Source organism: Longimonas sp., assembly GCF_040409695.1.
Classification (GTDB): Bacteria; Bacteroidota; Rhodothermia; order Rhodothermales; family Salinibacteraceae; genus Longimonas.
Genome location: NZ_JARWGJ010000054.1, coordinates 1 through 47022, shown reverse-complemented (window position 1 = coordinate 47022; position 47022 = coordinate 1). Strand labels below are relative to the sequence as shown.

Genomic DNA, 47022 nt, shown 5'->3' with positions numbered 1-47022 from the left:
CCGTTCCACTTTAACGCGCCCCAGGGCAGCTATGCCACCGACCCGGATGGTGCCCAGCGCGTGCTGGAGCTACGTGAGATGGTGAGCGCGCTTAACGACATCGGGCTACATGTGGTGCAAGACGTGGTGTACAACCACACCTTTGCCTCTGCCGACAACCGCGAGTCGGTCCTCGACAAGGTCGTGCCGGGCTACTACCACCGCTATGATCCGGTAACCGGTGCAATCGAAACCTCTACCTGCTGCGACAACACCGCAGCCGAGTTTGCCATGATGGAGCGTCTCATCATCGACTCGGTGGTGCTGTGGGCCACCCACTACAAGATCGACTCGTTCCGCTTCGACCTGATGGGCCACCACCCCCGCTCTACCATGGAAAACGTGACCGATGCGCTGGCTGAGCTTACGCTCGACGAGGACGGCGTAGACGGCGAAAACATCTACATCTACGGCGAAGGGTGGAACTTCGGCGAGGTGGCCGACGACCGCATTTTCGACCAAGCCACCCAGTTTAACATGGGCACCACTGGCATCGGCAACTTCAACGACCGGATCCGCGACGCCATCCGCGGAGGCAACTTCACCGATACCGGGCGCCAGCAGGGCTTCGCGAACGGACTCTACCTCTTCCCTAACGAAGCAGCCGACGAAGAGGGCACCGGCGATTCGCTCGATGCGCTGTTTGATGCAGCCGACCGCATTCGCGTGGGCATGACTGGCAACCTGGCCACGTACACGTACGAGAACCGGGAAGGCCAGACCGTGCAGGGCAGCCACGAGATGATTGGCTACGCCGAAGAGCCGCACGAATCGGTCAACTACGTCGACAAGCACGACAACGAGACGCTGTGGGACAATACGCAGCCCAAGCTCCCTCGCGATTTCTCGATGGACGACCGCGTGCGCGTGCACATGCTTAGCAATGCGTTCATCAACTACGGACAGGGCGTGCCCTTCTACCAGATGGGCAGCGACATCCTCCGATCGAAATCGCTCGACCGCAACAGCTTCGACTCGGGCGACTGGTTCAACCTCGTTGACTTCAGCCTCGCCGAGCACGGGTGGGCACGTGGCCTGCCGCCGGCCTGGGACAACGAGGACCGCTGGGATGACATGCGCGACCTTCTGCGTGATGAGCGCCTCACTGTAGAGACCGAACATATGCAGACAGCCCACGAGCTCTTCCTTGAGCAGCTGCAGATGCGCTACAGCAGCCCGCTCTTCCGGCTCCCCACCGCCAGCGACGTGCAGCGCCGGGTTGCCTTTCACAACACTGGCCCCGACCAGGTGCCCGGTATCATTGCCATGACCATCTCGGATGGCACCTGCGCCGGCCCCGCCCTCGACGCCGACTGGGACGGCCTCGCCGTGGTGTTCAATGCCGCTAATGAAACGCAGACCTTCAGCCTCGACGCGCTGCCTGCCTTAACGGTCCACCCGCTGCATGCCAGCAGCACCGACGACGCGGTGCGCGCTGCCTCGGTTGAGGAACGCACGCTAACAGTGCCTGCTCTCAGCGCCGTGGTGTTTGGCGCACCGGCTGAAGACGAGCAAGGCGCCTTTCCCTGCAATGCGCTGGATGAGCTGTAGCGTCTATCCATGCTCGACCTTATCTGTTACATGCCAAACAGCCAGGGGAATGCGAGCGCTCCGCATCCCTCTGGCTATTTTGTTGTGGTTTGTTGCGGTTTGTTGCAGATTGTTGCAGACTGTAGCCCGCGAAGAGCCTCCAAGCGTGGATCAGAGCCGAAGCCCGATACCCGTTGTGAGCACATCGTTTTCTGCGAAGGCATAGTCAGCGTTAATCTCCAGAAATGCAAACCGTATAGCCAGCCCGGCAAGGGCACGCGTGCGGTTCGATGCCGACTGGTCCAGGCTAAGGCGAAGCGGGTCGGACGACGTGCCGACCGGGTTAAAGACGTAATCGTACTTCACGCTGAAGGTCTCGTACTGCAGTCCGCCATAAAGCGTAACAGGAAGAAGGGGGATGCCGCGGCTGGCCTGCAGGTTGAACGCCCATCCCGATGCACTGATGACCTCGTCCCGCTCGACACGGCTGTCTTGAGACACGTCGTTTTCGAGCGAGAACTGATTGTAGCTCCCCTGAACGGCCAGCTTAAGCGGCAGCGGTGCCGGAATCCAGCGGTTCACATCCTGGCGAAGCGCGACCCCGAATAGCCCGACCCGGCCGTAGCTGCCCCCGCCTGCCGAGAGCGTCGATGTCGGCAGATAGCGGAGCTGGGCATCGGTGCCGAACAGCGTGCCAAGCCTCACCTGCGGCATTGCCAGCGGGGCAATGGGCGTGTCGAGCAGTCCGGGCGGTGCCGCGATCGTTTCCTCGGTGCCGTCAGGCGAGCGGACCGTCAGGGTTGCATCGTCGGGCGTGTTCGTCGACCCAAACGCTGTTGGAACGGCGTCGCCGTCAAACGTAATGACCGTGCCATCTGAGAGCGTCTCTTCGGCGGGAGGCGTAAACGTCTTGTCAAGCGATCCGGTGGGCACCCCCGACACCGTGAGGCCTACGTAGACCTTGATCGGCACGAACGGCAAGAACCCGGCATCGACATCGGCATTGCGGAAGAGGCCCGCGTTCATGTTCGCCCCAAAGGCATCGGTCACCGGCTGCACGTACCCGTCGGCGTACCCCGCCCCCATAACGTCAAGCACCCGGCGCAGATCGCTTAAGTCCGATACGTCTTCGTACTGCGCCTGAGCGGTATCAGGCGCGGTGGCGGCGCACAAAACGACGAAGAGGAGGGCGAAGCAGTAAACACGCATTGTCGGAGTAAGCTGGGATGGTTCAGGGAAATTGAAAGAGGGTTCTACGAGCGCACACCCGATGACATGCTTCTCATCTGCTGCACGGCGATCACGAGACCGATGCCTTTTCGCCAAGTAGGTCAGCAAAAACACATGTACACCTTAGTCATCGCGAGGAGGGGGTGTGCGACCGACGCGGCGCTGGCGCTCCTCGCAATGACATACTCGAAGATTCAGTAGTGTGTAGACGCTAAGTGATAAGGATATCGTGGAATGTAGGTTTGTCTTGTTCGCCCTCCCCTCTCCAGGGGAGCAGTTGGAGGCGATACCCTTCCGTTCATCTCCCCCTTCGCCGAAGGGGGATTAAGGGGGATGGCAGGACGGCGTATTCTGACACAAGACCATCAGCAAAGGAAAAAAGAACCTGCACATGCCGTTACTTAGCCCCTACCCGAAGAAGCGAGTTCGCCGCTTGCTTCATCAACCAGCAATCGGGATCCAGTGTGTTTCGGCACGTGCAAGGGTAGTGTTGGCGTCTGCGTCGGCGAGGTGATGCACCACGCGCACTTTGTCTGTGTCGGGCACGGCGTAGCAGGTCGCAGTCGCCGCTACCTGCATGTCGGCTGTCGTCTCTGACTTAAAGTCGAGTGTGAACCCCTCTGCCCTGTGCGCTTGTAGCCAGTCGAGCGGAAGCGTTTCAAGCGCCCACGCCACGTAGCGCGCGTTGTTAACATGCGCGTTTAGATCCAGGTCGTGGAAGCGTACACGAAAGTGCCGCTGGTGGTCGACCCGGTCCGGCAGAACGATCTCTTCCTCGCGTGGCGCAAGCGCAACGGGCCGGTCAGGCAGCGTGAGGTCATGCAGGATGCGAGGCGGCCGGGCCGGACGCCGCCGCTTCTGGTCGAACACAACCCAGGTACTGGTTGCCCGCCCCACGAGCGCATCGTCGACGTGAAGCAGAAACTCGCGCTGCGCAAAAGGCCCCCGCAGTCCAGATGGCCATGTTTCTATGCCGAGCGTGTCGGTCCACCGAGGCAGACGCGTCGCCTCCACCTGAAGCTGCACCAGCACCCAGGATTGATGCCGGTCGAGCAGGTCGGTCTGTGCTACCCCCAGCTCTGCGGCGTGGCCGGCGGCGGCGTCTTGCAGATAGGCACAGAGTGCCGGAAGCGATACCGTGCCATGCAGCGTTGCATCGCGGGGCTGCAGCGCAGCCTGTGTTGTGTGTGCAGCGACAGGAGTGCCCATGCCAAGTGAAAGCGTGAGGGACAGACGGGACGGTCGTACCGCCGTGTTGTGCATGTCGAACGGGCCGGTGCTTGGTGGATCGCCCGCTATACCAGTGGATCATCGTTCAGATCCGACAGCATGTCTTCGAAGATAGTATAGGTTTCTTCGTTGAACAGTACGAAGCGTATGTGCTCTACATGCGTGAGCATGGGTTCGTTGATAAGCACGGTGCCGAGTGCAGCGTGCGCGGCAGGCCGCACGGGGTATCCAAATGCGCCTGTCGAGATTGCCGGAAAAGCCACCGACGTTATCTCGTGCTCCTCGGCCAGGTCGAGTGCATTTTCGTAGGCTGCCCGCAGGAGCGCGGCTGCAGGCTCGTCGCGCCCGTACACCGGCCCCAGTACATGAATAACGAAGTCGTTGGGCAGGTTGAAAGCCTCCGTACAGACCGCTTCACCGGGCTGTATGGGGGCATAAGGACGGCAGGCTTCGGCCAGCTCAGGCCCTGCAGCCCGATGCAATGCACCGGCCACTCCACCGCCGGTTTGCAGCTGTGCGTTAGCAGCATTCACGACCGCCTCCATATCGGGCTGGTTAGCAATGTCGCCTTGCGCAAGCTCAATCCGCGTCGTATCCCGTGTAACTTCCATAAGCAGCATGGCATGGATTCGACAATCACGTACAGAGGCGAATAAAGCCTATGGGCGTTGGTTCCTTGCATCGCCCAGAAGGGCGCGATTCGGCCATCTTCTGTTGCCTCTGTTGAACTTTGACGGCCCCCTCCGATTGGCACAAAGCGCCAGGCCTTTCGTAGAGCCTCTGCCTTAGGGCCCTCGAAATTATTTCCTACGTGCGCTCCATCTCGTATGCATTACGACCCGATTAAAGATCGACTTGGCCAGTGGATGAGCCGTCATCCCTGGCTACAGCGAACCTTCTACGGCCTGCTGAACCTGCTCTTCTTGCGCGCGTGGTACGTGCGTCGTACCGTGCGGCGCCTGCTATCCTCCTTTCCTGAAACTCGTCCGGTACGCGTGCTGGATGCCGGCACCGGATTCGGACAGTACGCCTATTTCATGGCGCGCACGTTCCGCAACGTGCATGTCGATGCAGTCGACGTAAAGCGCGACTACCTGCGCCGTGCCCAGCACTTCGCCGACCAGACCCGTGTAGGCCCACAGATCAGCTGGATTGAAGACGACCTCACGCAGCTCCAGGTGGAAGGCCCTTACGACCTGATTCTATCGGTCGACGTCATGGAGCATATCGAAGACGACGAGCGCGTATTTCAGCACTTCGAGCGGGTGCTCCGCCCAGGCGGGTACGTTGTCATCAACACCCCGTCGGATCAGGGCGGGTCCGACGTTGGTGGGGAGGCAGACGAAGGGTTCATCGGCGAGCATGTGCGCGACGGGTACAACATGAACGCGCTTGCGGAAAAGCTCCGACGGGCCGGACTCGTTCCCGTAGAGCAGACGTACACCTATGGGCCGTACGGGTCGGCTGCATGGTCGTGGCTCATCAAGCGACCTATGCAGATGCTTGGCACGACGTGGGCAGCGCTGTTCATCCTTCCGCTTTACTATCTTATGGTGCTGCCTGTGGGCCTTTTCCTGAATGCAAAGGATGTTGCGCATCCCAATGAAACAGGGACGGGTTTGCTCATGGTGGCCCAGAAACCTTCTGTGTAGCCCCGCAACCCAGCTCCGCAAAGTAGCTCCGCACCAGCCCCGCAAACCTGTGAGCACTTCGCTGCGCGGGCGGTGCGGCAAGGCCTATGTGGTAAGGCCTATTCGGTAGGGCCTATGTGGGGAAAACGCGCACACGCATCCCCACTATATCCTGAGGACGGGTTCATGCAAATGACTGGACAGCCTATGCTGTGCTGTGTATGTTTACGGACGCACAGCACGCCGTCGTGGCGTGCCTTCGTGGATCCGCACACTGACACGGCCTCTTCTTATGATCAACGACATCCTCGTAGCACGCGACTTCTCAACGTCTTCTGACCGCGCGCTGCAGAGCGCACTGCAGTGGGCCGAGTTGCTCGATGCCACCGTTCACCTTCTGGCTGTGCAAGTGACGAACGACAATCCCTTTGCTCCTGCCGAGCAACGTTCAGGACCGCTTGAGCGCCTTCGCACCCGCCTCAAGAGCCGCACGCAGAGCGACATGGCCGAGTCGGGCTACGACCCGGGCAGCGTTGCTGTTAAGCACGAGGTGCAGCGCGGCGAAGCCGCCGGGCCGGCGATCGTGCGGTATGCAAAACGGGCTGGCATCGACCTGATTATGATGGGCACAACCGGGCGCCGCGGCATGAGCCGCGCCTTCATGGGAAGCGTTGCCGAAGAGGTGGTGCGCACCGCTCCGTGCCCGGTCTGCACCGTACGCGCCGGAAGCGACATGCTTGCCCCAGAGCGCCCCCGCCGCCTGGTCGTTCCGGTTGACTTTTCGGAACCCTCGCGTATGGCGCTGGCATACGGCGTTCGCCTGGCAAAGCGTTTCAACACATCGGTCGCGCTGCTGCATGCCATTGAGAACCCGTCGATTCCGCTTGTCTACGGCAGTGGCACCCCGGTCGACCCGCCCGAGGGACTTGGCGAACGCGTCGAAGCCGGACTCTTGAACTGGTTTCAGGAGGTGACCCCCGAGGGCATGGAGACGCCGGCTCACGAGGTGCTTGTACGTACCTCAGCACCAGGAAAAGCCATCCGGCAAGAGGCCTCGCGCAAAGGCGATGTCGTACTCATGGCCACGGAAGGGCGTACCGGTATGGAGCGCATGGTGCTGGGCAGCGTCGCCGAGTCGGTGCTTCGGCGCGCCGAAGGGCCAGTGATCACTGCGCGGTCGTTTGAGGCCGCCCTCCTCCCGAAATAGCTTGCAGGGGACGCGGTGCCGGCCTGTGCTCCTGGCGCGCCAAGGACTCATGCGGCGTACCTTGTTCCAACAAATGTGCTCTTGGGTAACAACCGCTTAGTACCAGCCGCACTCATAACCGCACCTGCTCATAACTGCACCGGCCTATGTCTTCTGCAACGCTCAACCGGGACCTTCGCCTGTATAGGCAGCTTTCGCGCCTGCCTCGCCCTTCGTCGTATACCGGCAAAATTTTTCTCGTTGCGTTTCTTGGCACCCATATTCCACTGCTGGGGGCAGTTGGATACGTAACGCTGTCGCACCTCCCGATGGCCCAGGCGCTGCCAGTGCTTAAGGCCGTGCTCGCAGCTACGCTTATCGGTACAGCAGGCACGCTGTGGGCGCTCTACCGCCTGCTGGCCCCAATTCGGTGTACGGCAGACGCGCTCCAGGAATATGTCGACAGCAGCACCGCACCCAACCTCCCGACTACGTTTTCCGATCGGGCTGGCCAGCTGATGCGAAACACGCAGCGTACCATCACCAAGCTCGACACCCTGCTCCGGTTCAAAAACCGTATGCTTGGCGTCGTCTCGCACGATGCACGCGGCCCGGCTTCAGCGGTGCTCATGGCCGTAGACGCTATTGAAAAGCAGCTGGATGCGCCTGCCCCCAATATGGACTACGTGCGCTCTCTGACCCAGCAGATGGAGCACACCGTCGAATACCAGCTTGACCTCTTCCATTCGATGCTCAACGTAGCACGCTACGGCGAAGGCCAGGTAACCCTGAACCCCGATACCGGCACCGCACAGTCCGTTTTCGAGCGCGTGCGAGGGAATCTGAAGATTCTGGCCGCTAAGCGCAACCATGACCTGCAACTTGACCTTGATGCTCCTGAACTGATGCTGCATACCGATATCGGTAAGCTGGAACAGGTGCTCAATAACCTGGGCAGCAATGCGCTTAAGTACACCCCTGAAGGAGGTACCGTTACGCTCGGCATGACCACCTCGTCCGAAGAAGATACCGTCTCGTTCTGGGTTGAAGACACTGGGCCTGGCATCCCTGAATCGGTACGTGGTGAGCTGTTTGAAGCCTACAACGCTGACGCCGACCCCGATACTGATTCAGTGGGGCTGGGTCTGTGGATCTGTAAAACGTTTACTGAGGTGCTTGGCGGCACCATTGCGCTCAAGAGCACTGATGACGGATCTACCTTCACAGTACGATTCGACCGAGCTGCCATCGAGGCCGCCCCGGAATCCGCATAGCGCACACGCACTGCACAGCATAAAGCTTCCGCTAACCGACCTGCAATATCGCCTCCCCCAATGTAGCATTGAAATCGTTTCGGTCTCATTCTGACCCGCGCACCGCCCCTGCACCGCTGCCATGCCTGAAACGCCTTCTGACCGACCTCCTGATGCGAACTCTTCTAAACCGGCTGGGTCCGGCTCAAACCGTCGTGGCGATGATAGCAACGACCGCGCCCATCCGATTGGGGACTTTGCAGCTGACACGGTAGATTCTATCAAGGAGGTCGTAGCGGATCCGGCCGCCGAGCTACTGCGGCGCACCGACCGGCGACTTCGCCACCTGTGGAGCCGCTCCTCTCTCAAAGCCGAGATTGCACGCGACCGCGCAATCCGCGTCATCCTCTCGATACGCCGTCCGCTGCAATCACGCAACGTCGTGATCGGGATTCTGGCGCTGCTGGCAGCCCTGCTCGTCGTCTACCTCACCGCCGACACCCTGCCCCGCGAAACGGCACTGATGGCCGGTATCTTTGTGGCCGCAGCGCTCCTCTGGGCGACCGAGGCGCTACCTCTTTTTGCGACTGCCTTGCTCATCATCGGGCTTGAGATCATCTTGCTGGCCAATCCAGGCAACTGGCCTGGTCTGGGGTTTTCCGAAGGCCCGACGCCCTCTTATGAGACCTTTCTGGCGCCCATCGCCGATCCCATTATCATTCTCTTTCTGGGAGGGTTTATTATTGCACGAGCCGCTGTTAAAGAAGGCGTAGACCGCACGCTGGCCAAGCTCGTCTTGCGGGGCTTCGGCACCCGCCCCGGCAACGTCATGCTCGGCCTCATGGCGATCACCGCAGTGTTCTCCATGTGGATGAGCAACACCGCCGCTACGGCCATGATGATTACCCTGGTTACGCCTATGATTGCCGGGATCGACAAAGCCGATCCGCTACGGGTCGGACTCGTGCTCTCCGTTCCCTTCGCTGCGAATATCGGCGGCATGGGTACGCCGATCTCTTCGCCCCCCAATGCGGTTGCAGTCGGCTTCTTGAATAGCGCTGGCTATCCCGTTTCGTTTTTAGAGTGGATGGTTGTTGCCGTCCCCCTGGCTACCGGCCTCCTGCTGCTTTCATGGGTTGTGCTGCGGTGGATGTATCCACCCGAGCGTAGCTCCGTAACGATGAACGCCGACGCCTCCTCTCTCGATGCCCGTAGCATCTTTGTGCTCACCGTCATGGTAGTCACTATCGTGCTGTGGTGCACCGACCGCTGGCACGGGCTGCCGACTGCGGTTGTAGCTCTCTTGCCCGTGGTCGCATTCACCGCTACCGGATTGCTTACGCAGGCCGACTTCGACAGCCTCGAATGGAACATCCTGATTCTCATTGCAGGCGGTATTGCTCTTGGCACCGGCATGCAGAGTACCGGACTCGACGAGGTGATCGTCGGGTTTGTGCCCGCCGGAGGGCCGTTTGTTATCCTTGCGCTGGCTGTAACCACTGTGCTGGTAAGTACGCTCATGTCAAACACCGCCGCGGCTAACCTGCTGGTTCCTATTGGCGTAGCGCTTGCTATGGGAGCAGCCAGCACCCTCGATCCGATACACGTAGCCATCAGCATCGCACTGGCCGCCTCGGTATCAATGGCCCTGCCGGTAAGCACGCCCCCAAACGCGATTGCCTACGCCAGCGGCGTGTGCAACACCAACGACTTCGTGCGCGCTGGCTCCCTCATCGGACTCGTAGCGCTGGTGCTCATTGTTACCCTTGGGGGACCTATCATCGCCTTTTGGATTCCGATGTAGATTCTGGCGTAAAAGCGTACGATCTGTGCGTTTTACGCCCTCCTCCTATTGCAGCACTCGACATCAGACAATAGCTTTAGATAATAGCCTTCGTATAGCCCAACCGTATACGTTTTCGTCATACGTTTTCGTCCCGCAGGCCATGCCGGCCGCGTGGCTTTTCGCATCCTCCTAATTTTTTAAACGCCGCCATTTATGGATACCGTAGAAGCAATTATGACCCGCGATGTCGTGAGCGTACTGCCCGAAACGCCCCTCCTCGAAGTGCAGAAGCTGCTCAAGCAACACGGATTTCGCCACCTCGTGGTGGTCAAAGATGGCGTGCTCAAAGGCGTGCTTTCTAACCGAGATGTACTTCAGGCGCTGAGCCCGTTCCTGAATACCAACGCAGAGACGCAACGCGACGTGCGCACGCTGGCCTACCCGACCCGCAAACTGATGAACAAGAACCCCAAAACAATAACACCCGATACCCCTCCTGAAAAAGCAGCCCACCTGCTCCTCACAGAGGCTATCTCGGCCCTCCCGGTTGTAGAGGGCAAAAAGCTGGTTGGTATCATTACAACCAAAGACCTGCTGCGCCACTACACGGCTGCGTAACAGCCCCTGATAGCTCGTTCGCGGCCTACCATCCGTCCTGTATTTCTCCGCTCCCTACTCAACCGCATGAATCCTTCTTCAGCACCAGCCGCCTCGAACCGGTGGATGCGCTGGTCTCATTACCTGGAGCGGAACCGCTACTATCGCTGGACGCGCCGCCTGTATACGCGCTATGCCGACATCGCACCGGCGGTGTTTTTCGGAGGTGGGGTGCTGTGGGATGTGCTTACGCTGCGCCAGATTGACCATGCCGTCGATAATCTGATCCTGGCAGCCTATATCGTGCTGTTGGGGGGATGCATTGTGCTGGCGGCCCTGCGGGTAGTACACCGCTTACCCGCCCGCCCCTTCCTGACAACGATTGAGCCGTTCTCCAATGCCGGCGTTCAGTTTTTCATGGGCGGGCTTTTTAGCGCATACGTGGTCTACTTCACCCGCAGCGCCTCCCTGACCGCATCCGCCGTCTTCCTGGTGGTGCTCGTTGCCGTCCTCGTTGCTAACGAGTTTCTCTGGCGCGACTCCATCAACCTGTACCTGATGCTGGGGCTCTATTTTCTGGCGCTCTTCTGCTTCTTCACTTTCTTCCTGCCCATTTTGGTGGGTAGCATGAGCTATGGGCTGTTTGTGGCGGGCGGACTTCTCAGTATGGCCCTCGTGGGCGGGCTGGCTCTGCTTCTCGAACGGTGGAACGTGTTCGAATCGATGCAGCAAGTGGGGGGCGTAGCCGCCGTAATGCTGGCCCTGTTTGTCGGGATGAACATCGCCTACACCAAGAACTGGATCCCACCGGTTCCCCTCTCCATGCAGGCAGGCAACATCTACCATGAGGTAGAGGTGACCTCTGAAGGGTATGCGCTTACCTACGAAACGCCGCCCTGGACGCGTTTCTGGCGACGCAGCAGCACGCCCTTCGCATATGCAGAAGGCGACCGCGTCTACTTCTTTGCCGCTATCTTTGCCCCGACTACGTTACAAACAGACGTCGTGCATCGCTGGCAGCAGCGTCGTGAAACCAATGAGGGCATCGTGTGGCAGACAACCGACCGTATCCCCTATACCGTGCGCGGCGGACGCATCGAGGGGTTTCGTGGCTACACGTTCAAAAGCAATATTCAACCGGGCACCTGGCGCGTCGATGTCGAAACCGAGGACGGCCGCACGCTCGGGCGTGTGAAGTTTGATGTGTTCGCTGCGCCCGGTGGTGCCGAGCGATCGTTCCGTACGCGCATCTACGAGTAGTTATCTGCCCTCGCCAGGTATATCGGGGGGCTGCGTACGCGTATGCTCTTACGCCGCTGTCTCTACGCCGATATGCCCACGCCGATGTTCATTGCACATCGATTAGCGCATATCGATTAGCTTGTTGATTCTTCTACAGCCTGGTTCTGTGCGTCAGCGTCGGCAAGTCGTGCCTGCTTCACCTCTTCCCACCGCTTCGAAAAGTCCTGATAAAACGACTCCATAAGCTGGTAGAAGGCGTGCATATGCTCCAGATTCTTGACGGTCTCGCTGTTGGTTACCTCGTTGCTTCGTATGCGGTTTAGGTATCGCTCGGCCAGCGACCGGTTGCGGCGCACCGTAGCCATGTTAAACTTGAAGTTGTTATAGAAGATGTCGGGATGCGCCACGTAGTAGTTACGCCGGTTCACCGGACCGTCAACCTTGCGCACCACGCCTATATCAGCCAGGCGGCGTACCGAAATAGAAATCGGTCCTTTCGAATGCCCGAGCAGGTTAACCATATCGTCGAGCGACGCAGGATCGCGCTGCGTAAGCAGCAGGCCAACGATCAATCCCTGAAGCCGCTTTAGTCCGTGCGACTCGTAGATGTTGCCAAATTCCTGAATCAGTTCTTCCTCTACTGGAGATGGGGCGTGGGCCATAAATCAGGGTGGTACGAGACAGGTACAATGCTTGCTTCTTGCTTCAGTACAATCTTATTCGATACTACCCCTATTCGACAGTGCCTTGGTTCAGGACACCGTCGTGACTCAGGGCATCGTTAGAGCAGAAGCAGTCTGGATCTATTCGGGGCAAGACTGAACAAGCCAATCGAGATTTAGGTTCGCCGGCTGGCGCTTCCAGCATGCACCTGGATCACACCGTCCGCCCATGCGTCTTACGTTTCCCCTGTGGTGACGCAGTGCGTTATTCATTGGTTGTGCGATCTGGAAGGGCCTCCCCCCCTTCATGCAACACGCTGCTTCGGGTCGTACAGCGGGTTCGTACGACCCGTTACGCCAACACGCAACACAGCCCCGTGGATATACCTTGCGGTGTCCTCCGCATCCACGTAGGGCCAAAAAGCGCGCATCCTCCACACATTGCACTGACTGCACTGCAACAACAGAGCAATAGTTAAGAGCAATAGTTAAACGCAGCACACTACAACCGAACAGGCCACTGCATAATCAAAACTACATAATCATAATTGTTTAGTCATTTGTCTTCAATTGCTCTCTTATGGCTCGCTTGATCAAACGCTATGAGAATCGCAAGCTCTATGACACCGAGGCCAGCGCGTATGTGTCGCTAAGCGACATCGCCGAGCTGGTGCGGGCGGGCGAAACGGTGGAGGTCGTTGATCAGTCGACCGGGCAAGACCTGACGGCGCAGACCCTCACCCAGATCATTCTGGCAGAGGGCAAGCAGGGCCATCAGCCTATATCCGCCGAGGTGCTGCATAAGCTGCTCCGCCAGAGCGGCGCCGCGCTTGACGCAGGGTTCGACCAGCTTCGGGTTCGCGTAGACGACCTGGTCGAGCACTCTCTCGATCGCCTTGGTCGGCTGCTGCATGGCCCACGCGCCGACGAGCTCGACACGCTACGCAATCAGCTGCACGAAGCCGAGCAGAAGCTCGCTACGCTGTTGGATGCGATCGACCGCCCCTCTCCCCAGAACGGAGCGGTCTCTGAAGAAGGCAACGCTTCGTCATCCGAGAGCACACCTCCTTCACCATAACCGACGGCCACACAAGCGCATTCTTCCAGCGTCTCCCCTCCTCCTGGCTTCACCCACGAGGTGCACCATGAGAGACACGTAACAAGAGCGATAAACACACCTTGTCCAATCCACCCTAACGCCTGTCCGCTGGAACCGCTTTCACAATAGATCCATAGGCTCACTGTTTATTTATTATCCCGAAGTTTGCATGACTACTGCCGCTACGTCTTCGGTCGGACTCGCCTGTGCAGGGGGGGTGGTCGAAGGAGCCATCTACGAAGTTGGGGCGCTGTGCGCACTCGACGAGGCCATCGACGGACTCTCACTGCACGAGCTGGATACCTATGTAGGGGTCAGTTCGGGGGCGCTGATCAGTTCGTTGCTTGCCAACGGCGTGCCGGCCCGCACCTTAAGCCAGGCCATTGTATCGGAAGTGGACGAAGATCCGCGGCTGAATGTGAAGCCCGAAGTGATGTTCAGCCCGGCGCTGCGCGAGTATGCCCAGCGCCTCCTGCGCTTCCCGGGCGCCCTCTGGCGCACGCTGCGCTACTTCGCTACGCATCCGACCGACCTCTCGGTTGTCGGACTGCTCTCAACGTTTGGGTCGGTGGTACCTACGGGGCTCTTTGAGAACGAACCCCTGCATCACTTCTTAGCCCAGGCGCTTACACCTCCTGAACGCACCAACGACTTCCGCGAGCTGCGCACGAAGCTGCGCATCGTGACCATGCATCTCGATTCGTCGGAGATTGCCGTGTTTGGCGAACCCGGACGCGACCATGTGCCGATATCGAAAGCCGTACAGGCCAGCACTGCACTGCCCGGACTCTACTGCCCGGTTGAAATCGATGGGGAGTATTACATTGATGGGGTAGCACGTCGCACTGTGCATGCCAGCGTGGCTCTCGATGAGGGAGCAGACCTGCTGTTCTGCATCAACCCGATCGTACCTGTTAACATTCAGCTGAAAGAGCACGCCAACCGCCTGCTCAACGAGCATGGACTGGTCGACCACGGGCTCCCAGCTGTACTCTCGCAGACCTTCCGCGCTATCGTCGATTCGCGTAAGACAACTGGATTCAAAAAGTACGCGCACACGCATCCCGATGCCGATCTGGTGCTCATCGAACCAGAATACGACGACACGCGCATGTTCTTCTCGAACATCTTCAGCTTTCGCAACCGCCACGAGGTGTGTGAGCACGCCTACCAGGCGACACGGCGCTACCTGCGCAACCAGGCGCCAGCCCTTCAAAAGAAACTGCAGCGCCACGGACTCCGCCTTCGGCTTGACGTGCTTACGGATACGCGGCGCACACTCTTCAGCGAACCCGTGTCGCGCTCTACCGCACAGTCGGTCATGCATGAGACCAACCAGGTGCTCGACCGGCTCGACCTGGTGCTCGAACAGCTACGTATGCAGCAGCCAGCCTCGTAGCTGCATCATACGAGCTAACAACCGCGAGTATCGCAATAGGCGCTCTCGAACTGCAGACTCAACGCACCGTAGCGTGGCATGGCCTGGAATGGCGCAGCGTGGCAAGTATAGCAACAAGTATAGCAAAGAGACGGGCAGTTGGCGCGTTTGCGCCGCTTACACGTTCGTAGCCTACACGTTTAGAGTCGCCTCTACGCACCAACGAGTTGTGTGAGGGCTACACCACGCCTCTGGTAGCCCCTGTCCACGTCCAGCCCCTGTCACGTCGCTGTCGAATCACTGCGGTCCACTCCGTCGTCTGACGCCGGATGCTCTTTCGGGGTTATCCCCGTAGCCGGACGCGGTGGAAGCGGACGGTCTTCGAGTGACCACCGGTACGAGCCCTGGCGGCGGCGCTTCTCTTTTTTGCTGAGCCCGCGGTAGCCGTAGGGCGGCTTGCGAAGCTTGCGGATGAGTGCAATCAGGAACCACCCGAACGGCATATACCACGCTGCAATGTCGAGGTCACGCAAGATCTTATGTAGCCAGCTCCGTGCTGCCGGACGCTCCCGGTCGCGTTCGTGGGTAACAAAGGAGATCGGCCAGCCGAGCGGGGTTGTGCGCAGGCGGCGCCCCTTTACTTTGTTCATCTCACGCCTGAGCCCCTCCCAGTCGTACGGCTTATCGCCATACGTGTCAACCGCTTCGTCGAGGTGCTGCTGCGAGCGCTCCTGGATCCGCCTGGCTACACGGAGCACCGTGTCGCGGCTGGGCGCCGTTACGTCTTCGCATCCCTCTTCGCGCAGCATCTGCCGCACGTTTACTGGCTTCTGTACGACAAATGTCATCTGGCACGGGAACGCCAGGTAGAATATGAACGGGAAAAGCAGAGCCAGCGGGGCAATGGGGAGCGGCAGAAAGGGGATGCCGAGCACTTTCTGAACGATGCGGTCGAGCGTCTCAAACGTAACGCTGGTCGGGTTGACCCACTCGGCATTCACAACGCTAACCGGATAGACCGGGGCATCGTGCTTCGCAGCGAGTACGACGAAGCTGGAGTGGAAATGCTGCAGCTGATAGCGCCGCGTAAACCCCTTTCCGATGCCGGGGACTCCTTCCGGATAGTAGATCACCCGGTCGCCACGCGCCAGAAGCTTGTCGTAATTGGTAAACGTCATGTCTACCCCGCCGCCCCGCCGCCACCAGTTGTCGAGGTCGTATGGGCGCATCCACCAGGTTGCGGCAAGCTGTGGCGTATACACGCTGCGAAACTTACCGGCCTTGGTGTAGCCGGAGGCGCGCCACAGCGCGGCATCGAGCACAATTGCGTCGTGCGGGAACGCATTGCCGCTGTGGTTGGGCGCCAGGATGAGCGGACCTTCGTCAGGGATCTTCTCGTGACCAACGAGCTTCGCCCGAAAGTAGCGGTCGATCACGTCGCCCATGAACCCGTCAATCAAGCTGTATAGGTACCCCCAGTCGGTCGGGTCGTGGGGCACGTCGGTACGTTCCAGGTCGGGCGCCGGCCCTGAGGGCATGTGCGCCTCATGCCGCCACGGATCGAACGGCTCAAACAGCTCCTCGAGGTCCTTGGGGTCGAGCGTAATGTCGATCGTAAAGTCAGAGTCATTAGCCATGCAGCAACCGGTAGACCGAGCGTTGAATGAACAGGGAGCGAAAGCGAGACGTCACGTCTTAAACAGGGCAAGTGCAAATCCAATAATGAAGAGCGAGAGCCAGAGCCAGATAGGACCGCCCTGCACCACGCCCAGTGCGCCTCCGATGATACAGGCGCCCCCAAGGATGCTGCCACGCAAGCCCGGGAACGGGTCGGCTGTAGGCGTGCGGTCGTCGAGACGCTCCTCCACATACGCCACGCTCGACGTCATGAGACGGGGCATCTGCACGATTGCGTCAATCAGTTCCGGGGCGTTGCTGAAGAACTCGCGTCCCAGCGTGCGCGGATCGAACCGTTCGCGGAAGATAGAACGCACGTGGCGCTGCGACACCGCTACCACGTCGAGATCGGGCTTCATGGTGCGCCCTACGCCTTCAAATGTAACGAGCGCCTTCACCATGAGCGTCATCTCCACCGGAAAGAAGACGCGGTAGCGTCCGCCCAGACTGAGCGACTCCAGGATGAGCTGGGCGATGCTGATGTTGCCCGTCTGCCCCTGGCTCGCAAAGTAGCGCGAGAGGTCAGACACCGCCCGCCGAAAGCCCTGCGGGTCGCCGCCCTCACCGATGCGTGCGATGTCGAGCAGGTAACGCGCTACGTTCTCGACATCGCCCCGTACCAGGGCGTAGTAGTAGTACAGCAGGCGCCGCTTCACCTGCGGACTGAACCGCCCGACCATGCCCATGTCGATGAATCCGACCTTAACCGGGTCGTCGGGGCCGCCTTCGATGATCTTCAGGTTGCCTGCGTGCAGATCGGCATGAAAAAACCCGTCTTTGTAGAGCATACGGATGATCGCTGCCGACCCGAGATCGATGACACGCTCGCGATCTTCGGGCGAAAGCTGGAGCGACTCGGGCGATCCCGGACGGATGCCGTCGATAAACTGCATGGTGAGCACATCGTCGGAGCTCAGCTCACGGTAGATCGTGGGAAAGACCACGTCGGGCATATCGCTAAAGTTAGCAGCAAACACCTCCGCGTTGGTCGCCTCGAACGAGTAATCAACCTCACGCTCGGTGTATGCACTGAACTCTTCGATAATCTGTCGCGGGCGGTACTGTGGGATGATCCAGTTCAGAAAGATCCCGAAAAACTCCAGCAGCTTCAGGTCCGACTTTATGATTTCGCGGATGCCCGGCTTGATCACCTTGATGACCACGTCATCGCCTTCGATCGTTGTAGCCCGGTGGGCCTGTGCGATAGAGGCTGATCCGAGCGGCTTATTGCTAAGCTCTGCAAACAGCTCGTCAACAGGCGCCCCCAGGTCACGCTCGATGATGTCGCGCACCTGCACAAATGGAATGGGCGGCAGGTGGTCCATCAGGCTCTCCAGCTCACGCGTGATGGACGGGGGGAGCAGGTCTTCGCGAATGGCCAGAATCTGCCCCAGCTTGGTAAACGTGGGCCCGAGCATCTCCAGGCGCTTCCGCAGCTGTACCGGAAACGGCAGGTCAACCAGCGAGCGGTTGACAAGTGGACGCAGGACCCACGACAGCATGCGCTTTCCGAGCGACCGCATCCCTCGCTTTTGCACCTTAGGAAGCGATCGCACGTAGGCGATGTGTCCGCCCATGAGCAGACCAACCACATGACGATACACCACAAAAAAGCGGCGCACCGCGCCCCGGTAAGGAGCCAGTGGGTCAAAGTCTGCAAGTGGTGAGCGCTGCTCTGCGTCTGACTCAGGGGAGGCCTTATTCTCCTCTTCATCGTGCGCAGCGTGCGCTGCATCGGTCGGGCCGTTCCCCTCCGAAGATGCTGCATCGGCCTGGACATGCTCACCCGGCGTCTGCCCGTTCAGCGAGGAACGCGCATCTGCGTCCAACCGAGCTGATCCGGTTGACCCAGTCGATGATGATGTCTGCAAGGGAGAAGGCATAAGAGAGCCTCTATGGAATCAGGTGCACTTGCTTGCGTGCAGTGCACGACTACGTGGACAAAAGGTGAACCGAAAATGCGGCAGCGGGTTCAACGGGTATAAAAAGCGCTTACAGCACGAAGCAGCGCTTGAAAATGCTCCGCGAACCACATGCCTGAAGTTTCAGGTGCCGGTGACGCGAGTACCTGTACTCTCTGTTCGTACGTCCATTCCAAACGCCGCTCTTTTCATGCTCTTTCTTACGGGATTTCCGGGGTTTCTGGGCACGCGACTGGTCGAAACCATGGCCGCGCACGACCCTTCGCTGCAGTTTGCTCTGCTGGTACAGCCCAAGTTTGAAGCCAAAGCACACACGGTATTACAGCGCATTGACCTGACCGACCGGGCAACCGTCTACCCGGGCGACATCACGAAACCGGATCTCGGGCTTGGAGATGACTATGGGTCAATTGCTCGCTCCATAACACACGCTGTTCATCTCGCTGCCGTCTATGACCTCACGATCCCGCGCGATATTGGCTGGCGGGTTAACGTAACGGGCACGCAACATGTGCTTGATTGTATGGCTTCCGCACCGCAGTTGCAAACGTTTGGGTATGTAAGTACCGCCTATGTATCTGGAAAGCGCAAAGGGCGCGTCCTCGAAGACGAACTGACACACAACACCGGCTTTAAAAATTTTTACGAGGAAACGAAGTACCATGCTGAGGTGCTCGTGCGTGAACACATGGATACCGTGCCGACCATGGTTTTTCGTCCAGGCATCGTGGTGGGCGATTCACAGACCGGCGAGACCGACAAGTTCGACGGGCCGTACTTTATCTTGCGTGCCCTGCAGCGCCTGCCACGGTATACTGTGATGGCGCGCGTAGGCGACGGCACCGCCCCGGTTCACTTAACCCCCGTCGATTACGTGATTAACGCCATGGCGCATTTGATGCGTACTCCAGCGCACAATGGCACTACGTTTCATCTGACCGACCCGAATGCGCTGTCCACACAGCAGATCATGGAGACGTTTGTGGATCAGCTCGATATGCATGTGGCCTACCTCCCCGTTGGCCCTTCATTCGCACGAGGAGTAATGGGCACGGCAGCTGGACGCTACCTGGGCATCGCGCCGGAGCTTATCGACTATTTCGACCACGAAGTGCATTACGACACGCGCCGTGTTGAGGAAGCACTTGCAGGCACCGGAATCACGTGTCCGTCGCTGACGGAGTACGCCCCCCGCATGGTCGCGTTTATGAACGCCCACCACGACCAGGCTCGGTCGGAGGCGATGTATTAGGCTCCGACTGAAAACGCATCGTGGGCTATGCGCGGTATGCATCCGCATCGATGCCCAGGCGCTTCATGCGCGAGAGCAGCGTCGTACGCTTTATGTCAAGAAGCGCTGCGGCGCCGTTGTCGCCCCCTACGGTGCCGCCGGTCGCTTGCAGCGCCTGCACAATGTGGTTGCGCTGCGCCTCCTTCAGGGTTGGGAATGCCGCATCGCCCGGCACCGGCTGCGGCGCTTGCGAAATCGAGAGGTTGTCGGCGCGGATCATCGGGCCCTGTGCCAGAATTACCGCACGCTCCATGATGTTTGCCAGCTCGCGCACATTGCCCGGCCAGTCGTATGTTTTGAGCACGGCCATTGCGCTGCGGCTAACCCCTTCGATCGACTTCCCCATGCGCTGGGAGAAAAGCTGCCGGAAGTGGTCGACCAGCAGCGGGATGTCGCCGCCGCGCTCGCTCAGCGGGGGGAGCATGATCGGGAAGATGTTGAGCCGGAAGTAGAGATCCGACCGGAACCGTCCTTCCTCAACAGCCTGTTCGAGGTCGACATTGGTAGCTGCAATGATCCGCGTATCCACCTGGATTGTGCGGCTTCCCCCCACGCGCTCGAACTCCTGCTCTTGCAGCGCACGGAGCAGCTTAGACTGCGTAGACATCGCCAGCTCTCCGATCTCGTCGAGGAAGAGCGTGCCCCCATCAGCCAGCTCGAAGCGCCCGATGCGCTGCTCCGACGCTCCGGTGAACGCCCCCTTCTCGTGTCCGAACAGCTCGCTCTCGATCAGGTCGCTGGAGAGCGCAGAGCAGTTCACCTTCACCAGCACATTGTCGGCACGTGGACTGCGGTCGTGTACGGCACGGGCAACCAGCTCTTTGCCGGTTCCGGTTTCGCCACAGACGAGCACGGTGGTGTCGGTTGCAGCCACCTGGTCGATGGCCGTAAACACCTCTTGCATGGGAGGCGACGTGCCAACGATTGTCTCAAATCCTCGCTCGCTACGGATCTCCTCTTGCAGGTAGGCTTTCTCGGAGGCAAGCTGCGAGACAGCGGCCTCGGCGCGCGCCCGGGCGTCGATATCACGCAGGATGAGCAGATGCTGCATGGCTCCGCCGGGGAGCGGGAGCGGGCTCAGCGTCGCTTCGACTGGAAACGTCTCACCGGAAGTACGGCGTGCCTGAATGCCTTCGGATGCGGCCAGGTATCGCCCGTCTGCATCTGGCTGCTGCTCCAGATAGTCATCGAGCAGCGCAGCAAAGTCTTGCGTCAGGAAGCGGGTGAGCGGAGCACCCACGGCCGCTTCAGCGCTGCATGCAAAGATAGACTCAGCAGCCGGGTTGAAAAGCGTGATGGTGCGCTCGCTGTCGATATTTATGATAGCGTCGATGGCCGAGTCGACGATCGTTGACAGGCGCTGCTGGCTCTCGCGCAGCGCGGCGGTGCGTTCCTGCACGGTCTGCTCCAGCCTGTCGTGGGCCTGCTGAAGCGCAGCCTCGGCCTGCTGACGTGCCCGCCGCTCCTCGGCCTCGCGTAGCGCGCGCCGCACCGCCGGCCCCAGCCGCGAAAGCGTGTCTTTGAGGACGTAATCGGTTGCGCCCTGTTTGAGCGTTTCGATGGCCCGTTCCTCTCCAATCGCTCCCGACACGAACACAACCGGCACATCGGGGCAGCACGCCTGCACAAAACGAAGCGCAGCCAGCCCGTCAAAAGCCGGCAGCGAGTAGTCGGACAGCACGATATCAGGGACAGCCGCTCTCAGCTCGGCAATGAACGCTGACTTTGAGTCGGCGCGGCGTACCGTGCCAGACAGCCCGTCGGACTGCAACTGGTGGCGGATGAGTGCGGCATCGGTGTCTACGTCTTCCAACAGCAGCACATCGAGCGCATCCCAAGAAGCAAGCGGGTCAGACATACCGAACAAGGGCTCTGCGTGTAGGCGAGTTCTATCTGAAAAACGTCTTACTCAACAGACCGTTTGATTCATCGTAGTCCAGTAACGGCCAATCTGCTGCACCGTCTCGGTAAACTCTGCGAAGTCCACCGGCTTTACCACGTAGCTGTTTACGCCCAGGTCATAACAGCGATGCACGTCTTGCTGCTCCTGCGACGACGTAAGCGCAATGACCGGGATGCACTGCGTACGCTCATCCTCTTTGAGCGCCGCCAGCAGCTCCAGTCCGCTTACCCTGGGCAGTTTGAGATCGAGCAGGATGAGCTTAGGCGGCATGGTACTGGGCGGATGCTCTTCTTCAAAGAGGTAGTGGAGGGCCTCCGCCCCATCGCGCAGATGATGCACCTGCTCATCGAGCCCAAGCCCGCGCAGGGCCCGCAAGGTGAGTTCGGCATCGTAGGGCTGGTCTTCAACCAGCAATATAGAACGGCTCATATAATATTCGGTAAGATACTTCTGGCAACATGAGAGGCATGTAGGAGATGCTTGCCAGGAAAACCCTGTCAGGAGACAGAACCTGTCAGGTAGCAAGCTTCGTTTCCGTGGGGAGTGAGAAGGAGAACGTAGCGCCTTTTCCAACGTGCCCTGTGGCCCATACGCGACCACCGTGGCGATGCACAACACGCTCTACGATAGCAAGACCTACCCCGGTGCCCTCGAAGCTACCCTCGTCGTGCAGACGCTGAAACACTCCGAATAGTTTGTCGGCATAGTTCATGTCGAATCCGGCTCCGTTATCCTCGACTACATAGGTGGGGTCGGCGGCATCGGGGTCATGCGTAATGTGGATGCGTGCCGGCGCCTCCCCACGTGTAAACTTTACTGCGTTCGAAAGCAGGTTTGTGAGCGCCTGTCGTACCATCGACCGGTCGCCACAGGTATCAGGCAGGGGAGCACGTTCAAACACGATGTCGCGGTTGGGGTGGGCCCGCTTAAGCTCGCTGATTACATCGTCGACCAGTGCCTCCATATCGATTGATCCGGCACGCATCTCGCGGCTGCCGAGGCGCGAGAGTGCAAGCAGGTCATCGATGAGCTGTCCCATGCGTTGGGCGCTTTCCACGACAATGCCAAGCAGACGCTGCCCTTCCTCGTCGAGCTGATCACTGTGCGCATCCAGCAGCATGCGTGAGAATCCGTCTACTGCTCGCAACGGCGTGCGCAGGTCATGCGATACCGAATAGGTAAACGACTCCAGTTCCTTGGTGCGCTCTTCGACGCGTTGCTCCAGGCGCTCGGTCTGCTGTTGCACCTGATCCAGTAATTGCGCCTGTCGCAGGGCAATAGTCAGCTGGTCGGTCACCTCTTTGGCGATGCGTTGCTCTTGCTCGGTGAAGCAGCGTGGCGATTCGGCGCCCAGGTTCACCGTACCCAGCACCGTCGCGTCGATCTGCATCGGCAGGGTCATGAACGAGCGAATGCCTTCGTGCTGGAGGCGCTCGATGAGAGGGGTCTGCGTGGCAGTACGAATGTCTTCGATAAGATGCGCCCCCTCTTGCAACTGCTCCCCGGAAAAGTGCAGATCGCTGAGCGGGTACGTGGTTCCACTATCAAGCTCGGTAGCTGCCGTGCTGTGGCGTGCCAGCACCGTTGCCTCGTTGGCCTCTGTGTTAATGAGTATAACGCTTGAGCGGCTGCATGGAATGAGGTGCTGCAGGCGCTCCATTGCCGCCTGTGCGATCTCTTCCTGCGACTGCGCCTGCAAGATGGCCTGATCGATATCGCGCAGCACCTCCAGGCGCCGTGTGTAAAGCTCCAGGCGCTGTTCACGCTCCTTGCGGTCGGTGATGTCCTCACAGATGCACGTTAGCCCCCCATCGTCAAGCGGTGTAAGCGTCAGATAGGCAGGAAACGTGCTTCCATCGCGGCGCAGTCCGGTTAACTCGCCGCTCCACTTGTTGCCCTGCTCAAGAACCGGAAAGACCGCATTCTCAATGTAGGCTTGTTCGCTTTCCTCATAAAGGATGCGCCACGACCGCCCGATAAGCTCGTCGGGGGCGTCATAGCCATAGATGGTAGCATGCGCCTGGTTGGCATACCGGAACGTGCCGTCAGGTTCATGGATCGACATGCCTGCCATGGCAGCATCCATCGCAGCCAGCTGACGCTGTTGCTGCTCCTGGATCGCGCGCCGCTCAGCCACCTCAGACCGCAGCTCTTCGTTGACACGCCGCAGTTCGGCTGTTCGGCTTTCGACCCGCTCCTCAAGCGCACTCTGTGCGGCGCGCAGCTTTTCTCGGGCGTTTTTTCGCTCCGTAATATCCGTTACGATCGACTGGAAGCGCTGGATACGCCCCGCTTCGTCTTTTACCGGGCGGACGGTTAGCTGTACCCAGAGCAGGGTGCCGTCTGACCGCCGCATGCGCAGTTCTTCTTTTTCAACAGATGTGCCCGACTGTGCGTTGGCAAGCACCGCTTTGGCCTTCTCGCGCCCGCTCGGCGTATCCGCATACAGGATGAGTGGCGACATCCCGATGAGCGCGTCGCGTTCATAGCCCAGCAGCTCGGATGCGTACTGGTTCAGCATCTGAATGTACCCGCCCGGCGATACGGAAAAGTATGCAACGGGCGCGGTGTCGTACAGCGCCTGGTAATCAGGCGTGGTTGCCGACTTCTCGCTGAGAGTCGCTTCACGACCAGCCATTGTCTGTATACAGATGAAGTTAGCAGGAGGATGATAGCAGCGCTGTGCGCACGTTGCATGCGTGTTGCCACTACGGGTGGCGTTACACTGGCTCTCATGCATAGAGCCAATATAGCGTACGACAGCAGAGACCATCGGGTTGTCTGCTTGCCCAACGCTTGCGAACCGCAATATCACGGGTGTGCAGTGCATGGCCTTTTGCATGCGTCTCGTTTGGCCTACGGGCTGGACATGTACTGACGGGATACGTACCCGCCAGCTTCTGGCCCTATTTGAGCACCAGCGCAGCTGCGGGGGCAGCTATGGAGATTGTTAGCGCGTGCGCGCCAAACCTGGCAACTGAAAACGTAGCGGTACGCCTTCGAGACCCGTGCCTCTGAACGTGTCGACATGCTGACGCAGGTGTTGATATATCGACATAATGCAGATCCCTCGCATCTTCCCTTAACACAATATTATTATTTATAAGTTGTTTATAAACAATGTTATGAATGATTAAAAATCACTATGTGACCGGTCTGGCACGAAGTTGTTTTATATGAGGGGTGACGCAACCAAGCACTTTTTCATCTGCCCCTGATTTTGGTTATGGATATGCCTCCCTCAGCCCCAAACGTTTCGTCTCCCAGCGCGTCGCAGCGCCTGTCTGCAGAGCAGCTCTCTGCATTTCGTGACCGGGCCCCTGCTGCAATTGAGCGGTGGATTTACGGCAACCGGCAATACATCCTGGGGGTGCTGCAGCGCTACTCTCGCAACACAGAAACGGCCCAGGACCTGCTTCAGGAAACATTTTTCCAGGCGATTCGAAGCGCGCCCCGGTTCAAAGGCGCCTCGAAGATTACGACCTGGCTTTACAGTATTGCGAAGAATGTAGCCCTGCAGCGCGGGCGCACCGATGATCGCTACGCTCACGTTGAAGACGACGCGCTGAACCGCATGGTATCAGACACGCACGGATCGGCATTTGGCGCGCTCTCATACACGTCGCCCGCCGGAGATGCGGTGCATAGCGAGGAGAAAGAGCTGCTTTATGAGGCGCTGTCGGAGCTTCCCCGCTCGTATCGCGAGATCATTGCGATGCGCGACCTCGACGAACTGTCTACTGAAGAGGTCGCTCGTGAGTTAGATATCACACCGGGCAATGCGCGTGTGCGTCTGCACCGTGCTCGCAAGCGGCTGCGCAACGTGCTCGCCCCGCATGTAGAGGCTTCGTACCGGTGGGCCGCGTAACGAACCGAGAACAAAGCGCGTCTACATAGTGGCAGCAAGCCGGCATAAGCGGTGTGGCACGGTTACTGCCCAATATGCTAACTGAATCTCCACAAACCAATAAGAGGCTTGAACTATGGATTGTCCATCTGAACCAATTCGCGTGGCAGAAGACGGCGAGATCATGGGGCAGCTCTGCCAGTTTGCCCGTTCTTTCAACATGACGCGTAAAGCCGTACTGAAGTGCTTGCGCGACCATGCTCCTGAGGCGGTAATCTTGCGTGCCGGCAAGGGCTTAGACCAGCTACTCATTCTGGATGCGGAGGCCCTTCGCGCCCTGCAGTCGTATGCGCAGCAGCAGACGGCTCCGCTACGCACGTCAGCTGCTTCGGCGCTTAGAGCATAGCGCCCGCACCGATTGTGGAGCACACCCAGGCTTTGTGATGTCGCGAATAACAGAGACACCGCAATGCAGTGCGGCAATGCAGTGCGGCAATGCAGTCTGATCGTGAAGCCTGAAAGTGCGGCTGTTTTGCATGGTGAACTCTCTCCGAAAACACCGATTTTAGCCGGGCAGCGGCTCCACGAGCAGCACATCATGTTTGCACGCAGCCTATACGGCTTGTAGGTTAGTGATCTACGTCCAGTCTGTTCGCAGCCCTCCTGCGAACTCTGTCGAACCAACCTTGCCGTTATGGAATACCCGCTGCTCTCCACCTTTATATTTGCATTCCTCGTAGTGAATGCGATGTTGCTTTCGGCGTCGGTGCTCGTGTATGCCGAGCGTCGCGTGTCCGGATTCATGCAGAACCGGCCCGGTCCGAACCGGGTGGGTCCGTTCGGCATCCTGCAGCCATTTGCAGACGTGCTGAAGTTCGTGATGAAGGAGGACATCCGTCCGGCAGCGTCAAACACGTTCATTCACGCGCTGGCTCCTGTGCTGATGGTTGTCATTGCCATGAGCGTAGCGGCACTGATCCCATTCGCCGAGGGCGTTGTGCTTCTGGATGTGGAGGTCGGTGTGCTACTCGTGCTGGCGCTCACTTCAATCACCGTATACGGTATTACGCTTGGGGGCTGGAGCTCAAACAGCAAGTACTCGCTTCTTGGCGGTCTGCGTTCTGCCGCGCAGATGATCTCGTATGAGCTGTCAATGGGCCTGGCCGTAATATCGGTTGTGATCATTGCCGGTACGATGAGCCTATCGGGCATCGTCGAAGACCAGGCCAGCGGATGGGCCCTGCTCGGGTGGAACGTATTCCGCAATCCCATCGGGTGTATCATCTTTATCGTGACGGCTTTTGCCGAGACGAATCGCGCTCCGTTTGACCTGCCCGAAGCCGAGCAAGAGCTGGTTGGCGGCTACCACACCGAGTACAGCGGCATGAAGTTCGGTATGTTCTTCCTGGCTGAGTACGTGAACTGGTTTGTGGCGTCGTTCATTATCGTGACGCTCTTCTTCGGCGGCTATCTCATTCCGTTCCAGCCGCTGCTCCTTGAAGCGATTCCGGCACTCGAAGGCAGCATCTGGCTTGCCCTCTTGCAGTTTGCATCGCTGATGGTGAAAGTAGCCTTCTTTGCGTTCCTCTTCATCTGGGTGCGGTGGACGTTCCCCCGCTTCAAGTATAATCAGCTTATGGAGCTCGGCTGGAAGAAGCTGCTGCCCATCGCGCTGGCCAACGCCATCGTCATCGCCGTTGGTGTTGCCATCTTCCGCTCTATCTTTTAGAGGCCCATGGTGTGTCCCCTGCACCGCAAGCCTTTAGGCATTTGTATCAACTAAGCGCCTCTACCAACGCAAGCGCCCCGCTGCGGATAAACCCGAGCGGGGCGCTTCTGCGTTTGCCTGTTTGGCTGGGAGCCTGTCTGAGTTTAGTAAACCGGCAACAGGGTCGCGGGCTATGACAGCCCAACACGCTCAAAGATAAGATCTACGTTGCGCACGTGATAGCTGGGATCGAAGACCTCGTCGATGGCATCTACCGGCAGATATTCCGTAACGGCATCGGCACTACGCACGATCTCCTGAAAGGCGCGTTTCTCTTCCCACGCCTGCATGGCCAGCGGCTGCACGCGGTCGTAAGCCTCCTCGCGCGAGAGCCCGGCGTCGATGAGGCGCAGCATAAGACGCTGGCTGTTGTAGAGTCCGTACGTGGCTTCCATGTTTTCACGCATGCGTTCGGGATAGACCGTCAGATTTTTGATGATGCGCTTTAGGCGACGTAGCGCATAGTGGGTGATCGTCGTAGCGTCTGGCAGCACCACGCGTTCGACCGACGAGTGCGAGATGTCGCGTTCATGCCAGAGCGCCACGTTCTCGTACTCGCTCACCATGTAGCCACGCAGAAGCCGCGCGCAGCCCGTCAGGTTTTCGGATCCAACCGGATTGCGCTTGTGCGGCATCGCCGACGACCCTTTCTGACCGGATCCGAACGACTCCTCTACCTCACGCACTTCGCTACGCTGTAAGTGCCGAATCTCTACAGCAATCTTCTCGATAGAGGCGCCAATGCCAGCAAGCACACTCAGGTAGTTAGCATGCCGGTCGCGCGAGAGTACCTGTGTGGAAATCGGAGCCGGACGCAGGCCGAGCCGCTCGCACGTGAGCCGTTCCACTTCAGGCGGAATGTGCGCAAACGTGCCTACAGCACCCGACAGCTTACCCACACGCATCTCTTCGGATGCGCGCCTGAGCCGCTTGCGATGCCGGTTCATCTCGTCATAGAACCGGGCTAACTTCAGTCCAAAGGTCGTTGGCTCAGCATGCACCCCATGCGTGCGCCCCATCGTAAGCGTGTCTTTGTGCTCATGCGCCCGGTCGGCAAGCTGCTCAATGAGTCCGTCGAGCTGCGACCGGATGAGCCCATTCGCCTTCCGCATCCGCACCATGTAGGCAGTATCAACCACGTCGGTCGAAGTGAGGCCGTAGTGCACCCACTTCTTCTCCGGACCGAGCGTCTCGCTTACGGCCCGGGTAAACGCCACCACATCGTGCTTGGTCTCTTTTTCTATTTCGCGAATGCGCTCGACATCAAACGATGCATTTTCGTAGAGCCTCTCAACATCCTCGGGCGGAATGGCTCCCACCTCACTCCATGCCCAGCAGGCCGCAAGTTCCACGTCGAGCCACGACTGAAACTGCTGTTCGATGCTCCAGAGGCGGTCCATTTCAGGACGAGTATAACGGTCGATCATAGCAAATAAGCGGCATAAGGGAGGCGAAGCGATGCACTGCAATATACAAGGCGTATCGGGTCGAATGCTACCGGTACGCAGCTATTGGGCCCGGTTGATGCATAGCTTCACACAGGACGCATCATTATGAGCCATCTTCCATATTGCTCAGCCTCACCATTTTTCTGTACCACGGTAGAGAAGGCGTCAGACATCGCATCCTCTGAAGTAGCTCATCTGTAAATAGCTCATCTGTAAATAGCTCGTCTATAGGTAGCTCGTCTATAGGTAGCCTATCTGAATCGTACTTTTGGTGATTACGGGCAGCATCGTCAGCTTTTTTGGCTTACTCAAACAGCGTCGTACCAACAGTGCAGACTGTCGCGTGTGCTACCAGACGACAGCTTTTGTGAGATCAGAAATTGAGTTCATTTCCGCCCAATCAGATAGCGCCCCACAATTATGATGGTTTGAGTAAGCATGCATGAATGGTTTACATAGTGTAACGTAATGGTTAACATGATGCGAACATTTGTTGAGGAAAGCGGGGCATCCCACCGGATTACTGCTTCGCATGTCGTTTTCGTCTCCGAGTGTTGTCGTTATTCTTTTGCGTTATGCAATCCCCCTTATGAACTCCCAACCCCTACTCCGTTCTTTTTTATTTGGAGCCCTGCTTGCAGCGTCTCTGGTATGGGCCGGATGCGATGATTCGTCATCTGTTGTGACCGATGATGCTGACGAGGAAGCATCGCCCATCACAATGAGCGCTACCCCACCGGCGGATGCTCCATCTGATACTGAGCTTCCGGGCGTAAACGAGCCTGGCACCCCCATTGACGGTGAGTACATTGTCGTCTACGAGCAAGGACAGGTAACTGCCAAGAGCGCAGCCGAACGCATCGGATATGCCGAAACGGTGCTGCAGTCCGTTCAGTCGACCGAAGCACGCGTGCTGAATACGTACGGCCACGCTCTTGAAGGCTTTGCCGCTGCCGAGCTCACCGACGAGGCCGCTCAGGCGCTTGAGGCACGCGACGATGTCGCCTTTGTCGAACAGAACCAGACCGTGCATGCGATAAACGATACGCAGACGAATGCCCCGTGGGGACTCGACCGCGTAGACCAGCGCACGCTTCCGCTGGATGACGCCTACTCATACAGCGCTACCGGTGCCGGCGTCAACGTCTACGTTCTCGACACCGGCATTCGCACCGGCCATAACGACTTTGGCGGGCGGGCGGTAGCTAGCGCCGATGCCTTTAACGATGGGCAGAACGCGCAAGACTGCAACGGCCACGGCACACACGTTGCTGGCACCTCAGGCGGCACTGTGTATGGCGTTGCGAAAGGGTCAACGCTCCACGCAGTACGCGTGCTCGACTGTGATGGCGGGGGCTCCATGGACGGCGTTATTGCCGGCGTCGACTGGGTTGCTGCGAATCATCAGCCTCCTGCTGTGGCGAACATGAGCCTTGGCGGCGGGGCCAGCACGGCCCTTGATAACGCAGTAACGAATGCTGTAAACGACGGTATTCTCGTTGTAGCCGCTGCAGGGAATAGCAACACCGATGCATGCACCGCCTCACCGGCTCGCGTCGATGCAGCTCTCACGGTCGGCTCCACCACGTCGTCAGACCAGCGCTCGGGCTTTTCGAACTTTGGCTCGTGCGTAGACATCTGGGCCCCGGGTTCAAACATTGCTTCGGCCTGGCATACCAGCGACACCGCCGTCAACACCATTAGCGGTACGTCGATGGCAGCACCGCACGCAGCAGGGGTCGCCGCGCTTTATCTCGAAGAGAATCCGAGTGCTACGCCGCAGCAGGTCTTTTCGGCCCTCACAAACACGGCAACCGGAGGCGTGCTTTCCGGAATCGGATCGACCTCGCCGAACCTGATGCTGTATAGCCTGCTTGGCGACGACAGCAGCAGTGGAGGAGGCAGCGCGCCGAGCGCTCCCTGCTCTTCGTGCTCAGCCTACACCGGCACCCTGACCGGTACCGGCGACGATGCGTACGAGCCGGATGGATCATACTACGCAGGCAATGGAAATGAAGTCGGCTACCTGCAGGGCCCGAGCGATGCAGACTTTGACCTGTATCTCTACCGCTGGAACGGATGGAACTGGAGCCAGGTGGCCTCGTCGACTACGCCTGACTCAAATGAGGAGATTTCTTACAGCGGGTCCTCAGGCTACTACCTGTGGGTTGTGGAGTCGTATAGCGGAAGCGGCGACTACACGTTCTACCTCGAAGACTAAATCACACGCTCTGGCGGTATGCTCCCGATCCCGCCATGCATGTTATCAGCATGCACAGCGTCAGAGCACATCCGCTCAGGAATGTGACCAAACCTGCGCCGGACGCTCCGCAAGGAGGGTCCGGCGCAGTGTTGTTGGGGGGGTATTCGCGATAAGCCCCCAACTTCACTTATCTGCCTGTCCAGTAGCTATGCAATACCAGTAGCTATGCAAGAACCGTCCAGTATACCCAGGCCATTAGAACAAACTGAAGGGGGAGCCGAAACCACAGCACCCACGTCGGGATGTCGTCAAACTTTTCAGGTGCTTGCACCATGTAGATATGCACCGGAAACACAGCTACAAGGAGTGCAATCAGTCCCCATGCGGCATAGACCTGTACGCCCGGAACGAGAACCCCCACGCCGCCCGCAATTTCAAATGCTCCGCTCACATACACAAGTAGTTTAGGCGCTGGCAGGTAAGGGGGCATGATACGCGTGAAGAGGCCGGGCTTCACGAAATGAGCGACTCCTGCCGCAATGAACATGGCCGCGATAGCGTAGAGCGAAAGCGTTTGCATCCGATGTGCTGCATCAAGCAAGAAAGTACGATACGATATAAATGCGTAACGCGGCACAACTTTCCCCGTTACCTTCGTTAAAACAACGTTCTCTTGCTTGTTACAACAAACGGACCTACCTGGTTATGACTACGAATATGGGAACGATAGATCGTGCGCTGCGCATCGTGATTGCGGTGTCAATTGGCGTGATGTACGCAACAGGCGTGATCGGCGGCACCTGGGCAGCAGTCCTGGGCGTTGTAGCAGTGGCGTTCATCTTCACCGGTGCCGTTAGTTTTTGTCCCCTGTACCGGATCGTTGGACTCTCAACGTGTCCGGTAGAACCCTCAAAGTAGGACTTCGCTTCTCTCCATCCCCGTTCATCTAACTCCCAGTTACGCCGTGGAGCTTCTTATTGTCGGTGGCGGACACGCCAGTGTAGCCTTGTTTGAACGTGCCCGCGCATGGCAGCAGCGCGGTGTGTCCGTCACGCTGCTATCTGACCACCCCTACCTGTACTATTCAGGCATGGTACCTGAGTACCTTGGTGGCGTATATTCCAGTGACGAGGTGCGCATTGACCTGAAGGGCTGGTGCCAGCAGACGGGTGTAACGTGGCACCAGGGGCGTGCCGTGCGAATGGACCCGACGGCTCGCACCGTAACCACGGCCTATGGCTCGACGATTTCGTACGACGTAGCCGTAATCGATATAGGCGCATCAAACCCGCCTCCCCCGCCCGGAGCAAAAGAGGCGCTTGTATCCACCAAGCCAATGCACAAAATTGAGCGGCTGGAGGCGTGGCTGCGTACGCTGCCCGAGCGTACGTCGCCGCAGCATCTGGTCGTTGCCGGAGGTGGCGCTGCGGGAACCGAGTTAGGCCTGAACATTCAGGCGCGTATTCAGCGCACTGCGCCGCGGCAGTGCACCGTGTCTGTTGTGGAGCCCGCCGATCGGCTGATACCGTCCTTTCCTGAGGGCGCCAGCCAGCAGGTGGCGAACCTCTTCGCCGAGGCCGGTGGACGCCTTTACACCGGGCGCCGGGTGCAGCACCGCACGCCTACACATGCAGTGCTCAACGACGGCACGCGCCTGCCTTGCACGCAGCTTGTGTGGGCAACGGGCTCGGTAGGATCGCCGTTCTGGCAGCGTACGCCCTTTTCGTGCACCGACAGCGGCTTTGTGAAGGTTATCGACTCGCTGCAGATTCCGTCGGCCCCGCGCGTGTTTGCGGCAGGCGACTGCGCAGCGGTTGGCGGGTATACCGATCTGCCCCGTATCGGTGTTCATGCCGTAAAGCAAGGGCCGCTCCTCGCCGATAATGTAGATCGCATGCTGCAGCACTTGCAGGACGGCAAACCACCCGAGCGTGCATATCAGAGTGCCGGGCTGCGCGCGTTCAAGCCGTACTCTGTGGCCCCGCTCATCTTGTCTACCGGCACCGCCAGCGGGCTGTGGCGCGCCGGGTCAATCTGGTGGATGCGTCCGGCTGCGCTTCGCATGAAGCACCTCGTCGACCTCCGCTGGATGAACCGCTACCGTTTGCCAGATGAGAACACCTGGCCGGCCTGGCAAGCTGCCCACGCACGATGTGCACAAGATTCCGCCCGGTAGGCTGCCAGTCCAGCAATGCCACAACGCGTCTCTATCGCTAAACTGTAGCACAAGTGAAAAAGCATATCAAAGAAAGAAACCCGCTTTTAACGACTGTTTGTAGTGGAAGAACACTAAATGACAGGGAAAATGGATACCGCATTTTTCTCGTTCGAACCCCTTTGCCTTCGAGCTTCGCCGCAGGCGTGATCCTGTAGACATCTCCCTTTAGCCAAGGGGAGAAACCTGACACGAACCCACAGGGCGACTGATGGAGCGAAGCGGAATAAGGAAGAGGGGATTTGAGCGGAATGCGAGGATGTAAACCACATGTCAATCACTTAACAACTTACCGCTACCAGACTGTTTTACTGCTGTACGTGACCGACAGTTGGTCATCACTCAAGCACATCCTGTAACGTCACCAACATGAAGTAATGAGCAATATATGGTGAAACCACCACATATGGGTAATAACTTCTGATCGCACCTTACCTGTTTCTTGATATTAAGAAACTATAGCGTTACAATTGGCATCCAGAGCGGCGTAGGTTTCCCAGCACCATGCCAGTCTTAACATTCTGGATCTTGTTTATTTATCAACTGACAACGCTTTCTCATGACGCGCTACATACCCTTTATCACACTGGCCCTGGTGCTGGTTTTTGCCGGATGTGATGATACTCCGCTATCTTCTGAACAAGCAACAGCCCCTGATACCCAACCTCAAAATCTTTCGAATGCCCAGGCCCCAAGTGCTGCTGGCGAAACGATTCCCGATCAGTACATTGTGGTCTTTAATCGTGACGTCAGCGACGTACCTGGGCTTGCAAATCGACTGGCTGCCTCCCAAAATGGCGAGATTGGCTACACATACGAACACGCCGTAAAAGGCTTCTCAATTAAAGCGTCCCCTCAGGCTGCTGAGGCGCTTGAACGCAACCCGAATGTTGCTTATGTCGAAGCCGACCAGAAAATGTTTGCTGTTGGCACAACGCAGGAAGGCGCCACATGGGGCCTCGACCGTGTTGACCAGCGCGACCTCCCTCTGGATGGCACGTACACGTACACCGCCACCGGTGAAGGCGTAGACTCTTATGTAATCGACACCGGCATTCGCACAGACCACGTTGATTTTGGCGGACAGGCCGTTAATGGGTTTGATGCGTTTGATGATGGGCAGGATGGCGAAGATTGCAATGGCCACGGTACCCATGTAGCTGGTACGGTTGGAGGCGCTGAGTGGGGTGTTGCTAAAGGAACGAACCTCATCGGCGTGCGCGTGCTCGACTGCAACGGCGGAGGATCTGTGAGTAGTGTCGTTGCCGGCGTAGACTGGGTAACAGCCAATGCGAGTGGCCCCTCGGTCGCTAACATGAGTCTCGGCGGCGGTGCCAGCGATACGATCGACGACGCTGTTCGCGAATCGGTTGCAGCAGGAATTACTTACACCATCGCAGCCGGGAACGGCGACCGCCTCGGACGCGCCCAGGACGCGTGCAACTACTCGCCCGCACGGGTCGAAGAGGCTGTCACGGTCAGTGCAACGGATGACACCGACACAAAGGCGTCGTTTGCAAACTTCGGCGACTGCGTTGAGATCTTTGCTCCAGGCGTAGATATCACTGCACCATGGATCGGTAGCAGCACCGATACCCGCACCATCAGCGGCACATCAATGGCGGCGCCGCATGTAGCCGGAGCTGCTGCATTGCACCTGGAAAACAACCCGACTGATGGTCCGGATGCCGTCTACGCTGCTCTCGCGGATGCCTCTACCAAAGGCATCGTGTCGAGCTCCAACACCGCCAATAACGACCTGCTGTACACGCTTCTCGACGGCTCCGATGACGGGAGCGATGATGGGAGCGATGACGGCTCCGATGATGGGAGCGATGACGGCTCCGATGACGGCTCCGATGACGGCTCCGATGACGGCTCCGATGACGGGAGCGATGACGGCTCCGATGACGGGAGCGATGACGGCTCCGATGACGGGAGCGATGACGGCTCCGATGATGGGGACGACAGCACCGCTTCCGCACCGTCCATTGATACGTTCGACGTGAGCACCCGCAATACGGGCCCATGGTCGCGCGCTACGGTCCAGTGGGCTGTCTCTGACGCGGATGGCGATCTCCAGAATGTAACCACCGAGTTGCTGAGTGGGGGATCTGTCGTCGACGCTTCTTCCTCTTCCGTAAGCGGATCGGCTGCGAGCGGAGAGCATGAGCTGCGTACACGAGGCGGTGCCGACGAGGTACGTCTTACAGTTACCGATAGCGAAGGAAACGAGACCTCGCAGACGCAAGCCCTGTAGTAGACACTCGGTTCTTCGTTCTGAAGACCTCGCTCAACCACTTTCCTAACTTGAGCAGGTTCTGACGCTATTGGCCTGCTTCGGCTATCACAGCCGGAGCAGGTCTTTTTTGTTTGCTACCAATATCCCCAAGACCGATAGAGGCCCTCGCCGTAAAGGCTAAGAGTCCAATGTGTCATGAACATCTACTATGCCTCCTTACCGGGCAGTCGATTGCGCTTCCCGGCGCTAAGCACTATCATGCAATCTCCACACTCCCCTGACTGTGCTTGCTTCCTGCTATGACTGTCTCTGAGTCCGCTCTATCGCCCTGGTGGCGGGACTACTCTGTTCCACTTGGCCATATGGCGCACTGGGCTATCGGCTCGCTTTCGTTTTGGGCAATGCGTACGGAGCGAGAGTGGCGCGTGGCGCAGCATGCAGGCCAAGACCCGCTGGCTGACGCTAACACATACGAGTCGCTTACCCCTGATGCCGAGAGCGCCTTTAACTGGGACGAACCAGAGCAGCATACCGTGCAACGCTTTAGTATGAAAGAGACAAGCGAGCGCTGCGCCTTACACCCTCAGCTGGCTGACCGCCCGGTGGTCATTCGTCCTGAACACCCCATCTCCATCGTCTCAGGCGAGACCATTACCCTGTTTGTAAGCACGCCCCTCTGGATACAATACACCGTGCATGCTCCTGCCGTTAAGCTGCTACAGATGCCAACCATGCGTCCGTCTGACACGTGGTTTGGCACCAACACGCGTCAGGGCGAGCTGTGCTACGCCTCACGCACAACGGGGCGGTTGCAGTTGAGCGAGGTACCTGTGCGTCCCCATCGTGCCATCACGCCACTGCGCATTCGCAACCGGGCTTCCGACACCCTGCTGCTTGAACGCGTGCAGGTGCCTACCGCATACCTCGCTCTCTATGAGAACGAGGCCCATGCGCTATGGACCCAGGCCCTTCGGCTTGACCGCGGTCCAGACAATATCAGCAGCAGTACGCCCGCCGCACAGGTTCACATAGAACCCGGTACACCCGACGAAGCAGGCTCCTGTACGCGTATCGCCGAACCGCGTGAGACATCCAAGCGCAACTTGTTCATCAGTACGTTTAGTGCTGTAGGATCGCTCTTCGGCTCGTAACCGCGCCCGCCCTCCTTATTCCCTCTTTCCTCTATAGCTCTCCGCTGCGCATGGATATCGATGCTCTCTGGTCCACCCTCAACGAACTGATTGGCGACCCACGCATCGTAGGCGTCTTCTGGGCCACGGTAAAAGTCGTCGTTGGTCTGGTGCTGGCCCGCCTTGCCAGCAGTGGCCTGGTGCGCTTCATCGCCGACGAAAGCGACGCGCATCAGACGATGCTTATCAAGCGCGTCGCGTTCTACGTGATCTTCGGGCTGTTCATCGCCTCCGCACTGTCTGACCTGGGTATGAACCTGGGCATCCTGCTTGGCGCGGCGGGTATCCTGACCGTGGCCATCGGTTTTGCATCGCAGACGTCGGCCTCCAACGTCATTAGCGGACTTTTCTTGCTGGGCGAGAAGCCCTTCGCGGTGGGCGATGTCGTAAAAGTGGGAAGCACAACCGGCGAGGTCGTGTCGATCGATCTGCTCTCGGTAAAGCTGCGTACGTTCGATAACCTGTTCGTGCGCATCCCAAACGAAACCATGATCAAGTCGGAGATCACAAATCTGCGTCGTTTCCCAATCCGCCGGTTTGACCTGCAAGTCGGGGTTGCGTATAAAGAAGACCTGGAACGCGTCCGCAAGGTGCTGCTTAAGGTCGCCGAAAACCACCCGCTGTGCCTGGAGGAGCCCAATCCCATCGTTATGTTTACCGGTTTTGGGGATTCGTCGATTAACTTCCAGTTTTCGGTATGGGCCGTCTCAGATAGCTTTCTGCAGGTGCGTACGCAGGTCCCGATGGCGGTAAAGGCAGCCTTTGATGAGCACGACATCGAGATCCCGTTCCCGCATCGCACGCTTTACACCGGCAGCGTAACCGACCCGATGCCGCTGCGTCTGAGCGAGGGCCGCGGCGACGGAAGCCGGCACGCAGCCCCCGATCCCTCAGCAGCCGACGCGTCCTGACAAGACCCGCATACCATTCGTCTTCTTTCTGTCATACCTCCCCATGCGAGATGCTAAATCGTGGTTCAGGGACTGCTTCACCGGCTTCATGCACCGTACGTGCCGCACTGCTGCTCTGCATCGTGCTTCTCGTGATGCCCAGACCTGCTGACGCCCAGGAGGCTCAGCTCTCGCTCGACGATGCTCTTCAGCATCCTGCCGTACAGCAAGCTCGCTTACACGTGCAGGCCCAGGCCGACCCGGCAGCGGAGCGATTGGCTACGCTCGGGGCCATCCCGGCCCCTTCCGGTCAGGAGCGTGAGCGAGCCGAGGCAGTGCGCAGCCTCATGGTGCAGATCGGCCTGCAGGATGCGCACGTCACCGACATCAACAACGCGGTCGGCGTCATCCCGGGCGTGTCCGATAGCGTGCTTGTCTTCATCTCTACGCTCGACGATCTCGCGACGGTAGCCGAGCACCAGGCCGCAGCCGATGTGCCGCCCCGTATTGAAGGCGATCGCGTCGTTGGACCGGGCACCAACACCTCATCTACCACGGTGGCCATGCTCACAGCAGCCGAGGCCCTAATCGAGCATGCCATTCGCCCGCATCACACCCTGGTTTTCGCAGCGGTCGCCCAAGAGGAAACAGGACTTGCAGGGATGCGGGCCGCCTACGACCAATACAGCGATCGCGCAGTCGCGTTTGTCGATATTCTGGGCGACGGCGCAACAATTAGCTACGGCGCACTTGGCATTAACTGGTGGCGCGTGGAAGCAGCGGGCCCCGGCGGGCATACCCTGCGTGGCGGGCTTCCCAATGTAAATCAGGGTATTGGGCGCGCGGTCGACCGCATTCTACAGCTGCCTCACCCTGAAGCGCATGCCGACCAAAACACGCATCTCAACGTCGCCATGCTCCAGAGCGGATCGGTCTTCAACCACAAGCCGGACAATGGATGGTTCTCGCTCGACGTGCGCTCGCTTGATGCTGATGTGATCAGCGCTATGGAAGCCGCTGTCGACTCGGTGCTACACGCGGTGGAGCGTGAAACGGAAATCCGTTTCGAGCGCGTCCCCGAAACACTCGTTCCTGGCGGCCAGATTCCGGGCTTTCGGGATTCGGATGTGGTGCAAACCTCGCGTGCTATCGCCGAGCAGCTCGGACTGGCCCCCAACCTGAGTCCGGCAGGCTCCTCGAACATGAATGTGGCTATCGCCGGCGGCACTCCTGCAATTGGGCTGGGCGGCGACCGCGGCGGTGCGCGTGGAACGCCCGACGAGTGGGCATCGGTACCGGCTCTGGTTCGTGCTGCCGAACACGTGCTGCTGCTTGCCACAACACTTGGCGGCCTCGACGCCCCGTGACAGAAAACCACGAGCAGGAGACCTCGACAGGAGACCCCGGCCAGACTCCTACAGATCCGCGTACCGGCATTCCGGGTACGCAATCTGTTCCATCAGCACGCTACATTGATTCGGGCGCGCTAATGCCGAGTACGGTAAGTCCGTTCTGCAGTACCGTGCGGGTGGCACGGGCCAGCTGCAGGCGCGCGGCACCGAGCGCTTCGTCTTCGCCGATGATGTGGCACGAGCCGTAGAACTGCGAAAACGCGGTAGCCACCTCGCGCAGATACGTGGCTACGTGGTGCGGGGCCCGCTGCGCAGCAGCCCGGTCGATCACCTCGGGGAAGCGAAGAAGCGCCTTAATGAGCGCCGTTTCGTCGTCGTGTGTAAGCAACGTCAGGTCAACGTCGCCGCTTGCATCCAGCCCGACCTCTACGGCCTTGTCGCGAATGGAGCAGATGCGTGCATGGGCGTACTGCAGGTAGAAAACCGGGTTTTTGTCGCTGGCTTCCTTTGCAAGATCCAGATCAAAGTCCAGATGCGTCGATGCACTGCGCATCAGAAAGAAGAAGCGCGTCACGTCGGGGGTCACCTCGTCGATCAAGTCGCTGAGAGTCACGTAGTTTGCGCGGCGCGTGCTCATCTTGACGGGTTCGCCGCCGCGAATCAGCGTCACGAACTGATAGAGCAGTACCTCAACGCGGCTGGTGTCGTAGCCGAGCACGTCGAGCGCACTGATCACGTCGGGGTAGGTGGCCACGTGGTCGGCCCCGAGGACGTCAATGATCGCGTCGTAGCCCCGCTCAAACTTGTCGGCATGATAGGCGATGTCGGGTGTACGGTAGGTAGGCTCACCCGTCTGCTTGATAAGCACCGTATCTTTGTCTTTGCCAAAGTCGGTTGTCTTAAACCAGAGCGCCCCATCCTTTTCGTAGGTAACCCCTGCTTCGCGCAAGCGCTCTACGGTCTCGCTCACGCGCTCATCGTCGTAGAGACGGCGCTCGTTGAAGTAGTCATCCATTTCAATACCAAGGCGCTGCAGCGTGCCTTCGATCTCTTCGAAGATGACGGCCTCGGCCTGGTCTTGAAATGGGCGTAGCGAATCGGTCGTGAGGAGCGCAGCGCCATGCTCATCAACCAGTATCTGGGCGATGTCGGTAATGTACGCTCCCTGATAGCCATCGTCAGGAAACGAGACGGGCACGTCGACCGTCGTGCCGTCGTCATAAGTGAGCGTCTTCATCTCGACATCCGACACGATCTCTTCGTAGCGAGCCCGCACCGACTGTGCCAGCACGCGCATCTGCCGGCCGGCGTCGTTGTAGTAGTACTCGCGGGTAACGCGATGGCCTGTCCATTCAAGCAGGTTCGCCACGGTATCCCCAAGAACCGCATTGCGACCGTGTCCCACGGTTAGGGGGCCAGTGGGATTCGCGCTGACGTACTCAACGATGGCGGTTTGGCCTGTCCCGGTATCGGTGTGCCCATAGCGGCTACCGGCTTTGAGGAGTGCCTGCAGGGCATCGGTGAGGTAGGTATCGGCCAGCCGGATGTTGATGAAACCGGGTCCGGCCACCTCGACCGCCTCGACACGCGCCGGGTCGACGCGCTCACGCAGCATCGCGGCCAGTTCCTCCGCAATAGCACGCGGGTTGTTTTTGAGCACGCTGGCCAGCCGCATTGCTGTGTTGGTTGCCCAGTCGCCATGTTCGGGTTGGGCCGGACGCTCCAGCTCGACCTCAAAGTCGTCGGGCACGGCGTCGTAAGTGGCAAGGATGGCGCGTAGGTGCTGGCGGAGTTGATCTTGCATAGCAGCAGGCAGTCATACAAAAGGGCGATGCACGTGCAGGCTGGCACGCACACCGCCCAACGTAGGCAGTGCAGCCGTATCCCGAAAGACACGACAGCGGGTTTGCCGAAAAATTAGACGGGCTATCGACGGGCTATTTAAGACGGGCTTAGTTCGAACGGAAGTCGAACACAATGCGGGGTTTTTCCATGCGGCTGTGCATTACATCGTCGAACGACTCGTTGACCGTGTCGAGGGTGCGAGTTTCGCGGAGCACGGTCGTATGCCCGTCGGCGTGGAGCTGGAAAACCTCGTCGAGATCGCGTCGGGTACCAACGATCGAGCCTTTGATCGTAAGCCCCTGCAGCACGGTTTCAAAGATCGGAAGCTGAATGTGGTTTTCAGCGGGAAGCCCGACAAACACAAGGCGTCCGCCCCGACGCAGCGACTGGTAGGCCTGCTCGAATGCTTTGGGTGAAACAGCTGTGCTGATGGCCGCATGCGCGCCTCCCATCTTCTGCAGCTCTTCGACGACGTCGTCGTGTTTTGGGTTGAAAGTGTAGGTGGCGCCCAGCTCTTTGGCCAGCTCCAGCTTCTTATCGACCAGGTCTACCGCAGCCACGGTAGCCCCCGCAATGCGTGCGTACTGCACGGCCAGATGGCCAAGCCCGCCAATGCCAAAAACGACAACGAGTTCAGACGAACGAGCTTCCGACTCTTTGACCGCTTTATATGTGGTAACGCCTGCGCAGGTGAGCGGAGCGGCATCGATCGGATCGACACCATCAGGAACCTTGTTGACGTACTTGCCGAATCCTCGAGCGTACTCTGCATACGAGCCGTCGATGGTGTATCCAGCGTTTTCTTGCTGTAGGCAGAGCGTTTCGCGACCAGAAATGCAGTGCTCACACGAGCCACAGGCGTAGGCGAGCCACGGAAGCGCTACGCGGTCGCCTTCCTTCACGTTGGTCACGCTGCTGCCGGCACGCTCCACAATACCGACCCCTTCGTGACCGGGAATAAGCGGCATTTTAGGCTTGGCCGGCCAGTCGCCATGCACGGCGTGGATATCGGTATGGCAGAGCCCAGCAGTTTCGATCTGAATGGAGACCTCATCATGTCCGGGATCAGGCTTCTCTACTTCGTCAATGGATAGCGGCCCACCGTACTCATAGGCAACCGCAGCTTTCATAGTTGTACACATAGTCAGTTGTACACGTAAGTTAAACAGGAAATAGAAGAAAAAGGCGGATGCGCACCGCGTCTGCACCCCAAAAGCGATTTATTCTGCGGGCACGGCGTCTTGTACATCCACCACCTTGTCGAGCTCATCGTCTTCAAACATGCGTGACTTGGTGATAAAGCGCACGCCGAGCGGAATCTCAATCGAGAAGCTGGCCCCCCGGCCGGGCTTCACGTCAATGGTAAGCTGCATGTACTGCCAGTATTCGTACTGGTCGCGTGCGATGTAGAACGGACAGCCATGAATATCGCCGAGCTTGATGTCGCTCGTGCCGACCTTGAACTCGTTGGCCGGATAGCACATCGGCTGTGAGCCGTCGCAGCATCCCCCACTCTGGTGAAACATGAGCGGTCCGTGATCATCGCGAAGCTCATCGATCACCGCTCGGGCTTCGTCGGTGACCGTGACGCGTGGAATAGACATATCAGGTTATACAGAGATTGGAGAGAACGTATAGAAAGAATCGTGTGCATCTGACACATCCGACAGGTTGAATCCTGCATATGCTGCCGCCAGACCACACACGAGGCGGGTCTGGCGTGCAGCATCTACAGTAGAACAGGGCCGCTTAGTGCAGCACAAGAACCAGGGCTTTAGAAAAAGCCCATCGCGTTCTTGTCATAGGAGATCAGCATATTCTTCGTCTGGCGGTAGTGGTCGAGCGCCATCTTGTGCGTTTCGCGCCCGAAGCCCGACTTCTTATAGCCACCGAACGGCGCGTGGGCCGGGTAGGTGTGATAGCAGTTCACCCATACACGGCCTGCCTTGATGGCACGGGGGACGCGGTACATCTCATGCGCGTCGCGCGTCCACACGCCGGCTCCGAGTCCGTAGAGCGTATCGTTCGAGATCTCGATGGCCTCGTCCATGTCTTTGAACGTCGTGGCCGACGTGACCGGCCCAAAGATCTCCTCCTGGAAGACCCGCATCTTGTTGTGCCCCCTGAAGATGGTGGGCTCGATGTAGTAGCCTTCGCCCGGCATACCGTCGCCCCCCATGTTGTAGGCGTTGCCACCTGCCAGCACCTCAGCACCTTCGTCTTTGCCGACCTGCAGGTAGTTCAGGATCTTCTCGTACTGATCGCTGGACGCCTGCGCACCGACCATGGTGTCAGGATGCAGCGGATCGCCAACCTTGATGTTCTTGGTGCGCTCCACCACACGCGCAAGGAAATCATCAGCAATCGACTCCTGCACCAGAATACGGCTTGGACAGGTGCAGACCTCTCCCTGGTTGAGTGCAAACATGGCGGCGCCTTCGAGGCATTTGTCGAAGAACGCATCGTCGGCATCCATCACGCTTTCAAAGAACACATTCGGGCTCTTGCCGCCCAGCTCCATCGTAGAGCGGGTGATGTTCTCGGAGGCGTACTGCAGGATGAGGCGACCGGTGGTTGTTTCGCCGGTAAACGCGATCTTGGCGATGCGAGGCGACTGCGCCAGGGGCTTGCCGGCTTCGACGCCGAACCCTTGCACAATGTTAACGACCCCCGGAGGCAGAATGTCTTTCACCAGATCGGCCCAGACCATAATACCGACAGGCGTCTGCTCGGCAGGCTTCAGCACCACCGTGTTACCAGCAGCCAGTGCCGGACCCAGCTTCCAGGCCGCCATAAGCAGCGGGAAGTTCCACGGAATGATCTGCCCGACCACGCCGAGCGGCTCACGAATCTGCATGCTCACGGTGTCTCGGTCCAGTTCCGACACCGTTCCCTCTTCCGACCGCACGACCCCCGCAAAGTAGCGGAAGTGGTCGATCGCCAGCGGCAAGTCGGCGTTCAACGTTTCACGAATAGGCTTTCCATTGTCGACGGTCTCGACCCGTGCCAGCAGTTCAAGATTGTCTTCCATCACGTCAGCGATCTTGAGCATGATGTTGCTGCGCTCAGCAGCCGACACATGGTTCCACGTCTTGGCTGCTTCGTGTGCAGCATCAAGCGCTTTATCGATGTCGGCCTTTCGGGAACGAGCTACGCGACAGAAGGGCTTGCCATCAATCGGAGATACGTTGTCGAAGTACTCTCCCCCTTCAGGCTCGACGAACTCGCCTCCAATAAAGTTTAGATACGTGTCCTTAAATGAAGGACGGTCATAGGCTTTTTTTTCCTGTACAGTTTCCATGGTAACTGGCGTTAGGTATGAGCAGAAATATACAGCTTACGGTACAACACGCAGAGCGCCTGCCCGTATAGCACAGCACACACAGTATGATGGAACCGCTTCCAATACATGCGTGCTAAGGCGCTTTATGCAGTGCGCTGCTGGATGAACCTTAACATAGCCTTCTTTCTTTACACTTTACTTGTTAAATTTTCCCAAACTGTTGTATATTACTCCCAATCCGCTTCGTACAGGTTCTTTAGAGTGTTGTCATGGATTTTTCTGAGCAGTTAGATGAGATACGAGCGGCGCATCCGCCTGTAGACCTGATCGAAAACCGTACGACCTTTGGCGGCCCTGATGCTGAGTTGTCGATCTATGATACATACAACAAGGCATCGTTTGTGCGGCTGCAGCGCCCGCACCCACTCATCTGTGGCATGATCCGTGGTAAGAAGGTCGTGCACGTGCCTGGCGACGGATCCGGGCATCCGACTGATCGCTCTGCGTCGGTGCCGTCCTCTGAATCCGCCGATGCTATGAAGGAAGAAGCTTCGCAGGAAAAGGCCTCGGACGAAGAGACCTCGCAGGATCCGTTCGATTTTATGCCGCATGAGACGCTCATTCTGCCATCGGGCCGACCGGTCTACATTGACTTTCCCGAGGCAGCCCCCAATGCCCCTACAACCTGCCTCACTGTTGAGATCGACCATGATCGCATTCAACAGGTTGTCGACCGCATGAATCAGCATATGTCCCGTGCACCTGAATCGGAACCGTGGAGCTACAGCGATGCTCAGCCGCTTCACTACCGCCACCTCTCCGATGTCGACGAAACCGCGCGGCGCCTCGTGCAGGTGTTTACTGAAGACCGGCCGTATAAGGATACGCTTATCGACCTGGGTATCACTGAACTGGTTGTGCGCCTGCTACGTACGAAAGCGCGCGCGCTGCTGCTTTCGCATAGCGCTGAGCAATCAGATTCTAATGGAATGGCTGCAGCGGTAGAGTACGTGAAGCGCAACCTGCATCGACGCATTACCATTGATGAGGTCGCCGAAGCGGCATGCATGAGCACGTCGAGCCTGTATCGCTACTTTCGCAACGAAATGGGCTGCACGCCCCTTCAGTTTATTACGACATGCCGCATCCAGCAGGCCAAGTCGATGCTGCGTGAACCCGGACAGTCGGTTACTGGTGTGGCGTACGATCTTGGTTTTTCGGATGTGAGCCACTTCATTCGCACATTCCGGGAGGCCGAAGCCTGCACGCCCGGCGCCTACCAGCAGCGCTTCGCGTCAACCGACTCGTCCTCTTCGCAAGACCTGTAGCGCGCTGTTGTGAGACGCGCTTTCTGCGTTATCGCCACCGGTGGTCTGCACCACGCTCCCTGCCCCGTTTCTGCATATGCCTTCCTCCTCGCCTTCCACACCTGAGATGCCCCGTACTGCGCTGCTCTCTGTTGTGCTTGGCTTGCTCATCGGAGGGGCAGTGGCCTCCCACCAGGCCCAGTTGCCTGGTTCGACCGTGCACACCTGGTTAACAGACGCCGCGCCGCCCACCCCGTCGGCCAACGTACCGGTCACTGCCGATTCGATATCGGATGCAGAGGCGCAGGCGGTCATGGCCCGGCTCTATCGGCTGCAGTCGGAGCGCATGGAAGCGCTGCAACGAAACGATACGCGGGCGACGACGCGCCTGCTGGAGGCGTCGCTTCATACAGCAGCCTCATATGTGAAACGCCCCGGCTTTACGGCGCGCCGCGATGCCGAGGCCCTCGTGCGCACGCTCAGGCACGCCTACGAAACGCATCATGGCGTACCCGATACGCTTGGTCTGCCCGAAGGCGATATCTACCCGCTGCGTGCCGCACTCTTCGATACGCTCAACCACCAGGAGCCTGGCCCCATGCCTCAGGTCGACGATGCTCTGCCCGCAGGCATAGAAGAGACGCGCACCGAGGTGCCCATCGTAGTCAACAACAGGGTGCGCCAGAGCGTCGCGTTCCTGCTGCGCAACGCACGTCTTCATCTCTATCCATGGATGCGGCGCAGCGACACGTATTTTCCAATGATCGAGCAGATCTTTGCCGAGGAGGGCGTGCCCGATGAGTTGAAGTACCTGGCGCTCGTCGAGAGCGGCATGAACCCGTTTGCCTACAGCCATGCTCGTGCCGCCGGCCTCTGGCAGTTTGTGCCCGCTACCGCACGACAATACGGACTCACCATTGACCCGTGGGTCGACGAACGCCGCGATCCGGAGAAGTCGACCCGAGCCGCCGCTCGCCTGCTGCGCGACCTGTACGCTTTTTTCGGCGACTGGCACCTCGCGCTTGCCGGATACAATTTCCGCCCCTCCCGGGTGAAGCAGGCAGCACGCCGCGCCGAGCAACGCCTTGGCCGTCCGGCCACGTTCTGGGATATCTACGACGATCTACCGGATGAGACCCGAAACTATGTGCCTTCGTTCATGGCAACCGCCCTGATTCTATCGGATCCGGGGGCCTTCGACCTGGCACGCGTTCCCACCGGCCCCCGATACGCATTCGACCATGTACCGGTGCGCCATGTGCTCACGCTGGATCAGATCGCGTCATGGGTGGGGGAGCCCCACGATCAGATTAAAGCGCTCAACCCTGAACTGCGGAGCGATCGCCTGCCTGCTTCCACCACGCCCTATTACGTGCGCATCCCGTACGGCTCCTTCTCGGCCTTCGCGGAGGCGTACGATGCCTATGCTGAAGACGAGGCGCGCCTGGGCTCCCAGTCGTCTGTTGTCGTGCAGGCCGGCGATACCGTTGGACGACTGGCCCAACGCCACCAGGTGTCGCCAGAGGCCCTCCCCTTTCGGCTGATGTCGGCCGTGCAGGTAGGCACGCCGGTGCCGGTACCGCCAAACACGTACACCGGGAATGTAGCACTTCTGGCAGAGGCCGGCATGCAGCCGGTGCGTGTGCAGTACAGCGCACGGGCAACTCGCGGGCTGCTGGCGGAGGATGCCCCGTCGCGCTTTGAAACGGACCTTCCGGGGGCCGACGAAGCTTCCCCGCCTGATTTGCAGTAAGCGTAACCAACAGCGCTATGTGG

General features: G+C 59.0%; 37 protein-coding genes. 22 read left to right on the top strand and 15 right to left on the bottom strand.

Features of this window, described 5'->3' with window-relative positions; genetic code table 11:
- On the top strand, positions 1-1590 hold a 1590-nt coding region (locus PPP56_RS03090), incomplete at its 5' end, for an alpha-1,6-glucosidase domain-containing protein (protein ID WP_353562569.1).
- Positions 1591-1740: 150 nt separating this feature from the next.
- Here the strand turns inward: PPP56_RS03090 and PPP56_RS03085 are convergent.
- The 3 genes from PPP56_RS03085 to PPP56_RS03075 form a co-directional block, all read right to left on the bottom strand.
- Entirely contained in the window at positions 1741-2778 is a 1038-nt protein-coding gene (locus PPP56_RS03085; RefSeq protein WP_353562568.1) for a DUF6588 family protein, read from the bottom strand.
- A gap of 462 nt (positions 2779-3240) precedes the next feature.
- Positions 3241-4008, bottom strand: a complete 768-nt coding sequence (locus PPP56_RS03080) for an acyl-[acyl-carrier-protein] thioesterase (RefSeq protein WP_353562567.1) — start codon at positions 4006-4008, stop codon at positions 3241-3243.
- Positions 4009-4094: 86 nt separating this feature from the next.
- On the bottom strand, positions 4095-4640 hold the full coding sequence (locus PPP56_RS03075; protein ID WP_353562566.1) for a macro domain-containing protein: 546 nt from the start codon (positions 4638-4640) through the stop codon (positions 4095-4097).
- Positions 4641-4856: 216 nt separating this feature from the next.
- Here PPP56_RS03075 and PPP56_RS03070 point away from each other — a divergent pair, with 216 nt between their 5' ends.
- The 6 genes from PPP56_RS03070 to PPP56_RS03045 all read left to right on the top strand — a co-directional run bounded on the left by PPP56_RS03070 (position 4857) and on the right by PPP56_RS03045 (position 11742).
- Positions 4857-5681 (top strand): class I SAM-dependent methyltransferase, encoded by an 825-nt coding sequence (locus PPP56_RS03070; protein ID WP_353562565.1) that lies wholly within the window; start codon positions 4857-4859, stop codon positions 5679-5681.
- Between the two features lie 271 nt (positions 5682-5952).
- Positions 5953-6867, top strand: coding sequence for a universal stress protein (locus PPP56_RS03065; RefSeq protein WP_353562564.1), 915 nt, complete (start codon positions 5953-5955; stop codon positions 6865-6867).
- A gap of 146 nt (positions 6868-7013) precedes the next feature.
- Entirely contained in the window at positions 7014-8120 is a 1107-nt protein-coding gene (locus PPP56_RS03060) for a sensor histidine kinase (protein WP_353562563.1), read from the top strand.
- A gap of 121 nt (positions 8121-8241) precedes the next feature.
- Entirely contained in the window at positions 8242-9903 is a 1662-nt protein-coding gene (locus PPP56_RS03055) for an SLC13 family permease (protein ID WP_353562562.1), read from the top strand.
- 195 nt (positions 9904-10098) lie between these two features.
- Complete coding sequence (locus PPP56_RS03050; RefSeq protein WP_353562561.1) at positions 10099-10503, top strand: CBS domain-containing protein; 405 nt, start codon at positions 10099-10101, stop codon at positions 10501-10503.
- Positions 10504-10569: 66 nt separating this feature from the next.
- Positions 10570-11742, top strand: a complete 1173-nt coding sequence (locus PPP56_RS03045) for a DUF2914 domain-containing protein (protein WP_353562560.1) — start codon at positions 10570-10572, stop codon at positions 11740-11742.
- Between the two features lie 116 nt (positions 11743-11858).
- Here the strand turns inward: PPP56_RS03045 and PPP56_RS03040 are convergent, their stop codons facing one another.
- Entirely contained in the window at positions 11859-12386 is a 528-nt protein-coding gene (locus PPP56_RS03040) for a GbsR/MarR family transcriptional regulator (RefSeq protein ID WP_353562559.1), read from the bottom strand.
- Positions 12387-12966: 580 nt separating this feature from the next.
- On the opposite strand from PPP56_RS03040, the gene PPP56_RS03035 reads away from it, so the two are divergent.
- Entirely contained in the window at positions 12967-13464 is a 498-nt protein-coding gene (locus PPP56_RS03035) for a polyhydroxyalkanoate synthesis regulator DNA-binding domain-containing protein (RefSeq protein ID WP_353562558.1), read from the top strand.
- A 190-nt stretch (positions 13465-13654) separates the two neighbouring features.
- The gene (locus tag PPP56_RS03030) at positions 13655-14884 is read left to right on the top strand and encodes a patatin-like phospholipase family protein (RefSeq protein ID WP_353562557.1); all 1230 of its coding nucleotides are present in this window, start codon (positions 13655-13657) and stop codon (positions 14882-14884) included.
- Between the two features lie 260 nt (positions 14885-15144).
- On the opposite strand, the gene PPP56_RS03025 is transcribed toward PPP56_RS03030, so the two are convergent.
- Together PPP56_RS03025 and PPP56_RS03020 are read right to left on the bottom strand one after the other, a co-directional pair.
- Positions 15145-16500: a 1-acyl-sn-glycerol-3-phosphate acyltransferase gene (locus tag PPP56_RS03025; protein ID WP_353562556.1), complete on the bottom strand. Its 1356-nt coding sequence runs from the start codon at positions 16498-16500 to the stop codon at positions 15145-15147.
- A gap of 51 nt (positions 16501-16551) precedes the next feature.
- Positions 16552-18423 (bottom strand): ABC1 kinase family protein, encoded by a 1872-nt coding sequence (locus PPP56_RS03020; protein WP_353562555.1) that lies wholly within the window; start codon positions 18421-18423, stop codon positions 16552-16554.
- Positions 18424-18652: 229 nt separating this feature from the next.
- On the opposite strand from PPP56_RS03020, the gene PPP56_RS03015 reads away from it, so the two are divergent.
- The gene (locus PPP56_RS03015) at positions 18653-19714 is read left to right on the top strand and encodes an SDR family oxidoreductase (protein ID WP_353562554.1); all 1062 of its coding nucleotides are present in this window, start codon (positions 18653-18655) and stop codon (positions 19712-19714) included.
- Positions 19715-19739: 25 nt separating this feature from the next.
- Here PPP56_RS03015 and PPP56_RS03010 read toward each other — a convergent pair whose 3' ends face one another.
- The 3 genes from PPP56_RS03010 to PPP56_RS03000 all read right to left on the bottom strand — a co-directional run bounded on the left by PPP56_RS03010 (position 19740) and on the right by PPP56_RS03000 (position 24294).
- The gene (locus PPP56_RS03010) at positions 19740-21611 is read right to left on the bottom strand and encodes a sigma 54-interacting transcriptional regulator (RefSeq protein ID WP_353562553.1); all 1872 of its coding nucleotides are present in this window, start codon (positions 21609-21611) and stop codon (positions 19740-19742) included.
- Between the two features lie 51 nt (positions 21612-21662).
- Complete coding sequence (locus tag PPP56_RS03005; RefSeq protein WP_353562552.1) at positions 21663-22085, bottom strand: response regulator; 423 nt, start codon at positions 22083-22085, stop codon at positions 21663-21665.
- Positions 22086-22170: 85 nt separating this feature from the next.
- Positions 22171-24294 (bottom strand): PAS domain-containing sensor histidine kinase, encoded by a 2124-nt coding sequence (locus PPP56_RS03000; RefSeq protein WP_353562551.1) that lies wholly within the window; start codon positions 24292-24294, stop codon positions 22171-22173.
- A gap of 594 nt (positions 24295-24888) precedes the next feature.
- Between PPP56_RS03000 and PPP56_RS02995 the strand changes: the two genes are divergently transcribed.
- From PPP56_RS02995 to nuoH, 3 genes are all read left to right on the top strand, one after another.
- Positions 24889-25524: an RNA polymerase sigma factor gene (locus PPP56_RS02995; RefSeq protein WP_353562550.1), complete on the top strand. Its 636-nt coding sequence runs from the start codon at positions 24889-24891 to the stop codon at positions 25522-25524.
- A gap of 115 nt (positions 25525-25639) precedes the next feature.
- Entirely contained in the window at positions 25640-25909 is a 270-nt protein-coding gene (locus PPP56_RS02990) for a hypothetical protein (RefSeq protein ID WP_353562549.1), read from the top strand.
- A 288-nt stretch (positions 25910-26197) separates the two neighbouring features.
- Positions 26198-27232 carry an NADH-quinone oxidoreductase subunit NuoH gene (gene nuoH, locus PPP56_RS02985; RefSeq protein ID WP_353562548.1) on the top strand — a complete coding sequence of 345 codons (1035 nt, stop codon included), beginning with the start codon at positions 26198-26200 and terminating at the stop codon, positions 27230-27232.
- A 170-nt stretch (positions 27233-27402) separates the two neighbouring features.
- Here nuoH and purB read toward each other — a convergent pair whose 3' ends face one another.
- A complete protein-coding gene (gene purB / locus PPP56_RS02980; RefSeq protein WP_353562547.1) occupies positions 27403-28698 on the bottom strand; it encodes an adenylosuccinate lyase in 1296 nt (431 codons plus the stop codon).
- A 610-nt stretch (positions 28699-29308) separates the two neighbouring features.
- On the opposite strand from purB, the gene PPP56_RS02975 reads away from it, so the two are divergent.
- Complete coding sequence (locus PPP56_RS02975; protein ID WP_353562546.1) at positions 29309-30940, top strand: S8 family peptidase; 1632 nt, start codon at positions 29309-29311, stop codon at positions 30938-30940.
- A 205-nt stretch (positions 30941-31145) separates the two neighbouring features.
- On the opposite strand, the gene PPP56_RS02970 is transcribed toward PPP56_RS02975, so the two are convergent.
- Entirely contained in the window at positions 31146-31502 is a 357-nt protein-coding gene (locus PPP56_RS02970; RefSeq protein ID WP_353562545.1) for a DoxX family protein, read from the bottom strand.
- Positions 31503-31627: 125 nt separating this feature from the next.
- Here PPP56_RS02970 and PPP56_RS02965 point away from each other — a divergent pair, with 125 nt between their 5' ends.
- From PPP56_RS02965 to PPP56_RS02940, 6 genes are all read left to right on the top strand, one after another.
- Entirely contained in the window at positions 31628-31840 is a 213-nt protein-coding gene (locus tag PPP56_RS02965; protein WP_353562544.1) for a YgaP family membrane protein, read from the top strand.
- Between the two features lie 46 nt (positions 31841-31886).
- Positions 31887-33098 carry an NAD(P)/FAD-dependent oxidoreductase gene (locus PPP56_RS02960; protein ID WP_353562543.1) on the top strand — a complete coding sequence of 404 codons (1212 nt, stop codon included), beginning with the start codon at positions 31887-31889 and terminating at the stop codon, positions 33096-33098.
- Between the two features lie 598 nt (positions 33099-33696).
- Entirely contained in the window at positions 33697-35397 is a 1701-nt protein-coding gene (locus PPP56_RS02955; RefSeq protein WP_353562542.1) for a S8 family peptidase, read from the top strand.
- A gap of 281 nt (positions 35398-35678) precedes the next feature.
- A complete protein-coding gene (locus PPP56_RS02950; RefSeq protein ID WP_353562541.1) occupies positions 35679-36530 on the top strand; it encodes a DUF432 domain-containing protein in 852 nt (283 codons plus the stop codon).
- 50 nt (positions 36531-36580) lie between these two features.
- Positions 36581-37480: a mechanosensitive ion channel family protein gene (locus PPP56_RS02945; protein ID WP_353562540.1), complete on the top strand. Its 900-nt coding sequence runs from the start codon at positions 36581-36583 to the stop codon at positions 37478-37480.
- Between the two features lie 134 nt (positions 37481-37614).
- Entirely contained in the window at positions 37615-38826 is a 1212-nt protein-coding gene (locus tag PPP56_RS02940; protein WP_353562539.1) for a M20 family metallopeptidase, read from the top strand.
- Positions 38827-38926: 100 nt separating this feature from the next.
- Here the strand turns inward: PPP56_RS02940 and argS are convergent, their stop codons facing one another.
- The 4 genes from argS to PPP56_RS02920 form a co-directional block, all read right to left on the bottom strand.
- Positions 38927-40615 carry an arginine--tRNA ligase gene (gene argS / locus PPP56_RS02935; RefSeq protein WP_353562538.1) on the bottom strand — a complete coding sequence of 563 codons (1689 nt, stop codon included), beginning with the start codon at positions 40613-40615 and terminating at the stop codon, positions 38927-38929.
- A gap of 148 nt (positions 40616-40763) precedes the next feature.
- The gene (gene adhP, locus PPP56_RS02930) at positions 40764-41786 is read right to left on the bottom strand and encodes an alcohol dehydrogenase AdhP (RefSeq protein ID WP_353562537.1); all 1023 of its coding nucleotides are present in this window, start codon (positions 41784-41786) and stop codon (positions 40764-40766) included.
- A 90-nt stretch (positions 41787-41876) separates the two neighbouring features.
- Positions 41877-42260 carry a DUF779 domain-containing protein gene (locus PPP56_RS02925; RefSeq protein WP_353562536.1) on the bottom strand — a complete coding sequence of 128 codons (384 nt, stop codon included), beginning with the start codon at positions 42258-42260 and terminating at the stop codon, positions 41877-41879.
- Positions 42261-42430: 170 nt separating this feature from the next.
- Positions 42431-43957, bottom strand: coding sequence for an aldehyde dehydrogenase family protein (locus PPP56_RS02920; RefSeq protein ID WP_353562535.1), 1527 nt, complete (start codon positions 43955-43957; stop codon positions 42431-42433).
- 251 nt (positions 43958-44208) lie between these two features.
- Between PPP56_RS02920 and PPP56_RS02915 the strand changes: the two genes are divergently transcribed.
- Entirely contained in the window at positions 44209-45267 is a 1059-nt protein-coding gene (locus tag PPP56_RS02915; protein ID WP_353562534.1) for a helix-turn-helix domain-containing protein, read from the top strand.
- Positions 45268-45343: 76 nt separating this feature from the next.
- Positions 45344-46999, top strand: coding sequence for a lytic transglycosylase domain-containing protein (locus PPP56_RS02910; RefSeq protein ID WP_353562533.1), 1656 nt, complete (start codon positions 45344-45346; stop codon positions 46997-46999).
- Positions 47000-47022 lie beyond the last annotated feature (23 nt).

Bases quoted from the DNA above. Each gene is read 5' to 3' on its own strand.
- PPP56_RS03085 (WP_353562568.1), bottom strand. From the start codon at position 2,778: ATGCGTGTTTACTGCTTCGCCCTCCTCTTCGTCGTTTTGTGCGCCGCC.
- PPP56_RS03080 (WP_353562567.1), bottom strand. From the start codon at position 4,008: ATGGGCACTCCTGTCGCTGCACACACAACACAGGCTGCGCTGCAGCCC.
- PPP56_RS03075 (WP_353562566.1), bottom strand. From the start codon at position 4,640: ATGGAAGTTACACGGGATACGACGCGGATTGAGCTTGCGCAAGGCGAC.
- PPP56_RS03070 (WP_353562565.1), top strand. From the start codon at position 4,857: ATGCATTACGACCCGATTAAAGATCGACTTGGCCAGTGGATGAGCCGT.
- PPP56_RS03065 (WP_353562564.1), top strand. From the start codon at position 5,953: ATGATCAACGACATCCTCGTAGCACGCGACTTCTCAACGTCTTCTGAC.
- PPP56_RS03060 (WP_353562563.1), top strand. From the start codon at position 7,014: ATGTCTTCTGCAACGCTCAACCGGGACCTTCGCCTGTATAGGCAGCTT.
- PPP56_RS03055 (WP_353562562.1), top strand. From the start codon at position 8,242: ATGCCTGAAACGCCTTCTGACCGACCTCCTGATGCGAACTCTTCTAAA.
- PPP56_RS03050 (WP_353562561.1), top strand. From the start codon at position 10,099: ATGGATACCGTAGAAGCAATTATGACCCGCGATGTCGTGAGCGTACTG.
- PPP56_RS03045 (WP_353562560.1), top strand. From the start codon at position 10,570: ATGAATCCTTCTTCAGCACCAGCCGCCTCGAACCGGTGGATGCGCTGG.
- PPP56_RS03040 (WP_353562559.1), bottom strand. From the start codon at position 12,386: ATGGCCCACGCCCCATCTCCAGTAGAGGAAGAACTGATTCAGGAATTT.
- PPP56_RS03035 (WP_353562558.1), top strand. From the start codon at position 12,967: ATGGCTCGCTTGATCAAACGCTATGAGAATCGCAAGCTCTATGACACC.
- PPP56_RS03030 (WP_353562557.1), top strand. From the start codon at position 13,655: ATGACTACTGCCGCTACGTCTTCGGTCGGACTCGCCTGTGCAGGGGGG.
- PPP56_RS03025 (WP_353562556.1), bottom strand. From the start codon at position 16,500: ATGGCTAATGACTCTGACTTTACGATCGACATTACGCTCGACCCCAAG.
- PPP56_RS03020 (WP_353562555.1), bottom strand. From the start codon at position 18,423: ATGCCTTCTCCCTTGCAGACATCATCATCGACTGGGTCAACCGGATCA.
- PPP56_RS03015 (WP_353562554.1), top strand. From the start codon at position 18,653: ATGCTCTTTCTTACGGGATTTCCGGGGTTTCTGGGCACGCGACTGGTC.
- PPP56_RS03010 (WP_353562553.1), bottom strand. From the start codon at position 21,611: ATGTCTGACCCGCTTGCTTCTTGGGATGCGCTCGATGTGCTGCTGTTG.
- PPP56_RS03005 (WP_353562552.1), bottom strand. From the start codon at position 22,085: ATGAGCCGTTCTATATTGCTGGTTGAAGACCAGCCCTACGATGCCGAA.
- PPP56_RS03000 (WP_353562551.1), bottom strand. From the start codon at position 24,294: ATGGCTGGTCGTGAAGCGACTCTCAGCGAGAAGTCGGCAACCACGCCT.
- PPP56_RS02995 (WP_353562550.1), top strand. From the start codon at position 24,889: ATGCCTCCCTCAGCCCCAAACGTTTCGTCTCCCAGCGCGTCGCAGCGC.
- PPP56_RS02990 (WP_353562549.1), top strand. From the start codon at position 25,640: ATGGATTGTCCATCTGAACCAATTCGCGTGGCAGAAGACGGCGAGATC.
- nuoH (WP_353562548.1), top strand. From the start codon at position 26,198: ATGGAATACCCGCTGCTCTCCACCTTTATATTTGCATTCCTCGTAGTG.
- purB (WP_353562547.1), bottom strand. From the start codon at position 28,698: ATGATCGACCGTTATACTCGTCCTGAAATGGACCGCCTCTGGAGCATC.
- PPP56_RS02975 (WP_353562546.1), top strand. From the start codon at position 29,309: ATGAACTCCCAACCCCTACTCCGTTCTTTTTTATTTGGAGCCCTGCTT.
- PPP56_RS02970 (WP_353562545.1), bottom strand. From the start codon at position 31,502: ATGCAAACGCTTTCGCTCTACGCTATCGCGGCCATGTTCATTGCGGCA.
- PPP56_RS02965 (WP_353562544.1), top strand. From the start codon at position 31,628: ATGACTACGAATATGGGAACGATAGATCGTGCGCTGCGCATCGTGATT.
- PPP56_RS02955 (WP_353562542.1), top strand. From the start codon at position 33,697: ATGACGCGCTACATACCCTTTATCACACTGGCCCTGGTGCTGGTTTTT.
- PPP56_RS02950 (WP_353562541.1), top strand. From the start codon at position 35,679: ATGACTGTCTCTGAGTCCGCTCTATCGCCCTGGTGGCGGGACTACTCT.
- PPP56_RS02945 (WP_353562540.1), top strand. From the start codon at position 36,581: ATGGATATCGATGCTCTCTGGTCCACCCTCAACGAACTGATTGGCGAC.
- PPP56_RS02940 (WP_353562539.1), top strand. From the start codon at position 37,615: ATGCCCAGACCTGCTGACGCCCAGGAGGCTCAGCTCTCGCTCGACGAT.
- argS (WP_353562538.1), bottom strand. From the start codon at position 40,615: ATGCAAGATCAACTCCGCCAGCACCTACGCGCCATCCTTGCCACTTAC.
- adhP (WP_353562537.1), bottom strand. From the start codon at position 41,786: ATGAAAGCTGCGGTTGCCTATGAGTACGGTGGGCCGCTATCCATTGAC.
- PPP56_RS02925 (WP_353562536.1), bottom strand. From the start codon at position 42,260: ATGTCTATTCCACGCGTCACGGTCACCGACGAAGCCCGAGCGGTGATC.
- PPP56_RS02920 (WP_353562535.1), bottom strand. From the start codon at position 43,957: ATGGAAACTGTACAGGAAAAAAAAGCCTATGACCGTCCTTCATTTAAG.
- PPP56_RS02915 (WP_353562534.1), top strand. From the start codon at position 44,209: ATGGATTTTTCTGAGCAGTTAGATGAGATACGAGCGGCGCATCCGCCT.
- PPP56_RS02910 (WP_353562533.1), top strand. From the start codon at position 45,344: ATGCCTTCCTCCTCGCCTTCCACACCTGAGATGCCCCGTACTGCGCTG.